Annotated in this window: 33 protein-coding genes and 1 tRNA gene (1 of these 34 cut by a window edge); 21 read left to right on the forward strand and 13 right to left on the reverse strand. The window is 60.8% G+C overall.

What is annotated here, in order from left to right; genetic code table 11:
- The 12 genes from PseAD21_RS14205 to PseAD21_RS14260 all read left to right on the forward strand — a co-directional run.
- Window positions 1-2635: the 3' portion of a bifunctional diguanylate cyclase/phosphodiesterase gene (locus tag PseAD21_RS14205; RefSeq protein WP_102356242.1), read on the forward strand. It extends 1112 nt beyond the left edge of the window; only the last 2635 of its 3747 coding nucleotides appear in the window; its start codon lies off the left edge, out of view; its stop codon occupies window positions 2633-2635.
- A 15-nt stretch (window positions 2636-2650) separates the two neighbouring features.
- Window positions 2651-2727: transfer RNA gene (locus PseAD21_RS14210), tRNA-Ile, on the forward strand.
- Between the two features lie 136 nt (window positions 2728-2863).
- Window positions 2864-3325: an Lrp/AsnC family transcriptional regulator gene (locus PseAD21_RS14215; RefSeq protein WP_025108603.1), complete on the forward strand. Its 462-nt coding sequence runs from the start codon at window positions 2864-2866 to the stop codon at window positions 3323-3325.
- 291 nt (window positions 3326-3616) lie between these two features.
- Complete coding sequence (locus PseAD21_RS14220) at window positions 3617-5299, forward strand: NAD(P)/FAD-dependent oxidoreductase (RefSeq protein WP_102356243.1); 1683 nt, start codon at window positions 3617-3619, stop codon at window positions 5297-5299.
- Between the two features lie 12 nt (window positions 5300-5311).
- Window positions 5312-6106: a carbon-nitrogen hydrolase family protein gene (locus PseAD21_RS14225; RefSeq protein ID WP_102356244.1), complete on the forward strand. Its 795-nt coding sequence runs from the start codon at window positions 5312-5314 to the stop codon at window positions 6104-6106.
- A gap of 48 nt (window positions 6107-6154) precedes the next feature.
- Window positions 6155-8572 (forward strand): pyrroloquinoline quinone biosynthesis protein PqqF, encoded by a 2418-nt coding sequence (pqqF, locus tag PseAD21_RS14230; protein WP_102356245.1) that lies wholly within the window; start codon window positions 6155-6157, stop codon window positions 8570-8572.
- A 168-nt stretch (window positions 8573-8740) separates the two neighbouring features.
- Entirely contained in the window at window positions 8741-8815 is a 75-nt protein-coding gene (gene pqqA, locus PseAD21_RS14235; protein WP_003444522.1) for a pyrroloquinoline quinone precursor peptide PqqA, read from the forward strand.
- Window positions 8816-8896: 81 nt separating this feature from the next.
- Window positions 8897-9808, forward strand: a complete 912-nt coding sequence (gene pqqB / locus PseAD21_RS14240; protein WP_102356246.1) for a pyrroloquinoline quinone biosynthesis protein PqqB — start codon at window positions 8897-8899, stop codon at window positions 9806-9808.
- Between the two features lie 73 nt (window positions 9809-9881).
- Window positions 9882-10634 carry a pyrroloquinoline-quinone synthase PqqC gene (gene pqqC, locus PseAD21_RS14245; RefSeq protein WP_008085171.1) on the forward strand — a complete coding sequence of 251 codons (753 nt, stop codon included), beginning with the start codon at window positions 9882-9884 and terminating at the stop codon, window positions 10632-10634.
- The gene (pqqD, locus tag PseAD21_RS14250; protein WP_102356247.1) at window positions 10631-10906 is read left to right on the forward strand and encodes a pyrroloquinoline quinone biosynthesis peptide chaperone PqqD; all 276 of its coding nucleotides are present in this window, start codon (window positions 10631-10633) and stop codon (window positions 10904-10906) included. The genes pqqC and pqqD overlap by 4 nt, the downstream gene beginning before the upstream one ends.
- A complete protein-coding gene (pqqE, locus tag PseAD21_RS14255; RefSeq protein WP_371859063.1) occupies window positions 10899-12038 on the forward strand; it encodes a pyrroloquinoline quinone biosynthesis protein PqqE in 1140 nt (379 codons plus the stop codon). The genes pqqD and pqqE overlap by 8 nt, the downstream gene beginning before the upstream one ends.
- The gene (locus tag PseAD21_RS14260; RefSeq protein ID WP_102356249.1) at window positions 12004-13815 is read left to right on the forward strand and encodes a S9 family peptidase; all 1812 of its coding nucleotides are present in this window, start codon (window positions 12004-12006) and stop codon (window positions 13813-13815) included. Before pqqE ends, PseAD21_RS14260 begins: the two co-directional genes overlap by 35 nt.
- A gap of 133 nt (window positions 13816-13948) precedes the next feature.
- Here PseAD21_RS14260 and PseAD21_RS14265 read toward each other — a convergent pair whose 3' ends face one another.
- Together PseAD21_RS14265 and PseAD21_RS14270 are read right to left on the reverse strand one after the other, a co-directional pair.
- A complete protein-coding gene (locus PseAD21_RS14265; RefSeq protein ID WP_003228885.1) occupies window positions 13949-14107 on the reverse strand; it encodes a YqaE/Pmp3 family membrane protein in 159 nt (52 codons plus the stop codon).
- 197 nt (window positions 14108-14304) lie between these two features.
- Entirely contained in the window at window positions 14305-15588 is a 1284-nt protein-coding gene (locus PseAD21_RS14270) for an aspartate aminotransferase family protein (RefSeq protein WP_102356250.1), read from the reverse strand.
- Between the two features lie 169 nt (window positions 15589-15757).
- On the opposite strand from PseAD21_RS14270, the gene PseAD21_RS14275 reads away from it, so the two are divergent.
- Entirely contained in the window at window positions 15758-16672 is a 915-nt protein-coding gene (locus PseAD21_RS14275) for a LysR family transcriptional regulator (protein WP_102356251.1), read from the forward strand.
- A 227-nt stretch (window positions 16673-16899) separates the two neighbouring features.
- Here the strand turns inward: PseAD21_RS14275 and PseAD21_RS14280 are convergent, their stop codons facing one another.
- The 9 genes from PseAD21_RS14280 to bioB form a co-directional block, all read right to left on the reverse strand.
- Entirely contained in the window at window positions 16900-18678 is a 1779-nt protein-coding gene (locus PseAD21_RS14280; protein ID WP_102356252.1) for an acyl-CoA dehydrogenase C-terminal domain-containing protein, read from the reverse strand.
- Window positions 18679-18878: 200 nt separating this feature from the next.
- Window positions 18879-20168 carry a GGDEF domain-containing protein gene (locus PseAD21_RS14285; RefSeq protein ID WP_102356253.1) on the reverse strand — a complete coding sequence of 430 codons (1290 nt, stop codon included), beginning with the start codon at window positions 20166-20168 and terminating at the stop codon, window positions 18879-18881.
- Between the two features lie 191 nt (window positions 20169-20359).
- Window positions 20360-22165, reverse strand: coding sequence for a phenylacyl-CoA dehydrogenase (locus PseAD21_RS14290; protein WP_025108590.1), 1806 nt, complete (start codon window positions 22163-22165; stop codon window positions 20360-20362).
- A 275-nt stretch (window positions 22166-22440) separates the two neighbouring features.
- Entirely contained in the window at window positions 22441-22737 is a 297-nt protein-coding gene (locus tag PseAD21_RS14295) for a hypothetical protein (protein ID WP_003228898.1), read from the reverse strand.
- Between the two features lie 109 nt (window positions 22738-22846).
- On the reverse strand, window positions 22847-23527 hold the full coding sequence (gene bioD, locus PseAD21_RS14300) for a dethiobiotin synthase (RefSeq protein ID WP_102356254.1): 681 nt from the start codon (window positions 23525-23527) through the stop codon (window positions 22847-22849).
- Window positions 23524-24336, reverse strand: coding sequence for a malonyl-ACP O-methyltransferase BioC (bioC, locus tag PseAD21_RS14305; protein WP_102356255.1), 813 nt, complete (start codon window positions 24334-24336; stop codon window positions 23524-23526). Before bioC ends, bioD begins: the two co-directional genes overlap by 4 nt.
- Window positions 24329-25060, reverse strand: a complete 732-nt coding sequence (locus tag PseAD21_RS14310) for an alpha/beta fold hydrolase (protein WP_102356256.1) — start codon at window positions 25058-25060, stop codon at window positions 24329-24331. The genes bioC and PseAD21_RS14310 overlap by 8 nt, the downstream gene beginning before the upstream one ends.
- Entirely contained in the window at window positions 25053-26231 is a 1179-nt protein-coding gene (gene bioF / locus PseAD21_RS14315; RefSeq protein WP_102356257.1) for an 8-amino-7-oxononanoate synthase, read from the reverse strand. The genes PseAD21_RS14310 and bioF overlap by 8 nt, the downstream gene beginning before the upstream one ends.
- A 148-nt stretch (window positions 26232-26379) precedes the next feature.
- Window positions 26380-27435 (reverse strand): biotin synthase BioB, encoded by a 1056-nt coding sequence (bioB, locus tag PseAD21_RS14320; RefSeq protein WP_102356258.1) that lies wholly within the window; start codon window positions 27433-27435, stop codon window positions 26380-26382.
- Window positions 27436-27526: 91 nt separating this feature from the next.
- Between bioB and PseAD21_RS14325 the strand changes: the two genes are divergently transcribed.
- The 5 genes from PseAD21_RS14325 to rarD all read left to right on the forward strand — a co-directional run bounded on the left by PseAD21_RS14325 (window position 27527) and on the right by rarD (window position 33411).
- Entirely contained in the window at window positions 27527-28261 is a 735-nt protein-coding gene (locus PseAD21_RS14325) for a ComF family protein (RefSeq protein WP_102356259.1), read from the forward strand.
- A gap of 187 nt (window positions 28262-28448) precedes the next feature.
- Complete coding sequence (locus PseAD21_RS14330) at window positions 28449-29213, forward strand: TOBE domain-containing protein (RefSeq protein WP_102356260.1); 765 nt, start codon at window positions 28449-28451, stop codon at window positions 29211-29213.
- A 71-nt stretch (window positions 29214-29284) separates the two neighbouring features.
- Window positions 29285-31186, forward strand: a complete 1902-nt coding sequence (locus PseAD21_RS14335) for a PhoX family phosphatase (protein WP_102356261.1) — start codon at window positions 29285-29287, stop codon at window positions 31184-31186.
- Between the two features lie 166 nt (window positions 31187-31352).
- Window positions 31353-32327 carry a serine/threonine protein kinase gene (locus PseAD21_RS14340; protein WP_025108581.1) on the forward strand — a complete coding sequence of 325 codons (975 nt, stop codon included), beginning with the start codon at window positions 31353-31355 and terminating at the stop codon, window positions 32325-32327.
- A gap of 196 nt (window positions 32328-32523) precedes the next feature.
- Window positions 32524-33411 (forward strand): EamA family transporter RarD, encoded by an 888-nt coding sequence (gene rarD / locus PseAD21_RS14350; RefSeq protein WP_102356263.1) that lies wholly within the window; start codon window positions 32524-32526, stop codon window positions 33409-33411.
- Between the two features lie 223 nt (window positions 33412-33634).
- On the opposite strand, the gene PseAD21_RS14355 is transcribed toward rarD, so the two are convergent.
- The gene (locus tag PseAD21_RS14355; RefSeq protein ID WP_007966538.1) at window positions 33635-34153 is read right to left on the reverse strand and encodes a glycine cleavage system protein R; all 519 of its coding nucleotides are present in this window, start codon (window positions 34151-34153) and stop codon (window positions 33635-33637) included.
- Between the two features lie 648 nt (window positions 34154-34801).
- Here PseAD21_RS14355 and PseAD21_RS14360 point away from each other — a divergent pair.
- Complete coding sequence (locus PseAD21_RS14360; protein ID WP_102356264.1) at window positions 34802-36979, forward strand: malate synthase G; 2178 nt, start codon at window positions 34802-34804, stop codon at window positions 36977-36979.
- Between the two features lie 218 nt (window positions 36980-37197).
- On the opposite strand, the gene PseAD21_RS14365 is transcribed toward PseAD21_RS14360, so the two are convergent.
- Complete coding sequence (locus PseAD21_RS14365) at window positions 37198-37644, reverse strand: response regulator (RefSeq protein WP_102356265.1); 447 nt, start codon at window positions 37642-37644, stop codon at window positions 37198-37200.
- Window positions 37645-37903: 259 nt separating this feature from the next.
- On the opposite strand from PseAD21_RS14365, the gene PseAD21_RS14370 reads away from it, so the two are divergent.
- Together PseAD21_RS14370 and PseAD21_RS14375 are read left to right on the forward strand one after the other, a co-directional pair.
- Window positions 37904-39838, forward strand: a complete 1935-nt coding sequence (locus tag PseAD21_RS14370; protein ID WP_305886537.1) for a putative nucleotidyltransferase substrate binding domain-containing protein — start codon at window positions 37904-37906, stop codon at window positions 39836-39838.
- Window positions 39835-40542, forward strand: a complete 708-nt coding sequence (locus PseAD21_RS14375) for a PolC-type DNA polymerase III (protein ID WP_102356267.1) — start codon at window positions 39835-39837, stop codon at window positions 40540-40542. Before PseAD21_RS14370 ends, PseAD21_RS14375 begins: the two co-directional genes overlap by 4 nt.
- Window positions 40543-40617 lie beyond the last annotated feature (75 nt).

Genomic DNA, 40617 nt, shown 5'->3' on the forward strand with positions numbered 1-40617 from the left:
CCAGGCCATCTGCGATGACGCAGTGCGCGAAGGGCGTGATCACACGCTCGACTATCGGGTGATTACCGCTGACGGGCGCTGCCTGTGGGTTCGCGACATCGTCAGCCTGATTGAGCACGGGCATGAGCCGGTGATGCGCGGGCTGATGATCGACATCAGCGAGACCAAACGTACCGAGGAGGCGCTGCGGCTGTCAGAGCAGAAATTCGCCTCGGTATTCCAGCAATGCCCGGACATTCTGGTGATCGCACGACTGTCTGACGGCTGCCTGCTGGAGGTCAACGAAGCCTTTGAAGAACAAATCGGCTTGAAAGCCGAAGAGGTCGTCGGCCAGACCGCCACCGAACTCAACATCTGGGGCATTCCCGGAGTCGGGCCGGGACTGCTGCAGCGCTTGCAGGCCGGCAGCATCCGCAACCTGGAGATGCCCTTTCGCCGCAACAACGGCCAGGTGTTCACCGGCCTGATTTCCGCCGAGCCGTTCGACCTCGACACCACCCCGGCGCTGGTGGTGGTGGTGCGCGACATCACCCAGCTCAAGGAAACCCAGCAGCAGCTGCAAACCTCCGAAGAGAAGTTCGCCAAAGCCTTCCATGCCTCGCCGGACGGCTTGCTGCTGTCGCGCCAAAGCGACGGTCTGCTGCTGGAGGTCAACGAGGGTTTCAGCCGCATCACCGGGTTCAACAGCGCGATGTCGGTGGACCGCTCGGCGCTGGACCTGGGGATCTGGGTCAACCTCAACGAACGCAAGCAGATGCTCGACCTGTTGCACCGCGACGGTTTCGTACGCGACTTCACCTGCCATATCCGCCGCAGCGACGGGCAGATCCGTCTGTGTGAAGTGTCCAGCCGACCGCTGCCGATCGGCGAAGAAGACTGCATGCTGACCATCGCCCGGGACATCACCGAGCGCCATCTGATGCAGGAAAAGCTGCAACAGGCCGCCACCGTATTCGAGAGCACTGCCGAGGGCGTGCTGATCACCGACACCCAGCAGCACATCAGCGCGGTCAATCGCGCCTTCACCGAAATCACCGGCTACAGCGAAAGCGAAGCCCTCGGCCACACCCCGCGCCTGCTCGCCTCGGGACTGCACGACAGCGCGTTTTATGCGGCGATGTGGCACCAGTTGACCGACGAGGGACACTGGCAGGGCGAGATATCGAACCGACGCAAGAACGGCGAGCTGTACCCGAGCTGGCTGACCATCAGCGCCGTGCGCAACCGCGACAAGTTCATCACTCACTTCGTCGCGGTGTTTGCCGACATCTCCAGCCTCAAACACGCGCAGGCCAAGCTCGACTATCAGGCGCACCATGATCCACTCACCGGCCTGCCGAATCGCACGCTGTTTGAAAGTCGCTTGCTCACCGCACTGAACAGCCAGCAGGAAAACGGCGGTCAGGGCGCGGTGCTGTTCCTCGATCTCGACCGTTTCAAACACATCAACGATAGCCTCGGGCACCCGGTCGGCGACCTGCTGCTCAAGGGCATTGCCGTGCGCCTGAAGGAACAATTGCGTGACATCGATACTGTCGCGCGTTTAGGCGGCGATGAATTCATTATCCTGCTGCCCGGCCTGCAACAAGCCAGCGACGCCGACCACATCGCCACCAAACTGCTCAATTGCTTTGGCGCGCCGTTTCAGGCCGGCGAACACGAGTTTTTCATCAGCGCCAGTATCGGCACCAGCCTGTACCCTCGCGACGGCTGCGACGTCGCCACGCTAGTGAAAAACGCCGATGCCGCGATGTACCGCTCCAAGGCCAAGGGCCGCAATCGCGTCGAAAGCTACACCCGCGACCTCACCGCCCAGGCCAGCGAACGCGTGGCACTGGAGCACGAACTGCGCCGCGCCATCGAACGCGACGAACTGTTCCTCTACTACCAACCGAAGATCAGCCTCGACGACCATCGCCTGGTCGGCGCCGAAGCGCTGATTCGCTGGCGCCACCCGACCTTTGGCGAAGTGCCGCCAGAGCACTTCATCCCATTGGCCGAAGAGAACGGCATGATCCTGCAGATCGGCGACTGGGTACTCGAAACCGCCTGCCGGCAGATGTTCGAATGGAACCAGATCTACGACAGTCTCGGCCCACTGTCGGTCAACCTCGCCGGCGCGCAACTGCGCCAGCCGAACCTGCTCGGGCGCATCGAACAACTGCTGAGGGAGAACGGTCTGCAGCCAGATTTACTGCAACTGGAAATTACCGAAAACTTCATCATGAGCCAGGCCGAAGAGGCGCTGGCGGTACTGCACCAGCTCAAACACCTGGGTGTGCAACTGGCAATTGACGACTTCGGCACCGGCTATTCCTCGCTCAGTTACCTCAAACGCTTGCCGCTGGACATCCTCAAGATCGACCAGTCGTTCGTCCGCGGCCTGCCCGACGACCCGCACGACGCGGCGATTGTACGAGCGATCATAGCGCTTGGCCGGAGCATGCAATTCACCGTGATTGCCGAAGGTGTGGAAACCCAGGCGCAACAACAATTCCTCGCCGCCGAAGGCTGCGAACAGATCCAGGGCTACATCGTCAGCCTGCCACTGCCCCCGGAAGAGTTCGCCGCAACGTTTCTGCGTATTACCGTATCGGATTATTCGGATAGCACAGCCGAGAAACCATCGCTATAATCCGCGACCTACTGAGGGCCTATAGCTCAGTTGGTTAGAGCAGAGGACTCATAATCCTTTGGTCCACGGTTCAAGTCCGTGTGGGCCCACCACATTTGAAAGCCGCGCTACATGCGCGGCTTTTTCGTTTCTGCGTTTAACCCCGACTACGATAAGGGGCTTCCATATCCAGCCGGCTGACGCTGTAACATGCTCGCCCAAAGACCCGCGCCCCATGGAGCCCCGCCCTTGCCAGACATCCGCCCGCCCGTGCTCGATGAAATCGACCGCCAGTTGATCGCCGCCCTGCAAATCAACGCCCGCGAGAGCGTGGCAATGCTCGCCCGGCAGTTGGGCATTGCGCGTACCACTGTCACGTCGCGGCTGGCGCGACTGGAAAAGGCCAAGGTGATCACCGGCTATGGCGTGCGGCTGGGGCAACGGGTGGTCGATGGCGGGTTGCAGGCATATGTCGGGATCAAGGTGCAGCCGCGCTCCGGCAAGGAAGTGTTGCGCCGCTTGAGTGCGATGGCGCAGGTCCAGCAGTTGTGTGCGGTGAGTGGCGAATTTGATTATGTCGCGTGGTTGCGCACCGATTCGCCGGAACAGCTGGATCAGTTGCTGGATCAGATTGGCGGGGTGGATGGGGTAGAGAAGACCACTACTTCGATTATTTTGAGTAGCAAGATTGATCGCGGGCAACCGGTTTGAATGTTGGTCGTGACATTTCGGTTGGCGGACAGTGCCTCTTCGCGAGCAAGCCCGCTCCCACCTTTGACCGGATCACGCACAGAGTCTGCGCCAGCTACAAATCCACTGTGGGAGCAGGCTCGCGCCTACATTTTGGTCGGTATGCAGTCATCAATCGTCATATTGATCATTTAATTGGCAAAACGACGACACTTTGCGTCTTATTAACGTGTTCTACGCTCCCTAGAATGGCTGGCATCTTTTCCTATACTCAGACGCGCATTCGGTGTCGGGTCGCCAGCAAGGTCAGCCATGAACAAGAACAATCGCCATCCTGCAGACGGTAAGAAACCAATCACCATTTTCGGTCCGGACTTTCCTTTCGCTTTCGACGACTGGATCGAACACCCGGCCGGTCTAGGCAGCATTCCTGAACACAATCACGGCGCTGAAGTGGCGATTGTCGGTGCTGGTATCGCTGGTCTGGTGGCCGCGTACGAATTGATGAAGCTCGGCCTGAAACCGGTGGTGTACGAGGCTTCGAAGCTCGGCGGACGTCTGCGTTCACAAGCGTTCAACGGCACCGACGGCATCGTCGCGGAACTGGGCGGCATGCGTTTCCCGGTGTCCTCCACGGCGTTCTACCACTACGTCGACAAGCTTGGCCTCGAGACCAAACCGTTCCCGAACCCGCTGACGCCGGCCTCCGGCAGCACCGTCATCGACCTGGAAGGCAAAACCCATTACGCACAAAGCCTGAAGGATCTTCCTGCACTGTTCCAGGAAGTGGCTGACGCCTGGGCGGATGCGCTGGAGGCCGGCTCGCAGTTCGCCGATATCCAGCAAGCAATCCGCGACCGCGATGTGCCACGCCTCAAGGAGCTATGGAACAAGCTCGTGCCGCTGTGGGATGACCGCACGTTCTACGACTTCGTTGCCACGTCCAAGGCCTTCGCCAAGCTGTCGTTCCATCACCGCGAAGTGTTCGGTCAGGTCGGCTTCGGCACTGGCGGCTGGGACTCGGACTTCCCCAACTCGATGCTGGAAATCTTCCGCGTGGTGATGACCAACTGCGACGATCACCAGCACCTGGTGGTCGGCGGTGTCGAACAGGTGCCGCAAGGCATCTGGCGGCATGTGCCGGAGCGTTGCGTGTACTGGCCTGAAGGCACCAGCCTGAAGTCCCTGCACCGTGGCGCGCCGCGTTCCGGCGTGAAAAAAATCGCCCACGCGCCGGACGGCCGTTTCGCCGTCACCGACAACAACGGCGACACCCGCGAATACGCCGCCGTGCTGACCACTTGCCAGAGCTGGCTGCTGACCACCCAGATCGAATGCGACGAAACCCTGTTCTCGCAGAAAATGTGGATGGCGCTGGACCGTACGCGCTACATGCAGTCGTCGAAGACCTTCGTGATGGTCGACCGACCGTTCTGGAAGGACAAGGACCCGCAAACTGGTCGCGACCTGATGAGCATGACCCTCACCGATCGCCTGACCCGTGGCACCTATCTGTTCGATAACGGCGACGACAAGCCCGGCGTGATCTGCCTGTCGTACTCGTGGATGAGCGACGCGCTGAAGATGCTGCCGCACCCGGTGGAAAAACGTGTGGAACTGGCGTTGAACGCGTTGAAGAAGATCTACCCGAAAGTCGACATCGCCGCGCGGATCATCGGCGATCCGATCACCGTGTCGTGGGAAGCCGACCCGTACTTCCTCGGTGCGTTCAAGGGCGCCCTGCCCGGCCACTATCGCTACAACCAGCGCATGTACGCGCACTTCATGCAGGACGACATGCCAGCCGAGCAGCGCGGGATTTTCATCGCCGGTGATGACGTGTCGTGGACGCCGGCGTGGGTCGAAGGCGCGGTGCAGACTTCGCTCAACGCGGTATGGGGCATCATGAAGCACTTCGGCGGGTCGACACATAAAGCGAACCCGGGCCCGGGTGATGTGTTCAAAGACATCGGCCCTATCGCCCTGCCCGAGTAAGAGGAATCCCCGATGCGTGTAGCCCTTTACCAATGTCCACCGCTGCCCCTGGACCCCGCCGCCAACCTGCAACGCCTGCAGCAACTGGCGATGGAGGCCAAGGGCGCCGACCTGCTGGTGTTGCCGGAGATGTTTCTGACCGGCTACAACATTGGTGCCGAGGCAGTCAGTACGCTGGCCGAGGTCTACAACGGCGAATGGGCGCAACAGATCGGTCGAATCGCCAAAGCCGCCGGACTGGCGATTGCCTACGGTTATCCGGAGCGCACCGCCGACGGGCAGATCTACAACGCCGTGCAGTTGATCGATGCGCACGGCGAACGCCTGTGCAATTACCGCAAGACGCATCTGTTCGGTGATCTGGACCGCTCGATGTTCAGCCCGGGCGAAGACGATTTTCCGCTGGTCGAACTCAACGGCTGGAAGCTCGGTTTCCTGATCTGCTACGACCTGGAGTTTCCGGAGAACGCGCGGCGCCTGGCACTGGCCGGTGCCGAGCTGATTCTGGTGCCGACGGCGAACATGATCCCGTTCGATTTCGTCGCCGACGTCACTGTGCGTTCGCGCGCTTTCGAAAACCAGTGCTACGTGGCCTATGCCAACTACTGCGGGCAGGAAGGCGAGATCCACTATTGCGGGCAAAGCAGCATCGCCGCACCGGACGGCAGCCGTATCGCCCAGGCCGGGCTGGATGAAGCGCTGATCGTCGGCGAGCTGGATCGTCAGTTGATGGTCGATTCCCGCGCCGCCAATCGCTACCTCAGTGACCGCCGTCCCGAGCTTTACGACGCACTGAACAAGCGCTGACCCCACGCAATCCGCTAGCATTGGCACTTCACTGTTCTGGAAGTGCCCATGCCTGCGCCGACTCACCCCCGCCCTCACACTGAAACCCTGGCCAACGGCTTGCGCGTGACCCTGCGTCATGTGCCTGGCTTGAAGCGCTGCGCTGCCGCGTTGCGGGTGGCTGCCGGTAGTCATGATGTGCCGCTGGATTGGCCGGGGCTCGCGCATTTCCTCGAGCATTTGCTGTTTCTCGGCACCGAGCGGTTTCTTGCCGATCAGGCACTCATGGCCTACGTGCAAAGGCATGGAGGCCAGGTGAATGCCAGCACCCGCGAGCGCACGACCGACTTCTTCTTTGAGTTGCCGACCACGGCCTTCGACGCTGGGCTTGAGCGTCTGTCAGACATGCTCGCCCACCCGCGTATGAATCTGGACGATCAGTTGCGTGAACGCGAAGTGCTGGACGCGGAATTTGTCGCCTGGTCGCAGGATCCCACAGCGCAGCAGGCACTTTCCTTGTACGAGGGTTTGCCGGCAGCGCATCCGTTGCGCGGTTTTCATGCGGGCAATCGCGACAGCCTGAAGGTCGAGCAGCCGGCGTTTCAACAGGCGTTGAAGAACTTCCATCAGCAGTTTTATCGCAGCGGCCAAATGACCTTGAGTCTGGTCGGGCCGCAGAGCATTGAGGAGTTGCGCACACTGGCGCAGCAGTTTGCCGCGAGGCTGCCGGTTGGGGATAACGTTGCGCAAGCGGCAACCCAGCCACTGCAGGTAACAAGTTATCAACAGCTCGGCGGGCAGCACTGCAATCTGCTGTTCGCCCTCGAAGCGCTGCCCGACGCTTGCGTTGAAGCGCTGGCGTTCCTTTGCCATGGATTGAACAACACCAAGCCCGGCGGCCTGCTCGCACATCTGCGGCAACAGAATCTCGCGGACAGCCTCAAAGCTACACCGCTGTATCACTTTGCCGGACAAGCCTTGCTGCACCTGCAATTCACTGCTCCGGCCGAATCCCTGAGCGCCATTGGTGAACAGGCGCTGGATTGGTTGAGTTTCTTCGCCGCGCAACAGGACTGGGCAGCGTTGCGCGAGGAGTACGCCAGGTTGCTGGAACGTCTACAGCAAATCAGCGGCGCACTGCAATTGGCGCGGCTCGACAGCGAACAGCTCGAACACGGCTTGTCGGAAAACGGCGTCGTCGCCCTCAAACAGATCCTGAGCGACATCGGTGTTGTGGATAACTTCAGCGCGCACTGGCACCTGCCTGCCGCCAACCCTTTCCTCGGTTCCAGCGAACCGCTGGCCAACGCCGGGCTGATTCGCGGTCAAACCAGCGCCCACCGAGGCCTGCGTACCTTTGCCCAGGATCGCTCACGCAGCCGCCGCGAACGATCGCCGATGCAATTCAGCCAGGCCTTGGCGGATAGCGATGATGAGGGGGCGATTTACCTGCGCTGGCAGTTGGAAGCAGCAGCAACGAACGATCTGCACGGGAAGCTGCAACACAGTCTGCGAGAAACCCGGGAAGACGCACGTCAGGCCGGGGTCGAATTGTCGTTCAGTGCCAGCGGGACTCAATGGCTGCTGAAACTGACCGGGCTGCAAGAACCGATGCCCAGTGTCCTGGAACATGCGCTGAAATGCCTGACGCACGTTGACGCCAATTCTTCGAGCGCAGAGCCGGAAGCGCCGTTGATAGCGATCCGCGAGTTGCTCAAGGCATTGCCAGAACGTTGCCTGCCAACGGCGGCGCGCTCGGACGACACCAAACAGCTGTGGACAACTTCCCGTTGGGACGGACTGGCCCTGGGCCTCAGCGCGCAGACCCAATCCGCCATGGGCCTGGCCCTGAGTCGCATCCCCGGCATCCCGGACAACCAGATCCCTGCAACGCCAGCGAGCAACACTCGACATGTCTGGTACCACATCGACACAGCCTCCAGCGAATACGCACTGCTGCTGTTCTGCCCGACTGCGGGCCACGAGATCGCCGACGAAGCCGCCTGGCGTCTGCTCGCGCAGCTGTGCCAGGCCCCGTTCTATCAGCGCCTACGGGTCGAGTTGCAGTTGGGTTATGCTGTGTTCAGCGCCTTGCGACAGATCCACGGCCAGACCGGATTGCTGTTTGGGGTGCAGTCGCCCAACGCCGCGCCAGTGGCGTTGCTCGGGCATATCCAGCGGTTCCTCGCCAGCGTTCCCGGACTGATCGAACGTCTGGATGACCACAGTTTCAACCAGCTGCGCCAGTCTCTCGCAGAGCAATTGGACGAGAGCAACCTGTCCGCCAAGGATGCCGCCGAGTTGCTGTGGCAGGCCAAGCTCGCCGGCCACTCGTCGGATTATCTGACACAACTGATCGCAGCCATCGCGCAACTGGAGCGCCCGGCACTGCTGGCGGCGGCGCAACGCCTGATCAGCGCCGAGGGCGGCTGGCACTGTCTGGCCAGCAGCGCTTCACCCGGCGCGCCGTGGCAAGCAGGAAAATGATCATTACTCAAGCTGCAAGGAGCTTTCTCAAAGATTCACGGGCAATCACCTGGAAATTTTGAGTAACATAGCAGCCTAACTATTTGGAACATCCCTGCGCTGCCGTGGACTATAACTATGGACAGCGCTATCCCATCCACCGCATCACCCACTTGAAGGAGTCACCTCATGGCTTGGACCAAACCGGCTTACACCGACCTGCGTATCGGCTTCGAAGTCACCATGTACTTCGCCAGCCGCTGAGTTCTGCCTACGCAGACTTGCAGTGCAACGCCTCGGCTCGCCGGGGCGTTTTATTTTCAGCGTTGAAAGATGGGAGCGTTCATGTTCGTCCAGATTCTGGGTTCGGCCGCCGGTGGCGGATTTCCGCAGTGGAACTGCAACTGCGTCAATTGCGCAGGCTTTCGCGACGGCAGCCTGAATGCCAAGGCCCGCACCCAATCGTCCATCGCGATTTCCGATGACGGCGTGAACTGGGTGCTGTGCAACGCCTCGCCAGACATCCGCGCGCAACTGCAGAGCTTCGCCCCGATGCAACCGGGCCGCGCTCTGCGTGACACCGGCATCAGCGCGATCATCCTGATGGACAGCCAGATCGACCACACCACCGGCCTGCTCAGCCTGCGCGAAGGCTGCCCGCATCAGGTCTGGTGCACGGACATGGTTCACGAAGACCTGAGCACCGGTTTCCCGCTGTTCAAGATGCTCACCCACTGGAACGGCGGGTTGAACTGGAACCGCATCGAACTCGACCAGAGCTTCACCGTCGCCGCCTGCCCGAACCTGCGCTTTACTCCGCTGCCGTTGCGTAGCGCAGCGCCGCCGTACTCGCCGCACCGCTTCGACCCGCACCCGGGCGACAACATCGGCCTGATCGTCGAAGACCTGAAGACAGGCGGCAAGCTGTTCTATGCGCCGGGGCTGGGCAAGGTTGATGCGCCGTTGCTGGAGATCATGGCTGGCAGCGATTGCCTGTTGGTCGACGGCACGATGTGGGACGACGATGAAATGCAGCGCCGTGGCGTCGGCACCCGCACCGGGCGCGAGATGGGCCACTTGGCGCAAAACGGCCCCGGCGGCATGCTCGAAGTACTGGAGCAGTTGCCCGAGCAGCGCAAGGTGCTTATCCACATCAACAACACCAACCCGATTCTCGATGAGGATTCGGCGGAGCGTGCGGAGTTGGCGCGGCGTAATGTTGAAGTGGCGTATGACGGCATGAGCATTGTGTTGTAAGCCTTTGAGACCGCTGCGCGGTCTATCGCGAGCAGACAACACTGAATCCAATGGTTGTTCCCGGAGAACAGACATGACTGACACGCCAATGTCCCCCACCGAATTCGAAGCGGCCCTGCGTGCCAAAGGCGCCTACTACCACATCTACCACCCCTACCACGTGGCGATGTATGAAGGTCGCGCCACCCGCGAACAGATTCAGGGCTGGGTCGCCAACCGCTTCTACTATCAGGTGAACATCCCCCTGAAAGACGCGGCAATTCTCGCCAATTGCCCGGATCGCGAGATCCGTCGCGAGTGGATTCAACGCCTGCTCGATCACGACGGCGCCCCCGGTGAAGACGGTGGTATCGAAGCCTGGCTGCGCCTCGGTCAAGCGGTCGGCCTCGACCCGGATCAACTGCGCTCCCAGGAACTGGTGCTGCCCGGCGTGCGTTTCGCCGTCGATGCCTACGTCAACTTCGCCCGCCGTGCCAGTTGGCAGGAAGCCGCCAGCAGCTCGTTGACCGAACTGTTCGCGCCACAGATCCACCAGTCGCGCCTCGACAGTTGGCCGCAGCATTACCCGTGGATCGATCCGGCCGGTTACGAGTACTTCCGTACCCGCCTCGGGCAGGCCCGGCGCGATGTCGAGCACGGGCTGGCGATCACGCTCGAGCACTACAAGACCCGCGAAGGCCAGGAGCGCATGCTGGAAATTCTCCAGTTCAAACTGGACATTCTTTGGAGCATGCTCGATGCCATGAGCATGGCTTACGAACTGAACCGCCCGCCGTATCACAGTGTCACCGAGCAACGGGTCTGGCACAAAGGAATCACCCTATGAGTTTCGATCGCAGCAAGATCCCGACCTGGCGTCCCGGCTACCGCTTCCAGTACGAACCGGCGCAGAAAGGCCACGTGCTGCTCTACCCCGAGGGCATGATCAAGCTCAACGACAGCGCCGCGCTGATCGGGGGTTTGATCGACGGTGAGCGCGATGTCACGGCGATCATCGCCAGACTCGATGAGCAGTTCCCCGGCGTGCCCGAGCTCGGTGACGATATCGAGCAATTCATGGAGGTTGCCCGTGCGCAGCACTGGATCACCCTTGACTGATCTGCCGCCCAAGCCTGAGGTCGGCCTGCCGCTGTGGCTGCTCGCCGAGCTGACCTACCGCTGCCCGCTGCAATGCCCGTACTGCTCCAATCCACTGGATTTCGCCGAGCAGGGCAAAGAGCTGAGTACCGAGCAGTGGATCAAGGTCTTCCGCGAAGCGCGGGAGATGGGCGCGGCGCAACTGGGCTTTTCCGGCGGCGAGCCTTTGGTGCGGCAGGATCTCGCCGAACTGATTCATGAGGCGCGGCAGTTGGGTTTCTACACCAACCTGATCACCTCCGGCATCGGCCTGACCGAGCAGAAAATCAGCGACTTCAAGAAGGCTGGCCTCGATCACATCCAGATCAGTTTTCAGGCCAGTGACGAGCAAGTGAACAATCTGCTCGCCGGCTCGAAAAAAGCCTTCGCGCAGAAACTGGAAATGGCCCGTGCGGTGAAGGCCCACGGTTATCCGATGGTGCTGAACTTCGTCACCCATCGGCACAACATCGACAAGATCGACCGCATCATCGAGCTGTGCATCGCGCTTGAGGCCGACTTCGTCGAACTCGCCACCTGCCAGTTCTACGGCTGGGCGCAGCTCAACCGGGTCGGCCTGTTGCCGACCCAGGAACAACTGGTGCGCGCCGAACGCATCACCAACCAATACCGCGCCAAACTGGAGGCCGAAGGGCATCCGTGCAAGCTGATTTTCGTCACCCCGGACTACTACGAAGAACGCCCGAAAGCCTGCATGAACGGCTGGGGCAGCATCTTTCTAACCGTCACCCCGGACGGCACCGCCCTGCCCTGCCACGGTGCCCGGCAGATGCCGGTTCAGTTTCCCAATGTGCGCGATCACAGCATGCAGCACATCTGGTACGACTCGTTCGGCTTCAATCGCTTTCGCGGTTACGACTGGATGCCCGAGCCGTGCCGCTCCTGCGACGAGAAAGAAAAGGACTTCGGCGGCTGCCGCTGCCAGGCGTTCATGCTCACGGGTGACGCGAGCAATGCCGACCCGGTGTGCAGCAAATCCGAACATCACGGCGTAATCCTCAAGGCCCGCGAAGAAGCAGAGCACGCCACCCAGACCATCGAACAACTGGCCTTTCGCAATGAACGAAACTCACGCCTCATCGCCAAGGGCTGAACCTTTCAGCGCCTCGCAAGCCGTCGCCGCCGGAATGGATTTCGCCGAACTGCAACTCGGCACCCACGGTTTGTTCTGGAATGAATATCGCCCGGAGGATGCCGCGTGCCGGATCTGGCATTGGCGCGACGGCGTGGCGAAATGTCTGACGCCTGCGGGTTTCAGCGTGCGTAGCCGGGTGTACGAATATGGCGGTGGCGCGTTTTGTCTGACGCCTGAGGGGGTGGTTTTCGTCAATGAGGCAGACCAGCAGCTGTATCGGCAGACACTGGAGGGCGTGCCTGAGGCGCTGACGTCAGGCGAGTGTCGTTATGGCGATCTGCATTTCGCTTTCGGCCAGGTTCTGGCGGTTGAGGAACAGCAAGATCAACATCGGCTGGTAGCCATTGATCTGGCTGACGGCATGCGGCATTTGCTGGCAGAAGGCGCGGACTTTTACGCTGCGCCGATCATCAGCCCGGACGGTTCGCGACTGGCGTGGATCGAGTGGAGCCGACCACATCAGCCGTGGACGTCTACGCGACTGATGGTGGCCGAGCATATGGCTGAGGGTGGTTTTTCCGCACCCCGCTGCGTCGCCGGTGACGACCTTGAAGAGTCGATCCAGCAACCGCGATTCGACGCCGAAAATCGCCTGTATTGCCTGACCGATCGCGGTGGATTCTGGCAGCCATGGGCTGAAACCTCCGACGGCTTGAGGCCATTGCCAGCGGCGCAGGCCGATCATGCCCCGGCGCCGTGGCAACTGGGTGGCTGCACCTGGCTGCCTGTCGAGAGTTCGTTTTTGGCGAGCTGGAGCGAAGGTGGTTTTGGTCGCCTGATGCTCGGCGACGAAGACTTCACTGGCGACTACAGCCGCTTCCGGCATCTGGCGCTGGATCAGCAGTTCATCTACTGCATCGCCGCCTCGCCGATCAGCCCTTCAGCGGTGATCGCCATTGATCGCGCCACTCACGAAGTCAGCGTGCTGGCCGGTGGCGTGGCGCCTTTGCCTGCCGATCGCATCAGCCGTCCGCAAACCCTGCGTTATCCAAGTGGCTCGGGTGAGGCCCACGGTTTCTTCTATCCGGCAATGAACGACGAATCCAGGCCACCGCTGGTGGTGTTCATCCACGGCGGCCCGACCTCAGCCTGCTACCCGATGCTCGACCCGCGCATCCAGTACTGGACGCAACGCGGTTTCGCCGTCGCCGACCTCAACTATCGCGGCAGCAGCGGTTATGGCCGCGAGTATCGCCAGGCTTTGCATCTGAGCTGGGGGGAAGTGGATGTCGAGGACGCCTGCGCGGTGGTGGCGTATCTGGCGGAACAAGGCTTGATCGACGGCGAGCGCGCCTTCATCCGCGGTGGCAGTGCCGGGGGTTACACAACGTTGTGCGCGTTGGCGTTCCAGCAGGTGTTCCGTGCGGGCGCCAGTTTGTACGGCGTCAGCGACCCCGTGGCACTGGCCCGGGCGACGCACAAGTTCGAAGGTGATTATCTGGACTGGCTGATCGGCGATCCCGTACAGGACGCCGACCGCTACGCCGCCCGCACGCCATTGCTGCACGCGAGCAACATTCGTGTGCCGGTGATTTTCTTTCAGGGCGAACTGGACGCCGTCGTCGTGCCGCAACAGACCCGCGACATGGTCATGGCACTGGAGCGCAATGGCATCGCGGTCGAGGCGCATTACTACGCTGAAGAGCGCCATGGCTTACGCCGGGCGGTGAATCAGGCGCATGCGCTGGAGCAGGAGTGGACGTTTTATCGGCGGGTGATGGGGTTGGCGGACTGAGTACCGCGCTTCTTTCAAATTAGCGTCGACCCATTCGCGAGCAGGCTCGCTCCCACAATGGATCTGTGGTGTTCACAAATCCCCAGTGGGAGCGAGCCTGCTCGCGAAAGCTATCTACTGGGCGCCGCTGAACTCAGCGCTTGGCGATGATGTACACCGCATGCACGATCCCCGGAATGTAGCCACATAGCGTCAGCAGAATGTTCAGCCAGAACGCCCCGCCGAACCCGACCTGCAGAAACACACCCAGTGGCGGCAACAGAATGGCGATGATGATGCGAATGAAGTCCATGGGGCAGCTCCTGATTGGGGGGTTGGCTCACTTGAGCCATACAAGCTAATCGACCCGTGCCGTTCGTCAGGGTTCAGTGCAAACGCCATTTGATCGCCATCATCGAGCACAAAAAAACGCCCCACGCCAAAAGAATCAGGCGTGAGGCGTGCGTTATACCGCGAGACGGTTCTTGAAATCGGGTAGGAAACTTCAGCTCAGACGGCAATCCCTTTGCGACATTGCAATTGCGCGGTACGCACCCGCGAGAAGGCACGGGTCAGGCGCAGGAGCATTTCGTCGATGTTGGCCTTGCTGACGGTGAGTGCCGGAGTGAAACGCAGGCAGTTGGCTTGCGGGGCGTTGAGCAACAGGCCTTCAAGCAGGGCGGCATTGACCACAGCATCAGCGCAACCCTCTGACAGGCTCAGTCCCCAGAACAGCCCTTGCCCACGCAACTCGCCTTGGCCGTAACGGTGTGCCAGTCGAGCGAGGCCTTCGCGCAGGTACTGGCCGTGGTCGTTGACTTGCTGCAGAAACGCCCGGTCCTGCACGCTGTCGAGCACCACCAGGCCGGCCGCTGTCATCAGTGCGTTGCCGTGATGAGTACCGCCCAACTCGCCCACCTCGAAGCAGCAAGCCTGGCCCCGGGCCAGCAGCGCCGCCAGCGGCACGCCACCACCAAGCCCTTTGCCGAGCACGACGATATCGGCGCGTACGCCGTAGGACTGTTCGGCGAGCAAGGTACCGCAGCGACCGATGCCGGTCTGGACTTCATCGAGAATCAGCAGAATGCCCAGTTCGCGGCACAGCCGCTCAACGCCTTTGAGGTAATGCTCGGTGCCCGCAATCACCCCGGCATCGCTCTGGATCGGTTCGAGCATGATCGCCACGGTTTGCGCATCGACAGCCGCATGCAGCGCCGGCAAGTCGTTGAACGGCACCAGATCGAAACCCGGCAGCAACGGAGCGAAACGGTTGTGCAGGTTGCAACTGTCCGACGCCGAAATCGTCGCCAGACTGCGACCGTGGCAGCCTTGCTTCGCCACGATGATCCGTGACGCGCCGCCACGATGCAGTTGGCCCCATTTACGCGCCAGTTTGATCGCCGCTTCACAGGCCTCACTGCCGCTGTTGAGCAAGTAGGCCTGATCGCTTGAGGTGCTGGCACACAGGCGCTCGGCGAGGCTGAGCATGCCGCGATTGTGCAGATTGAAACCGGGATTGATCAGCGCCTGAGCCTGACCGGCAATCGCTTTGACCAGCGCCGATGGGCTGTGCCCCAGACTGTTGGCGCCGCCGGCCTGAGAGAAGTCGAGGTAGGCGCGATCATTGCTGTCCCACAGCCAGGAACCCTGGCCGCGAACGAACACCTGCTGTGGTCGTTCAACGCTGGGCATCAGCCGTTCGGCATTCAGGCTTTCGCCGGCATCGCGTGGGTTGGCCTCGAACGCGAGGTCATCAAGACTCGGCGTCTGGCGCCGCAAACTGAACAGATTCATTGAAAAAAACCTCGCGTGAGGTTTTTTGAACTGCCTATGCAAACACTGTCGAAGCAAACGCTATTCATCGCGCTTTATGGCCCTGTAAGCCTTGTGATTGCAGTTAGACTAGGCTCAGCGAGGGCTTCGGGCCATTTCGATTTACCAGCATTTTCGATAAGAATTACTTATGGATTTTAAACAACTGCGTTATTTCGTCGCGGTCTACGAAGAAGGCCATGTCGGCCGAGCCGCCGAGCGCCTGTCGATCTCGCAACCGGCGCTGTCGCAGCAGATTCGCCAACTCGAACAAAACCTCGACGTCACCCTGTTCGAACGCAGCAGCAAACGCCTGCTGCCGACCCTCGCCGCGCACACCTTGTACAACCACGCCCTGCCACTGCTCGATGGTTTGCAACGGGCACGTGAGGCGCTGGGCAACTTCAAGGGCCAGGCATTACGCACCCTGGCGATTGGCGTGCTGCAAACCGTACACACCAGCCTCGTACCGCAAATGCTCGAGCGGGTGCGCAAGGCGCAGCCGCATCTGGTGGTGCAGATTTATGAGCTGAGTGGGCTGGAAATCGAACGTCGCTTGCTCAACGGCTCGCTGGACATTGGCATCAGCTACCTGCCACCGCGACAGCCCGGGCTGCATGGCGTGATGCTCTACGAAGATGAGCTGACGCTGGTGATCCCGGCAGATCATCCGTTGCGTGAGTTCAAGAAGGTTTCGATCCGTCAGGCGGCCGAGCTGCCGATGTTGCTGCTGGGCGAAGAGTTCCAGATTCGGCAGATCTGGCAGGCTCAGCTGACCAGCCTGGGACGGCGCCCGCAAGTTCAGGCCGAGCTGAACAATATGCTGGGGATTCTCGACAGCCTGCCGCACACCAAACTGGCGACGGTACTTCCCGGACGTTCGCAGAAGGAGTACGACGATGAGGATCTGCTGTGGAAGCCACTGAGCGAACCACGGGTGCCGCTGAAGGTTGGTCTGGTGTGTCGCGACGTACAACGCCAGCAGGCGTCTTTGGCGCTGCTACGGACATTGTTGGAGGAAGTGATGGAACGTGAAGTGAAACCGGCGCTGGATCCCCTAGCCTGAACACTTTTCTTCAGGCAAAAGAAAACCCCGCCGAAGCGGGGCTTTGCAGACTGTTTCCCTGACATCCATTTCACTCCGCCACCCTGGCAGAATCCTACGTGTCCATGTTGTTGCTTTGCGCTTCCTGCGCGACGTCCATGAGTTGTAGATTAGCTGTGGATCCAATCTACGCCTATGGGAGAACAGCAGCACGTCACGTAAGAGAATGCTTACATGACGTTACATCATCAGAACTGCTCAGCGTTCAGCAGGAACAGCGATTCACTGCCAGCCTTCACCGATGCGCTCAACGAGTGGATGCGCGGCAGCAGACGGGCGAAATAGAACCGCGCGGTGCCCAGCTTGCTGGCGTAGAAATCGTCCTGCGCTTCCTTGCCCAGCGAGGCTTTGGCCATCAGTGCCCACATGTAGGCGTAGGAAACGTAGCCAAACGCTTGCAGATATTCGACCGAGGCAGCGCCGATTTCGTTCGGATTGGTTTTCGCCCGACCCAGCAGCCATGCCGTCAGCTCGTCGAGGGTGCTGACGGCATCGTTCAGCGGCTTGGTGAATTCGCTCAGGTCAGCGCTGGCAGTTGCGGTGAAGTGGCGGATCTCGTCAGCGAACAGCTTGTAGAACACACCGCCGCTGCCAACGATCTTTCGCCCGACCAGGTCCAGCGCCTGAATGCCGTTGGTGCCTTCGTAGATCTGGGTGATGCGCACGTCACGCACCAGTTGCTCCTGGCCCCACTCGCGGATGTAGCCGTGGCCGCCGAAAATCTGCTGGCCGTGAACGGTGGTCTCCAGACCGAGGTCGGTGAGGAATGCCTTGGCCACTGGCGTCAGCAGCGCCACCAGATCTTCCGCACGTTTGCGGGTGGTGGCGTCTTCGCTGAACTTGGCGGTATCGAGCTGCATCGCCACGTAGGTGGAGAATGCGCGGCCACCTTCGTTCGAGGCTTTCATGGTCAGCAGCATGCGACGCACGTCCGGGTGGACGATGATCGGGTCAGCGACCTTGTCCTTGTTCTGCGCGCCGGTCGGCGAACGGCTCTGCAGACGATCACGGGCATATTCGACGGCGTTCTGATAAGAACGCTCGCCGCTGGCCAGGCCTTGAATGCCGACGCCCAGACGCTCGTAGTTCATCATGGTGAACATCGCGTTCAGGCCCTTGTTCGGCTCACCGACCAGATACCCCACGGCTTCGTCGAAGTTCATCACGCAGGTGGCAGACGCCTGAATGCCCATCTTGTGTTCGATCGAACCGCAGTTCGCCGGGTTGCGCGCGCCCAGGCTGCCATCGGCATTGACCATGAACTTCGGCACCAGGAACAGCGAAATGCCTTTCGGGCCGGCGGGTGCGTCCGGCAGTTTCGCCAGCACCAGGTGAATGATGTTTTCGGTCAGGTCGTGCTCACCACCGGTGATGAAGATCTTGGTGCCGCTGACCTTGTAGGACCCGTCGGCCTGAGGTTCGGCCTTGGTGCGGATGATGCCCAGGTCGGTGCCGGCGTGCGGCTCGGTCAGGCACATGGAACCGGCCCAGATCCCGGCGTACATGTTCGGCAGGTACGCCGCTTTCAGCTCTTCGCTGGCGTGGGCGTTGATCGACAGGCAGGCGCCGGCGGTCAGCATCGGGTACAGACCGAACGACAAACTGGCGGAGTTGACCATCTCTTCGACCTGCGCCGAAACGGCCTTGGGCATGCCCATGCCGCCGTAGGCCGGATCGCCACCGACACCGACCCAGCCGCCTTCAGCGTAAGTCTGATAAGCCTGTGGGAAACCGGCCGGCGTGGTGACGGCACCGTCCTTCCAGTGGCAGCCTTCTTCGTCGGCAGCCCGGCTCAGCGGCGCAATGCTTTTGCTGGTGACCTTGCCGGCCTCTTCGAGAATGGCTTCTACGGTTTGGGCATCGACGGTCTCGGCCAATGCCGGCAGTTCGGCCCAGAGTTTGGCGACCTCGAATACTTCATTGAGGACGAAGCGCATATCGCGCAGCGGCGCTTTGTAGTCAGCCATGGCAAACCTCGCAAGATCTAAACAGGTGATTCGTGGAAGAGTGTTTTCGTTGAGGCCGAGTGTACCTCAACAACTTTTGCGACACATAGGGTCAGGCAGTGACTGATTTGTTATTTTTAGTCACCAGTAATTCAACCAAAAACAAAGCCCGCGATCAGCGGGCTTTTTATTGAAGAGAGGCGCGTTGAGCAGAGCGCAATTCAGCCTGCCGCAGCGTCCATGCGTACCGCACCGCGACGGTTCTGCCCGAACGCCATGACGCAGTTACGCCCGGCCCCCTTGGCGCTGTACAACGCCTGGTCAGCGGACTTCAGAACTTCTTCCGGCGTGCGCTGCTCCACGCGCTCAGCGACGCCGATACTGACCGTGACCGACACACTTGAAGCACCAGTGCCACCACGGCGCTGACGTCCTTGCAGGTCATCCTGCGGACGGTTTTCCTGATTGCGCAGCTGAATGTTGTAGGAGGCAATCGACTCGCGAATGACTTCCAGGTGCGGCATGCACTCCTCGAGGGTTTTGCCTGCAAACACCAGGGCGAATTCCTCACCGCCATAGCGATACGCCCTACCGCCACCGCTGATTTTCGACAGTTTGCTGGCGACCAGTCGAAGTACCTGGTCACCGACATCATGGCCGTGGGTGTCGTTGAATTTCTTGAAGTGATCGACGTCGCTCATCGCCAGCACATAGTTGCGGCCCAGCCGCTGCATACGCTCATTGAGCGCACGACGCCCCGGCAGACCGGTGAGTTCATCGCGGAAGGCCATTTGGTAGGCCTCATGCGCCACAGCAGCGGCAATCATCAGCATCACCTGGCTGCACATGATGTTCAGGGTGAACGGCAGAATGAAGGTTTTCGGCAGCATCCAGAACACCCCGAGCAAGCCGACCAATTGCGCCGCATGCAGCGGACGCGGGTTGCGCCAGTATTGCCAGGCCAGCAACAGGAACGCCGAGAGGAACACCGGATAGGACATCTGGATCAGGCTCATCCACGCACCGTGCAGCGCTGGCCAGCGAATCTCCGAAAGCCACATCAACAGCGCCTGGGGATAGCTCTGCTCAAGGCCGAGGGCGACGCTGCCAAAGGCCAACAACACGGCGAAGCGCGCGACCATGTCCTGAAACAGATGGGTGCGCTCCTGCCACGCGGCGAACAGGCCGAACAGCAACGGCAGCAGCAGGCAGACCAGGTGGAACACCACGGCGGCGTCTTCGCGCACTTTGCCGTTGTCGCGATAATAGTCGGTCTGAGTGTCGAGCAGAAAGTAGGCGATGTACACCGTGAGCATCAGAAACAGTTCACGCTGACGTCGGTAAACCGCACAGTAAGCGCCGCCCAACAGCAGCACCAGAGTCGGCAGCACGTTGAACAGTGACGTGAAGAACACGTTGAGGTCTTTGACGTACGCAGCCGCCAACCCCGCGAGCAACAACAGCAGTGAAGGTAGGAAATGACTGAAACGTACAGCGGAAGAACGCGGCAAGGGTAAAGCTCCGACCCGTCATATCAAAGAGATGGCATTGTGCCTGCAATGTGGCCAGTTAAGCACACACAATGTGATCCAGATCACATGCAGTCTCTTTAACGGCAGAAAACCCGGGTTTCTGAGCGATTCAGAAACAAAAAAACCGCTGCCCCGGGAGGAGCAGCGGTTTCGTCAGACCGCGTTAAGGCTTAGTAGCCCAGTGCGAAATCTTCTTCTTTCATGTCCATCAGGTTGTTCGCGCCCGACAGCATGGTGGCCACGTGGGTACGGGTGCGTGGCAGGATGCGCTGGAAGTAGAAACGCGCGGTTTGCAGCTTGGCGGTGTAGAACGCTGCGTCGCCGGTGCCTTCTGCCAGTTTCTCGGCTGCCAGACGTGCCATGTCGGCCCAGAAATAGGCCAGGCAGGCGTAACCGGAGTACATCAGGTAGTCCACAGAGGCCGCGCCGACTTCTTCGCGATCTTTCATGGCCGCCATACCGACCTTCATGGTCAGCTCGCCCCACTCCTTGTTCAGTGCAGCCAGCGGTGCAACGAATTCTTTGACGGCTTCGTTGCCTTCGTTGTTCTGGCAGAACTTGTGGACGATCTTGGTGAAGCCTTTCAGAGCCTCACCTTGAGTCATCAGCACTTTACGGCCCAGCAAGTCGAGAGCCTGGATACCGGTGGTGCCTTCGTACAGCATCGAAATGCGGCTGTCGCGAACGTTCTGCTCCATGCCCCACTCGGCGATGAAGCCGTGGCCGCCGTAGATCTGCACGCCGTGGTTGGCGGATTCGAAACCGACTTCGGTCATGAATGCCTTGGCGATTGGGGTCATGAACGCCAGCAGTGCGTCGGCCTTCTTCTTCTCTTCTTCATCGACGCCGTATTTGACGATGTCGACCTGCTTGGCAGTGAAGTACACCATCGCGCGGTTGCCTTCGGCGAATGCCTTCATGGTCAACAGCATGCGGCGCACGTCAGGGTGCACGATGATTGGGTCAGCAGCTTTGTCCGGCGCTTTCGGGCCAGTCAGGGAGCGCATTTGCAGACGGTCGCGAGCGTATTTCAGGCCGCCCTGGAAGCCGATTTCGGCGTGGGCCAGACCTTGCAGCGCGGTACCCAGACGTGCGGTGTTCATAAAGGTGAACATGCAGTTCAGGCCTTTGTTCGCCGGGCCGATCAGGAAACCGGTGGCACCGTCGAAGTTCATCACGCAAGTGGCGTTGCCGTGGATGCCCATCTTGTGTTCCAGCGAACCACAGCTCACTGCGTTGCGTGCACCGAGAGTGCCATCAGCATTCGGCAGGAACTTTGGAACGATAAACAGGGAAATGCCTTTGGTGCCAGCCGGCGCGTCCGGCAGGCGGGCCAGTACGATGTGGACGATGTTGTCGGCCATGTCGTGTTCGCCGGCCGAGATGAAGATCTTGGTGCCGGAAACCTTGTAGGAACCGTCGGCCTGAGGCTCGGCCTTGGTGCGCAGCATGCCCAGGTCGGTGCCGCAGTGCGGTTCGGTCAGACACATGGTGCCGGTCCACTCGCCGGAAACCAGTTTGGTCAGGTAAGCGTCTTGCTGCTCTGGGGTACCGTGCTCGGAGATGGTGTTCATCGCGCCGTGCGACAGGCCTGGGTACATGCCCCACGACCAGTTGGCTTCGCCAACCATTTCGCTGACGGCCAGACCCAGCGACTCCGGCAGGCCTTGACCGCCGTGCTCGACGTCGTGCGCCAGGCTTGGCCAGCCGCCTTCGACGAATTGCTTGTACGCCTCTTTGAAGCCAGTCGGGGTTTTCACGCCGGACTCGCTCCAGGTGCAGCCTTCGAGGTCGCCCACACGGTTCAGCGGTGCCAGTACCTGCTCACAAAACTTGGCGCCTTCTTCGAGAATGGCGTCAACCATGTCCGGCGTTGCGTCGGCGCAAGCCGGAAGGCTCTGATAATGCGCTTCGTAGCCGAGCAGTTCGTCACGAACGAAGCGAATATCACGCAAGGGGGCCTTGTAGTCAGGCATAGCGATAAACCTCTGCTGATGTAACCGGGAATGAACGACCGTGTTGATTTGTTGTGACGGTCAAACAGTTGTTTGAAACATACGTTTACGCCGAAACCTTGTCAAGCGTCGATCTTTTGCCGTTCGTCATCACTGCTTTCAAACACCGGACACAGCAAACCGCCATGGACGGTGAAGCGTCATGGGCGATAAAAAAGATTAGTTGAGGGAGAAGGACTTACAACGAAAAACGCCGCGACAAGACGCGGCGTTCGGCAAACACTGATTGAGAAAAATCAGGCAAATGTATCGATGATCGTCCCAAGCATTTCATCGGAAGCCTTGGCGACTTTGGTGCCCAGCTCGACTTGGAACTTGCCTTGGGCCATCTCGGCCATGGCGCTGCCCGGATCCATTTGCTGGCTGCGATCAATGCCGCGCAGACGATCGACCTGTGCCTCGGAAGACTGGCTGGTGACCGAACGCTCGATGGTGTTGTTGGCAATCTGGCTGGCGGCCTGATCGACGCGGTTCTGCCCGGTCTGAATGGTGCTCAAACCCGCATAAAAAGCTGTGTTACCGGAGATTTCCATGGGAGTTCTCATCCTTGGGAAGGATCAATGGGTGCCATTGAAGCAGAGGCGCCAGAAAAACACCCGTCAAAAATACTGATGGCACAGTGCCTCGTCATAGCCAAAAACATTAGTCGAGCAGATCGAGTTGCAAGTGATCAGCCACCGCCTCAGCGCTAAGCGACTTCAATTTCGGCACGCGCCCCAGGCACGGCGCCGGTAGCCGTTCAGCCAGCGTCGCCAGATTCTCTTCCAGCCGCGAAGTCTTCGGATCAATGATGTTGGCCACCCACCCGGCCAGTTGCAGACCATCGCGCGCGATCGCCTCAGCCGTCAGCAAGGCGTGACTGATGCACCCCAGCCGAACACCTACCACCAGAATCACTGGCAGCTTCAAGGCAATGGCCAGGTCCGAAAGATTGGCCTGATCCGCCAACGGCACCCGCCAGCCACCCGCACCTTCGATGAGGGTGAAATCGGCATTCAGCGCCAGAATCTCGCGCATCGGCGCCAGCAACGATTGCACCGTCAGCGCCACGCCCGCCTCCCGCGCCGCCAGATGCGGGGCGATCGCAGGTTCGAACGCCACCGGATTGACCTGTTGATAAGTCAGCGGCACCGAACATTCGGCCAGCAGCGCCAGTGCATCGGCATTGCGCAGTCCCTTGGGCGTCACTTCGCAGCCCGAAGCCACCGGTTTACCCGCCGCCGTACTCAGCCCCGCCGACCGCGCCGCATGCAGCAAGCCGGCAGCCACGGTGGTCTTGCCGACATCGGTGTCCGTTCCGGTGATGAAATAGGCTGCGCTCATAAGGGTTTCTCCAACACGGCGTAAACCACCTGATAGGTCGCCGGCAATCCTTGTGCCTGACGGTACTGCTCATATGCTTCGACCAGACCGAGAATCCGCGCCCGCCCGGTCAAGCCACCCGGACGACCAGGGTTCAGATTGTGCGCACCCAGCGCCTTGAGCTCATGCGTCAGGCTGCGCACATCCGGGTAATGCAGTACGTGCGCCTGATTCTGCAGACTCACCGTGTGTAAACCACTGGCCATGCACAACTGTTGATAACGGGTGAACTCGCGGAAGCGGTTGACGTGCACCAAGCCATCGACCTGACGCCAACTGTCGCGCAATTCGTACAACGTCCCTACACAAAGACTAGCAAACGCAAAAATCCCGCCGGGTTTCAGCACGCGAAAAGCCTCACTGAGCACCGACTCGAAGTCCGCACACCACTGCACCGCGAGGCTGGAGAAAAGCAGATCACACGTCGCATCCCGCAGCGGCAGACGTTCGGCATCACCGGCGATGAAATGCTGCGCACCGCCCAAGGGACGCGCGTGCGCGAGCATGCCTTCGGCGATGTCCAGCGCCAGCCCCTGCCCCTGAGTAAAGCGCTCGGCCAATGCGCGAGTGAAATACCCGGTGCCGCAGCCCAGATCCAGCCAGCGCGATGGCACAAAACCCGATGGCAAGCGCTGCAGCAACTGCGAACCGACATCACGCTGCAACTCGGCAACACTGTCATAGCTTGCCGCTGCACGGGAAAAAGAGGCCGCGACCTGGCGCTTGTCGGGCAAGCCGCCGGGCAGCGCAACAAGAGACAAATCAGTCATCACCGCACTCATGTAAAAAAGCCTGGATCGCACCCGCCACACCATGGGGGTCTTCCAGAAGAAACGCATGACTGGCCTGTTCAATCAGACCAATCTCGATATCCGGCAGCAGTGCAAACAACTCACCTGCTGCCTCTGCTGGCACCAATCCGTCCTGCCCGGCGAACAGGTGCAATTGCGGGCCGCGAAACGCCTGCAACGCGCCACGGGTGTCCAGTTGCGCCAGCAATTCCAGCCCGGCCATCAATGCCGTTGGCGCCGCGTTTGGCGCACCGCCGAGCATCAGTCGCGACAAACCGCGCGGGTCTTGCGCGCCTTGGGCACACAGCAGCGAGAAACGTTTGAGGGTGGTTTTGGGATCGGCCGTGCAGCCAGCGAGAAACGCATCGAACGTCTCCCCCGGCATCGCACTCGGCCATTGCTCGTGGGCAACGAAGGACGGATTGCTCGCCAGCGTCAGCAGGCCGCAGCAACGCTCGCCACGCCGTGCTGCCAATTCAGAAGCAAGCATGCCGCCCAACGACCAGCCGCCCAGCCACACATCCTGAGGAATACGCTCATCGAGTTCGTCGAGCCAATCCTGCAGATCGCCGGAGTCCAGTTCCGGCAACGGCTCGATCTCGACATGCAGATGCTCGTCGAGTCCCTGCAACGCCGCTGCCAAAGGCTCCAGCGGTGAAACCCCGAGGCCCCAGCCGGGCAGCAGAATCAGGCGATTACGCATGGCTTGGCTCCGGCGGCAGTTGGGCAAAGCAATCGGCCAGTCCCTCTAACAATAGCTGCACCTGCGCCTCGCTGTGGGCGGCGGTCAGGGTCACGCGAAGACGTGCGCTGCCAGCGGGCACGGTGGGCGGGCGGATCGCGGTGACCATCAATCCGCGTTCGCGCAGCATCTGCGACAGGCGCACGGCGCGACCGGCGTCGCCGATCAGGATGGGCTGGATCGGAGTAAAGCTGTCCATCAGTTGTAGACCGAGCTGCTCCGCACCGTGGCGGAACTGACGGATCAGCGTCTGCAAATGTTCGCGACGCCAGTGTTCCGTGCGCAGCAACTCCAGACTTTTCAACGTCGCGCAGGCCAGCGCCGGTGGCTGGCTGGTGGTGTAGATGTACGGCCGGGCGAACTGGATCAGGCTTTCGATCAGCTCTTCGCTGCCGGCGACAAATGCGCCTGCGGTGCCGAACGCCTTGCCGAGGGTGCCGACCAGCACCGGCACATCGTCCTGACTCAAACCGAAATGCTCGACGATTCCGCCGCCATGGGCGCCCAGCGGACCGAAGCCATGGGCATCGTCGACCATCAACCACGCGCCCCTGGCCTTGGCCTCCCGCGCCAGCGCCGGCAGATCGGCTATGTCGCCGTCCATGCTGAACACTCCGTCGGTGACCACCAGCGTGTTGCCGGTGGCTTTCTCCAAACGCTTGGCCAGACTGTCGGCGTCATTGTGCAGATAACGATTGAAACGCGCGCCGGACAACAGGCCTGCATCGAGCAGCGAGGCATGGTTGAGCCGGTCTTCAAGCACGGTATCGCCCTGCCCGACCAGCGCCGTGACCGCGCCGAGGTTGGCCATGTAACCGGTGGTGAACAACAGCGCTCGCGGCCGGCCCGTGAGATCGGCCAATGCTTCTTCGAGTGCGTGGTGTGGACCGCTGTGGCCGACCACCAGATGCGACGCCCCGCCACCGACGCCCCAGCGCTCGGCACCGGCGCGCCAGGCTTCGATCACCTGCGGGTGATTGGCCAGGCCCAGGTAGTCGTTGTTGCAGAACGCCAGCAACGGCTGACCGTCGACCACCACTTCAGGCCCCTGCGGGGACTCGAGCAAGGGGCGCTGGCGATAGAGATTTTCGGCACGGCGGGCAGCAAGGCGTGCGGCGAGATCGAAAGACATGCAGGCCTCGACTTTTTTAATGACACACATCCTATGTAGGAGTGAGCCTGCTCGCGATGGCGGTGTATCAGCCGACATAAATGGTGAATGTCAGGCCGCTATCGCGAGCAGGCTCACTCCTACAGGGGTTTTGCATTTCAAGCTTTGTTCAGACGGCGGCGTTATAGAACTGCTCGCCGCTCTTCTGCTCCACCAGCGCCTGCTCGATCGCGGCCTGATGCACTTCATCGGAATGCTCTTCGCGCGCTTCCGGCTGAATGCCCAGACGGGCGAACAGTTGCATGTCCTTGTCGGCCTGCGGGTTGGCGGTGGTCAGCAGTTTGTCGCCGTAGAAAATCGAGTTGGCACCGGCGAAGAACGCCAGCGCCTGCATCTGCTCGTTCATCGCTTCGCGGCCGGCAGACAGGCGCACGTGGGATTGCGGCATGAGGATGCGCGCTACCGCGAGCATGCGGATGAAGTCGAACGGGTCGACGTCATCAGCGCTCTCCAACGGAGTGCCGGCGACTTTCACCAGCATGTTGATCGGAACCGACTCCGGATGCTCCGGCAGGTTGGCCAGTTGAATCAACAGATTGGCGCGGTCATCGAGCGACTCGCCCATGCCGAGGATGCCACCGGAGCAGATCTTCATCCCCGACTCACGCACGTAGGCCAGGGTCTGCAGGCGCTCGCTGTAGGTGCGGGTGGTGATGATGCTGCCGTAGAACTCGGGCGAGGTGTCGAGGTTGTGGTTGTAGTAATCCAGGCCGGCCTCGGCCAGCGCTGCAGTCTGCTCCTGGTCGAGACGGCCGAGGGTCATGCAGGTTTCCAGGCCCATGGCCTTGACGCCTTCAACCATCTTCAGCACATACGGCATGTCTTTGGCCGACGGGTGTTTCCACGCAGCCCCCATGCAGAAACGCGTGGAGCCGATGGCTTTGGCGCGGGCAGCCTCTTCGAGGACCTTCTGCACTTCCATCAGTTTTTCTTTTTCCAGGCCGGTGTTGTAGTGACCGGACTGCGGACAGTACTTGCAGTCTTCCGGGCAGGCACCGGTCTTGATCGACAGCAGGGTCGAAACCTGCACGCGGTTGGCGTTGAAATGCGCGCGGTGCACCGTCTGTGCCTGGAACAGCAAGTCGTTGAATGGCTGTACGAAGAGGGCTTTGACTTCGGCTAAAGACCAGTCGTGACGCAGGGTGGCAGAGGTGCTGGCGCTCATGGGCAGTTCCTTGGTTATGCTTGGCTGGCGGCTGCGGGAATGGAATACCCACAGGCGCGACACGGATGTTCGGCATATTTAAGGAAGAGCCATGCGCTGTCAACCACGACACGAACAACAGGTTTACATCTGTTTAAAAAACGTACAGACCTGCTTGCTGTGTGATGAGCCCGCAGAAGCAGAAATGCCAATCTGCGTCGCCTGCGAAACCGAATTGCCCTGGCTCGGCGACCACTGCCAGAGCTGCGCGCTGCCGCTGCCCGACACAGGCCTGACTTGCGGCGAGTGCCTGCTAGAGCCTCCGGCCTTCGAGCAGGTCATTGCACCGTGGCGTTATGACTTCCCGGTGGACAGTCTGATTACGCGTTTTAAACACAACGCAAAATGGCCGTTTGGTCACCTGCTCGCCGACGTTGCCGGACAATACCTGCAACATCGCTTCGATGAGGGACTGCCACGCCCCGACGTGTTGTTGCCCGTGCCGTTGTCGAACAAGCGCTTGCGTCAACGAGGCTTCAATCAAGCGGCGATGCTGGCGCGATGGTTGAGCAAACAGCTTGAGCTGCCTTTTGAGGAACATGTTCTACGGCGGATACATGACACCAGCGCTCAGCAGGACCTCGACGCCAAGGCGCGCAAGCGCAACTTGCGTAACGCCTTCGCTATGGCGCCCGATGCGGATGTGAACGGTCGGCATATCGCGTTGATCGATGACGTACTGACCACCGGCGCCACGGCCCAGGCTCTGGCGCGACTGCTGAGGGATGCAGGGGCGGCGAGAATTGATGTGTATTGCCTGGCCCGCACACCGAAACCCGGAAGCTGAAATCGGCACCCCCCTTGTAGGAGTTAGCCTGCTCGCGATGGCGCCTTCACTGTCAACATAGATGCCGACTGATCCACCGCTATCGCGAGCAGGCTCACTCCTACAAGGGAACTGTGTTTGGCTTGACTGATGCGCCGCAAGCGGCCAACTTCACTCCTCACCGCCACCGTTAAAAAGCGCCCACTTCATGTCCCTGCCCTCCCTGTTGTCCCAGCACATCGTCCGCCGTCCGCAGCGCATTGCTTTGCTGCAACACATTGCCGAGCAGGGCTCGATCACCCGCGCCGCGAAAAGCGCCGGGCTGAGTTACAAGGCGGCCTGGGATGCGATCGATGAGCTGAACAACCTGGCGCAGAAACCACTGGTGGAGCGCGCGGTTGGCGGCAAGGGTGGCGGTGGCGCCAAGCTGTCCAGCGAAGGCGAACGGGTGTTGCGTCTGTATCAAAAGCTGCAAGCCTTGCAGGCGCAGGTCCTGGAGGCCGCCGAAGACGCCAGCGACCTCGATCTGCTCGGTCGGCTGATGCTGCGCACCAGCGCCCGCAACCAGTTGCACGGCAAGGTCGTGGCCATCGAAGGCGCGGGACGCAATGACCTGATCCGCCTCGAACTGGCCGAAGGCCTGTGCATCGATGCGCAGATCACCCACGACAGCACCGTGCACCTGGAGCTGCAACCGGGCACCGAAGTAGTGGCACTGATCAAGGCCGGTTGGCTTGAGTTGCTGGCGGCGGATCAAGCAGCAACATCTGGACACAATCTTCTGAGCGGCATCATCGAAGCCATTCTCGATGCCGAGGACGGCCCCAGCGAAGTGCGCATCGCTCTGCCCAACGGCCAGACGCTGTGCGCTCTGGCAGAGCCGCTGCAGCTTCGCACTCGCGGGCTGAATATCCAGCAACCGGTCCAGGTGCAGTTCTCGCCGTCCAATGTGCTGATCGGCGCACCGCTATAACGGACGTTCTGCAACAAAAGCTTCATCGCCCCCCATTAAGGTTGCTGCCAAAACCAAGCAGGGAGCCTGATGTGAGCCTATTAGAAGAAAACCAATCCACTGATCTGGAAAAGATGGTCGGCCTCAGCCGTCGCGGTTTCATCAGCGCCGGCGCGCTGTGCGGCGCCGCCATGTTCCTCGGCGGCAACCTGCTCAGCCGCAGCGCGCTGGCCTCAAGCATCAGCGCCGGCAACAGCCGCCTGCTCGGTTTCGAGAGCATTGCCGCCGCGACCACCGACGTCATCAGCCTGCCGAAGGGCTACAAGTCCTCGGTACTGATCAGTTGGGGCCAACCGCTGCACAAGAACGGTCCGGCCTTCGACCCGAGCGGCAATGGCACCGCCGCCGCACAGGAAGTGCAGTTCGGTGACAACAACGACGGCATGAGCCTGTTCGCCTTCCCCGACGACGGAAACCGCGCGTTGATGGCGATCAACAACGAATACACCAACTACCGCTACCTCTACCCGCACGGCGGCATGCCGCAATCGGCCGAAGACGTGCGCAAGGCGTTGGCCTGCGAAGGCGTGTCGGTGATCGAAGTGCAGCGCAAGAATGGCCAGTGGCAGTTCGTCCAGGGCTCGCGTTACAACCGCCGGATTCACGGCAACTCGCCGCTGCGCATCAGCGGCCCGGCCGCCGGCCACGACCTGATGAAAACTGCCGCCGACAAACACGGCAAGAAAGTCCTCGGTACCTTCCAGAACTGCGCCAACGGCAAGACGCCGTGGGGCACTTATCTGACCTGCGAAGAGAACTTCACCGACTGCTTCGGCAGCAGCAACGCCCAGCAACAGTTCGACCCGGCGCAGAAGCGCTACGGCGTGTCGGCCGCCAGCCGCGAGATCAACTGGCACCCGTTCGACCCGCGTTTCGACATGGCCAAGAACCCCAACGAACTCAACCGTCACGGCTGGGTGGTCGAGATCGATCCGTTCGATCCGCAATCGACCCCGGTCAAGCGCACCGCGCTGGGCCGCTTCAAACATGAAAACGCCGCGCTGGCCGAGACCGATGATGGTCGCGCCGTGGTGTACATGGGCGACGACGAGCGTGGCGAGTTCATCTACAAATTCGTCAGCCGCGACCGCATCAACCATCGCAACCCGAAAGCCAACCGCGACATCCTCGACCACGGCACCCTGTACGTGGCGAAGTTCGATAACGGCGACAGCAACCCCGATCATCCGAAAGGCCAGGGCCAGTGGATCGAACTGACCCACGGCAAGAACGGCATCGACGCCAGCAGCGGTTTCGCCGATCAGGCCGAAGTGCTGATCCACGCGCGCCTTGCCGCCAGTGTGGTCGGCGCCACGCGCATGGATCGCCCGGAGTGGATCGTGGTCAGTCCGAAGGACGGCCAGGTTTATTGCACCCTGACCAACAACGCCAAACGCGGCGAAGACGGGCAACCGGTGGGCGGGCCGAATCCGCGCGCGAAGAACGTCTACGGGCAGATCCTGCGCTGGCGCACCGAGCGCGACGATCACGCGTCGAAGACCTTCGCCTGGGACCTGTTCGTGGTCGCCGGAAATCCGGGTGTACATGCCGGCACGCCGAAGGGTGGCTCGTCGAACATCACTGCGCAAAACATGTTCAACAGCCCGGACGGTCTAGGTTTCGACAAGGCCGGACGCCTGTGGATTCTCACCGACGGTGATTCGAGCAACGCCGGGGACTTTGCCGGAATGGGCAACAACCAGATGCTCTGCGCTGACCCCAAGACCGGTGAAATTCGTCGATTCATGGTCGGGCCGATTGGCTGTGAAGTCACCGGGATCAGCTTCTCGCCGGATCAGAAAACCCTGTTTGTCGGGATTCAGCATCCGGGCGAAAACGGTGGCTCCACCTTCCCTGAGCATCTGCCGAACGGCAAGCCGCGGTCTTCGGTGATGGCGATCACCCGTGAAGACGGCGGAATAGTCGGCGCCTGATTGGCCCTCATCGCGAGCAGGCTCACTCCTACAGTTGGAACGCGTTTCCTTGTAGGAGTGAGCCTGCTCGCGATGGCGTCAGCACAGACACCAACCAACTCTCCCACTGCCATCTGCGCTACCATGCTGGGCCGGACGCGGCAGCCTGCCGCGCGCAGGAGTCAGCATGGCCCACCCGTTTGAAACCCTCACACCCGATCTCGTACTCGATGCCGTCGAAAGCATCGGCTTCCTGAGTGATGCGCGCATTCTGGCGCTCAACAGCTACGAAAACCGTGTCTATCAGGTCGGCATCGAAGACTCCGAACCGCTGATCGCCAAGTTCTACCGCCCGCAGCGCTGGACCAACGAGGCCATCCTCGAAGAGCACCAATTCACCTTCGAGCTGGCCGACGTCGAGATTCCCGTGGTGGCGCCGCTGATCCACAACGGCCAGACCCTGCACGAACACGCCGGTTTCCGTTTCACCCTGTTTCCCCGTCGCGGCGGCCGTGCGCCGGAGCCGGGCAATCTCGATCAGCTGTATCGCCTGGGCCAGTTGCTCGGCCGCATCCACGCAGTCGGCGCGACCAAGCCGTTCGAACACCGTGAAGCGCTCGCCGTGCAGAACTTCGGTCACGCCTCGCTGAACACCTTGCTCGAAGGCAACTTCATTCCCAAAAGCCTGCTGCCGGCCTATGAGTCCGTCGCCCGCGATCTGCTTAAGCGCGTGGAAGACGCCTACGCCAATACCCCGCATCAGAACATCCGCATGCACGGCGACTGCCACCCCGGCAACATGATGTGCCGCGACGAGATGTTCCACATCGTCGACCTCGACGACTGCCGTATGGGCCCGGCGGTGCAGGACATCTGGATGATGCTGGCGGGCGACCGTCAGGAGTGCCTCGGGCAACTGTCGGAACTGATGGACGGCTACAACGAATTCCACGACTTCGACCCGCGCGAGCTGGCACTGATCGAACCGCTGCGCGCCCTCCGGCTGATGCACTACAGCGCCTGGCTGGCCCGGCGCTGGGACGATCCGGCGTTCCCGCACAGCTTTCCGTGGTTTGGTACCGAACGTTATTGGGGTGATCAGGTGCTGGCGTTGCGCGAACAGCTGTCAGCGCTAAACGAAGAGCCACTGAAACTCTTCTGATTACCCGCAAATCCATGTGGGAGGGGGCTTGCTCCCGAAGACGGACTGACATTCAACATAAATGTTGGCTGACACACCGCCTTCGGGAGCAAGCCCCCTCCCACAATTTTGTCCCGTGCTCACAATTTCAGAACTCATTGGCCAACAAATCTCCTTACAATCCCTGCTTTGTCAGCTGTCTAAGCAAGGATTCTGCATGCAAGCCGCCAACCCGCGTCGCGGGTACATTCTGGGCCTGAGTGCCTACATCATCTGGGGCCTGTTCCCGATCTACTTCAAAGCCATCGCCGAAGTCCCGGCTGTCGAGATCATCATCCATCGGGTGTTGTGGTCGGCGCTGTTCGGCGCCTTGCTGCTGATGGTGTGGAAGCATCCCGGCTGGTTGCGCGAGTTGCTCGACAATCCCAAGCGCCTGGCGATCCTGGCACTTAGCGGCACCTTGATTGCGGCGAACTGGCTGACCTATGTGTGGTCGGTGAACAACGGGCGCATGCTCGAAGCGAGCCTCGGCTACTACATCAACCCGCTGGTCAACGTGCTGTTGGGGATGTTGATTCTCGGCGAGCGTTTGCGGCGCATGCAGTGGGTCGCGGTGGGGCTGGCAGCCGTCGGTGTGGCGCAGCAGGTGTGGCAGGTCGGCAGTCTGCCGTGGGTGTCGCTGGTGCTGGCGCTGACCTTTGGTTTCTACGGGCTGATCCGTAAACAGGCACCGGTCAAAGCCTTGCCGGGGCTGGTGGTGGAAACCTGGATGCTGGTGCCAATCGCCGTGGCCTGGCTGTTGTTCAACCAGACAGCCACCAGTGCCCAACCCGAATTCTGGACCACCTCGCAAGCCTGGTGGCTGGTGGCGGCCGGCCCGGTGACGCTGGTGCCGCTGGTATGCTTCAACGCTGCGACCCGACACTTGCCCTACACCACCATCGGCTTCCTGCAATACCTGGCGCCGACCTTGGTGCTGCTGCAGGCAGTGTTGCTGTTCGGCGAGCATTTGTCGTCGAGCACCCTGATCGCGTTCATCTTCATCTGGGCCGGTCTGGCGGTTTATAGCATCGATGCAGTGATCAGTTTGCGTCGGCGCAGCTGATCAAAAAACGCACAAAGCTTTGCAAGCCACGGTTCTCGTGGCCTGCAACATTCCTTCCCAAGGTTATCCACAGCGTGATCCACGCCGTTTGTGCGCAAGTCACTGAATGCTGGCGGTTTTTTGATCAGTTCCCGGAAAGCCCCGACCAGCGTGGCGTTGCGCCCGGTCTCTACAGGTTATCCACAGGCAGGTGCACGTTAAATCTGGATAACCCGGGCGCCGGTTAAACGTCTGTGCGTAACACCAGTTCGACCATCAGATCATCGGCCAGGGTTTCCAGGCGCGACTGCAACACGTCCAGCGACAGGGTCAGCGGCACCGCGAGAATCGCTTCGGCGTGGAACAACGGCTCGCTGCTCATCGGCGCCGGCCGCACTTCGGTCACCAGCCGTTCGAGGTTCACCCCCTGCTCGCTGAGCAGGCGGGTGATGTCGCGCACGATCCCCGGGCGATCATTGCCCACCAGTTCCATGGCGATCGGTTTCCAGGTGCAGGATTGCTCGATGCCGCTTTCGGCAATCAACACGCGAATACCCTGCGCCGACAGTGCTTGTAAGGAATCGACTAATTCGTCGTAAGCCTCCGCCGGTACACCCACCCGCAGAATCCCGGCGAACTGCCCGGCCATCCGTGACATGCGGCTTTCCAGCCAGTTGCCACCGTGCTCGGCGATGCATTGGGCAATGCGCTCGACCTGCCCGGGCTTGTCCGGGGCAAAGACAGTGAGTACGAGATGGTCCATGGCGCAGCCTCTTGTCATGACTTTTGTTATAGAAAGGCAAGTATAGGCAAGGGGTTTGATTCAGCCCGGGCAGCATTTTTTGCGGATGACCTGTGTCTGGGTTTTGGAAGCAACCTGTGGCGAGGGGATTTATCCCCGATCGGTTGCGCAGCAGCCGTAAACCCTGTCAGCTCAGTCTACCTGTCAGCGCGCAGGGGGTGGCTTCGCCACCCATCGGGGATAAATCCCCTCGCCACAGAAGTGTGCTCCGCAGGGGGATGCCATAGCAGGCAGAAAGTATTTATGTGTACAACTTTTTATATTTAGCTGGAACAATCTGCTGGTTTTTTGAGAACATCCCGTTCCGCGACGTGACCGCAATGCGTCATGAGGTCGCAGAACGACGTAATTAGTCTGATTTTCACAAGCGCAACTCATCATGTAGTATGCCGCAGCGCGCACTACATAACGCTGGATCGATGTCTGCCCAAGGCACGTTCGCAACCTTGAAAGCCCCGTCAGCAAGGCCCCCAAGCCGTTGATTGGTCCCAGCCCAGCCGCCAGCAATGGCATGTACTGGTCGGAAGGTTTGTGGTTTAAATGGCCAGAGGCTTCATTGTTAAATTGAAGAGCTGAAAAGCGAAATAGCTGAGCAGAGTGAGGCAAGCAATGACTGAACACGTTCAAGTCGGTGGCCTGCAGGTCGCCAAAGTCCTGTTCGACTTCGTGAACAACGAAGCCATTCCCGGTACCGGCCTCACCGCCGACAAATTCTGGGAAGGTGCCGACAAGGTCATTCATGACCTGGCACCGAAGAACAAAGCCCTACTCGCCAAACGCGATGACTTCCAGGCTCGTATAGACGCCTGGCATCAGGAACGCCACGGTCAGGCGCACGACGCCGTGGCCTATAAAGCCTTCCTGCAAGAAATCGGTTATCTGCTGCCAGAAGCGGCTGACTTCCAGGCAACGACGCAAAACGTTGATGATGAAATCGCCCGTACCGCCGGCCCGCAACTCGTTGTACCGGTGATGAACGCCCGCTTCGCTCTCAATGCTTCGAACGCCCGCTGGGGTTCGCTGTACGACGCCCTCTACGGCACCGACGCAATCAGCGAAGACGGTGGCGCGGAAAAAGGCAAAGGCTACAACAAGGTACGTGGCGACAAAGTCATCGCCTTCGCCCGTGCCTTCCTCGACGAAGCCGCACCATTGGCCGCCGGCTCCCACGTCGACTCCACCGCTTACAAGATCGTTGACGGCAAACTACTGGTCTCCCTCAAGGGCGGCAGCAACACCGGCCTGCGCAACGACGCGCAACTGATCGGCTTTCAGGGCCCGGCAGACGCGCCAATCGCGATCCTGCTGAAACACAACGGTCTGCACTTCGAAATCCAGATCGACGCCACCACTCCGGTTGGCCAGACCGACGCTGCCGGCGTCAAAGACATCCTGATGGAAGCGGCGCTGACCACCATCATGGACTGCGAAGACTCCGTGGCCGCCGTCGATGCCGACGACAAAGTAGTGATCTACCGCAACTGGCTCGGCCTGATGAAGGGCGACCTGGCGGAATCCGTGTCCAAGGGCGGCCAGACCTTCACCCGCACCATGAACCCGGATCGCACCTACACCGCGCCGAAGGGTGGCGAGGTGACCCTGCACGGCCGTTCGCTGCTGTTCGTGCGTAACGTTGGCCATCTGATGACCATCGACGCGATCCTCGACAAACACGGTAACGAAGTGCCGGAAGGCATTCTCGACGGTCTGGTGACTTGCCTCGCGGCGATGCACAACCTCAACGGCAACACCTCGCGTCGCAACACCCGCACCGGTTCGGTCTACATCGTTAAACCGAAGATGCACGGCCCTGAAGAAGCGGCGTTCACCAACGAGCTGTTCGGTCGCATCGAAGACGTGCTGGGCTTGAAGCGCAACACGCTGAAAGTCGGGATCATGGACGAGGAGCGCCGCACCACGGTCAACCTCAAAGCCTGCATCAAGGCTGCCAGCGAGCGCGTGGTGTTCATCAACACCGGTTTCCTCGACCGCACCGGCGACGAAATCCACACCTCCATGGAAGCCGGCCCGATGGTGCGCAAGGCCGACATGAAGGCTGAGAAATGGATCGGCGCCTACGAGAACTGGAACGTCGATATCGGTCTGAGCACCGGCCTGCAAGGTCGTGCGCAAATCGGTAAAGGCATGTGGGCGATGCCGGATCTGATGGCGGCGATGCTTGAGCAGAAAATCGCTCACCCGCTGGCTGGCGCCAACACCGCCTGGGTACCGTCGCCAACGGCTGCTGCGCTGCACGCGCTGCACTACCACAAGGTCGACGTGTTCGCTCGTCAGGCCGAACTGGCCAAGCGTGCCCGCGCCTCGGTGGACGACATCCTGACCATCCCGCTGGCGGTCAAGCCAAGCTGGACGCCTGAGCAGATCAAGAACGAACTGGACAACAACGCCCAGGGCATTCTCGGTTACGTAGTGCGCTGGATCGACCAGGGCGTGGGTTGTTCGAAAGTGCCGGACATCAACGACGTCGGCCTGATGGAAGACCGTGCCACGCTGCGTATCTCCAGCCAGCACATCGCCAACTGGCTGCGCCACGGTATCGTCACCGAAGCGCAAGTGATGGAAAGCCTCAAGCGCATGGCGCCGGTGGTCGACCGTCAGAACGCCAACGACCCGCTGTACCGTCCGCTGGCACCGAACTTCGACAGCAACATCGCCTTCCAGGCAGCGGTCGAACTGGTGATCGAAGGCACCAAACAGCCGAACGGCTACACCGAGCCGGTCCTGCACCGTCGTCGTCGCGAGTTCAAGAAGGCCAACGGCCTGTAACCTGCGCTGATTGCCGGACATGAAAAAGCCCTGATCTTTCGATCAGGGCTTTTTCATTGGCCGATAAAATCTGACAACCACTGGAGAACCATTGTGGGAGCGGGCTTGCTCCGGGCGGCGTTCCGACGAAGGTGTCTTGTCTGTCGACATTAATGTTGAATGTCAGTCTGCATTCGCGAGCAAGCCCGCTCCCACCGTTTTTCGGTGGTGCTTGAAAGTCAGGGTTCGATGCCCAATTCGTATTTGACCAGTTCGAGCAACTTGCCCGTATCAACCGGCTTGAGCAGAAAATCCACCACGCTCAGATGCATCGCCGCAATGGCGTCCTTCACATCCGCATCGCCCGAAACGATGATGATCGGCAGCGCCGCCCTGACCGACTCGCGTACCTGGCGGATCAGCTCGAGGCCATCGACATGGCCCATGCGCAGATCAGTGATCACCAGCCCGATCGAAGGTTTTTCGTCGAGCATCTTCAGCGCGGTTTCGCCGCTGGCGGCGGTCATGCAGCGAATCCCGTCCAACGCGAGAATCTCCGACAACAGCTCCCGGGCGTCCTTGTCGTCATCAACGATCAGTACACGCTGCGGCGGCAGGTCGGGTTCGAGCATGACAGCGCTGAGCGCTTCTCGCTCGGCGTCGCTCAAAATATCGTGGTCGGACATGGCGTTCTCTACGTTTTCAAATCAATCACCTGGCATAGTCGTCAGACATCGCTAAGCAGAGCTTCAATGTGCACTTCGTCGGATATTTTTCCAAGAGGCTGACGGCAGAATTTCCGACTGTTTTTGTAGGGCAATTCCCAAATGTGCCCAACGGCAGCGCAAACCTAGACTTACGTCCAATGGGCACCCTGCGCGCAGGGGCCGACCATGGCTGCAACGATCCGACAACAACAATTCAAAAAAGACTGCGGTAATGGTTATGAGTAAAGCGGACGCCTTCACCCAGGCAGGGAAAACCGCGGTGTTGCAGAACATTCAGGGTACCCTGCAATTCCTCCAGCGCTTCCCGCCCTTCAATCAGATGGAACACGCCCACCTGGCTTATCTGGTGGAGCAATGTCAGCTGCGTTTCTACGGCCAGGGCGAAAGCATCATCAAGCCCGCCGACGGGCCGGTCGAACACTTCTACATCGTCAAACAGGGCCGCGTGGTCGGCGAACGTCAGCACATCACCAAGCCCGGCACCGAAACCACCTTCGAGATCACCACCGGCGAATGCTTCCCGTTGGCCGCGCTAATTGGCGAACGGGCAACCCGCACCGAGCATCTGGCGAGCGAAGACACCTTCTGCCTGCAACTGAACAAACCGGCGTTCATCAAACTGTTCGCCCTGTCCAACAGCTTTCGCGATTTCGCCTTGCGCGGGGTCAGCAGCCTGCTCGATCAGGTCAACCAGCAAGTCCAGCAAAAAGCCGTGGAAACCCTCGGCACCCAGTATTCGCTCAACACCCGCCTGGGCGAATTGGCGATGCGCCATCCGGTGACCTGCAGCCCCGACACGCCACTGCGCGAAGCAGTGAAGCTGATGCACGAACAGCAGGTCGGCAGCATCGTTGCGGTGGATGCACACAAGGCGCCGCTGGGAATTTTCACCCTGCGTGATCTACGCGAAGTAGTCGCCAATGGCAGCGGCGATTTCAGTGAAACCATCGAGCGGCATATGATCCGCGCACCGTTTTATCTCTCGCCGGATCACAGTGCCTTCGACGCGGCGATTGCCATGACCGAACGGCACATCGCCCACGTCTGCCTGGTCAAGGATCAGCGCCTGTGTGGCGTGGTATCCGAGCGCGATCTGTTTTCCCTGCAACGGGTCGACCTGGTGCATCTGGCCCGGACCATCCGCAGCGCCCAGCGCGTCGAGCAACTGGTGAGCCTGCGTGGCGAGATCGGCCAACTGGTTGAGCGCATGCTGGCTCACGGTGCGTCTTCGACGCAGATCACTCACATCATCACCCTGCTCAACGACCACACCGTGTGTCGGGTAATCGAACTGACCCTCGCCGAAAAAGGCGACCCCGGCGTGCCGTTCAGCTGGCTGTGCTTCGGCAGCGAGGGCCGGCGCGAGCAGGCCCTGCACACCGATCAGGACAACGGCATACTTTTCGAAGCCCGGGACGCGGCGCATGCGGCGCAGATTCGCGGCAAGCTGCTGCCCATCGCGCAGCAGATCAACCAGAGCCTGGCGCAGTGCGGCTTCAGCCTGTGCAAAGGCAACATCATGGCCGGCAACCCCGAGCTGTGCCTGTCCCGGGCGGAATGGGCGCGGCGCTTTGCGGCGTTCATTCGCGAGGCCACGCCGGAGAACCTGCTCGGTTCGAGCATCTATTTCGACCTGCGGGTGGTCTGGGGCGATGAGAAAGGTTGCGCGCAGTTGCGCCGGGGAATCCTCGATCAGGTCGGCGACAACCGTTTGTTCCAGCGCATGATGGCCGAGAACGCCCTGCGCAATCGTCCGCCGGTGGGGCGTTTTCGCGAGTTTGTGCTGGCGCGCAAGAACGGCGAGAAAGCCACCCTCGACCTCAAGGTCCAGGGCCTGACACCCTTCGTCGACGGCGCACGCCTGTTGGCACTGGCGCATGGCATCGAAACCAACAACACCCTGGAGCGCTTGCGTCAGCTGGTCGAAAAAGAAGTCATCGAACGGCTCGATGGCGCGGCGTATGAAGAGGCTTATCACTTCATCCAGCAGACGCGCATGCAGCAACACCAGATCCAGACCCGCGAGAACCTGCCCTGGTCGAATCGGGTCGACCCCGACAGCCTCAATCATCTGGACCGACGCATCCTGCGTGAATCCCTGCGCCAGGCCCAGCGCCTGCAAAGCAGCCTGGCCTTGCGGTATCAGCTATGAGCCTGTTCTCGTGGCTGCGACCGGCCAGTCCTCTGCTGTCGGCAGACCTGCAACAGCGTCTGGCACAGCTGCCAGCGATCAGCGAACTGCGCGAATGCAGCCTGCGCCAACAACGCTGGGTAGTGCTGGATCTGGAAACCACCGGGCTGAACCTGAACAAGGATCGCGTGCTGTCGATTGGCGCCGTGGTCATCGCAGACGGCGCGATCGACTTCAGCCAGCAGTTCGAACGCACTCTGCAATGTCGGGAGCTGAAGCTCGGCCCGAGCGTGTTGATTCATGGCCTGGGGCCGAATGCGATTGCCGCCGGCAGCGACCCGGCCGAGGCGCTGCTGGAGCTCATGGAGTTCATCGGTGACAGCCCGGTGCTGGCGTTTCATGCGCCCTTCGATCAGCACATGCTCGGGCGCGCGCTGAAGGAACACCTGGGCTACAAGCTGCAAAATGTGTTTCTGGATGTCGCGGACATGGCGCCGCTGCTGTGCCCGCAGGCGAATATCCGCGAGGCCGGGCTGGATGAGTGGATCGACTGGTTCCGGCTCGAAGTGTTCGAGCGGCACAACGCGAGTGCCGACGCGCAGGCGACGGCGGAGCTGGCGTTGATTCTGTTCAGCCGGGCGCGGCAGCAGCAGATTCACAGTCCGTTGAATCTGCAGCAGCGTTTGAGTCAGTGGAAGCGTCGTCAGCAGGCGCCGTCCTTCTAGATTTTCGGTGCCGGTTCCGGCCCCTTCGCGAGCAAGCCCGCTTGTATGGTAGGACTTGAAGGGAGGAGGAGGGAC

The sequence above is a fragment of the Pseudomonas sp. AD21 genome (assembly GCF_002878485.1).
Taxonomy (GTDB): Bacteria; Pseudomonadota; Gammaproteobacteria; order Pseudomonadales; family Pseudomonadaceae; genus Aquipseudomonas.

Excerpts from the sequence above, each read along its gene's own strand:
- pqqD (WP_102356247.1), top strand. The coding sequence starts at position 10,631 with ATGAGTTTCGATCGCAGCAAGATCCCGACCTGGCGTCCCGGCTACCGC.
- PseAD21_RS14265 (WP_003228885.1), bottom strand. The coding sequence starts at position 14,107 with ATGGACTTCATTCGCATCATCATCGCCATTCTGTTGCCGCCACTGGGT.
- PseAD21_RS14355 (WP_007966538.1), bottom strand. The coding sequence starts at position 34,153 with ATGGACCATCTCGTACTCACTGTCTTTGCCCCGGACAAGCCCGGGCAG.
- PseAD21_RS14365 (WP_102356265.1), bottom strand. The coding sequence starts at position 37,644 with ATGTCCGACCACGATATTTTGAGCGACGCCGAGCGAGAAGCGCTCAGC.
- PseAD21_RS14375 (WP_102356267.1), top strand. The coding sequence starts at position 39,835 with ATGAGCCTGTTCTCGTGGCTGCGACCGGCCAGTCCTCTGCTGTCGGCA.
- bioC (WP_102356255.1), bottom strand. The coding sequence starts at position 24,336 with ATGACTGATTTGTCTCTTGTTGCGCTGCCCGGCGGCTTGCCCGACAAG.
- bioF (WP_102356257.1), bottom strand. The coding sequence starts at position 26,231 with ATGTCTTTCGATCTCGCCGCACGCCTTGCTGCCCGCCGTGCCGAAAAT.
- PseAD21_RS14290 (WP_025108590.1), bottom strand. The coding sequence starts at position 22,165 with ATGCCTGACTACAAGGCCCCCTTGCGTGATATTCGCTTCGTTCGTGAC.
- PseAD21_RS14325 (WP_102356259.1), top strand. The coding sequence starts at position 27,527 with ATGCGCTGTCAACCACGACACGAACAACAGGTTTACATCTGTTTAAAA.
- PseAD21_RS14225 (WP_102356244.1), top strand. The coding sequence starts at position 5,312 with ATGCGTGTAGCCCTTTACCAATGTCCACCGCTGCCCCTGGACCCCGCC.
- PseAD21_RS14260 (WP_102356249.1), top strand. The coding sequence starts at position 12,004 with ATGAACGAAACTCACGCCTCATCGCCAAGGGCTGAACCTTTCAGCGCC.
- bioB (WP_102356258.1), bottom strand. The coding sequence starts at position 27,435 with ATGAGCGCCAGCACCTCTGCCACCCTGCGTCACGACTGGTCTTTAGCC.
- bioD (WP_102356254.1), bottom strand. The coding sequence starts at position 23,527 with ATGAGCGCAGCCTATTTCATCACCGGAACGGACACCGATGTCGGCAAG.
- PseAD21_RS14310 (WP_102356256.1), bottom strand. The coding sequence starts at position 25,060 with ATGCGTAATCGCCTGATTCTGCTGCCCGGCTGGGGCCTCGGGGTTTCA.
- rarD (WP_102356263.1), top strand. The coding sequence starts at position 32,524 with ATGCAAGCCGCCAACCCGCGTCGCGGGTACATTCTGGGCCTGAGTGCC.
- PseAD21_RS14220 (WP_102356243.1), top strand. The coding sequence starts at position 3,617 with ATGAACAAGAACAATCGCCATCCTGCAGACGGTAAGAAACCAATCACC.
- PseAD21_RS14270 (WP_102356250.1), bottom strand. The coding sequence starts at position 15,588 with ATGAATCTGTTCAGTTTGCGGCGCCAGACGCCGAGTCTTGATGACCTC.
- PseAD21_RS14330 (WP_102356260.1), top strand. The coding sequence starts at position 28,449 with ATGTCCCTGCCCTCCCTGTTGTCCCAGCACATCGTCCGCCGTCCGCAG.
- PseAD21_RS14295 (WP_003228898.1), bottom strand. The coding sequence starts at position 22,737 with ATGGAAATCTCCGGTAACACAGCTTTTTATGCGGGTTTGAGCACCATT.
- PseAD21_RS14370 (WP_305886537.1), top strand. The coding sequence starts at position 37,904 with ATGAGTAAAGCGGACGCCTTCACCCAGGCAGGGAAAACCGCGGTGTTG.
- PseAD21_RS14275 (WP_102356251.1), top strand. The coding sequence starts at position 15,758 with ATGGATTTTAAACAACTGCGTTATTTCGTCGCGGTCTACGAAGAAGGC.
- PseAD21_RS14360 (WP_102356264.1), top strand. The coding sequence starts at position 34,802 with ATGACTGAACACGTTCAAGTCGGTGGCCTGCAGGTCGCCAAAGTCCTG.
- PseAD21_RS14280 (WP_102356252.1), bottom strand. The coding sequence starts at position 18,678 with ATGGCTGACTACAAAGCGCCGCTGCGCGATATGCGCTTCGTCCTCAAT.
- pqqF (WP_102356245.1), top strand. The coding sequence starts at position 6,155 with ATGCCTGCGCCGACTCACCCCCGCCCTCACACTGAAACCCTGGCCAAC.
- pqqC (WP_008085171.1), top strand. The coding sequence starts at position 9,882 with ATGACTGACACGCCAATGTCCCCCACCGAATTCGAAGCGGCCCTGCGT.
- PseAD21_RS14340 (WP_025108581.1), top strand. The coding sequence starts at position 31,353 with ATGGCCCACCCGTTTGAAACCCTCACACCCGATCTCGTACTCGATGCC.
- pqqB (WP_102356246.1), top strand. The coding sequence starts at position 8,897 with ATGTTCGTCCAGATTCTGGGTTCGGCCGCCGGTGGCGGATTTCCGCAG.